Genomic DNA, 56,679 nt, shown 5'->3' with positions numbered 1-56,679 from the left:
GCGGAGGCGGGCGCAGACCCCGCGGACGGCGACGCGGTGGCAGCCGACGACACCACAGAGGGTGGCGAAACGGACGGCGACACCACAGCGGAAAACGGTGGGGCGAAGGCCGAGACGGTAGCCGAGGGATCGGCAGGCGAGGCGGCCGACGGGAAATCGGCAGCCGAGAATGCCGAGGCCGCCGGCGAGCCCGAGGACGAAGGCGTTTCCGACAGTGCGGGAACCTCCGACGGTGATCCGGCGCCGGCCTCCGGTGCGACGGACGGTGACGACCCGGCTGCCGACGAGAGCGCCGCCGAAGCGCAGGAACCGGCGGCGACCGGGACCGAGGCCGAAACGGTGGTGATTCCGCGGCAGCGGCCGGACGAGGCGCGGACCGTCGCCATGCCGGCGCAGCGACCCGACGCCGACGCCACCGAGCGCATCGATATGAATCAGGTGCGCAAAGCGGGTGGTCGTCCGGGAACGAAACCGTCGGGTGGCGCACCGGGGCCGGCCCGGACCGATCGCGTCGGGCCGGGAGCCCCCGGATTGTCCAAACCGCCGAGCACCCCGCGTCCGCAGTCGGGGCCGAAACGGCCGGGCCCGCAGACGCCGAACCGTCCCGACCAGCCCGCGCCGCAGCGACCCGGCGGTCCCCCGCCCGGACAACGGCCGGGCGCAGGATCCGGGCGGCCGCAATCGGGTCCGCAGCGTACCGGTGGCGCGCCGTCGCCGGCCGATATCAAACCGACCGTCGCCGAACAACGGATCGCGCAGCCGGCGCCGTTCGCCGCGCCTGCTCAGATCGCGCAGCCGCAACGGGTGGCGCCCGCTCCCGCGCCGCCGGGGTCCGGGGGAAACCGCAAATGGTTGCTCGCGGCGGGCGCCGCCGCCGTGGCCGTGATCGCGCTGATCGCGATCGTGGTGGGCTTCGGTTCGGGCGACAATTCCCCGCAGGCGCGGATCCGTACCGCGATCGGTGATTACACCGGCGCGCTGGAGAGCGGGGATCTGTCCGCGCTGCGCACCGCGACCTGCGGTGGCCTGCACGATTACTACCAGGGTCTGTCCGCGGAGCAGTTCGGCGCCGTGCACCAGCAGGCTGTTGCCGAGGGCAGTATTCCGGAGGTCACCAGCGTCGACGTGGTCCAGATCACCGACAAGACGGCTGTCGCGCAGGTCAGTGTGCAGTCCGACGCGGACCCGGAGCAGACCGCCCGAACCTTCGACCTGCGGGAAACCGATGACGGTTGGAAGGTGTGCGACCCGCCGTCGGGCACTCCGTAACCACCGCTGCGGCACAGGTTTCCAAGTCGGCGGCCGACCTTCGGGTCGGCCGCCGATTTCGTTCTGCTCCCGAAATCGTCGAATGCCGGTGTCATCTATCCGTTTCGGGTGGACGCGACCGATGTTCGACGCGGCGAAACAAGGGTCTTTCGCTTTCCCGAAGTCCGCGTGAGGATAGAGGAACCACTTCGCTCCTGGGACTTTCGATATGCGAACTCGAAGAACGCCGGTCCGACTCGTACTCGCCGGATGCGTGTTGACCCTGCTCGCCGCGGCCCCGGCGGCCGCCGATCCGCAGCGGTCACCCAACCGGGTCGACGATTCCCATCCGCTGCCGGCCGACCGCGCGGATTCCGTGCCCGAAGAAGACGACCAGCCCTACTACATCGATTGCAGCCATGTGCGCCGGGAGACCGATACCCCGCTGTTCGGCGGCCAACCGGGCTATTCGAGGCAGCTCGACGCGGATGGCGACGGTCTGGCCTGCGAGGTCGGCGAATTCTGATCCCGGGGAGCCGCCGCGGCGGTCGGTTCCGTTGCCGACGTGCGGAGTTCGCGGTTCCGCCGGGTGATGCGGGCTTACAGTAGACCCATGGCTCGGAACTGGCCGATGATCGAACGGGCGACCGAGTTCGAAGCGATTCGCGCGACACTCACCGGCCCCGAGCATGCGGGCGCGGTCCTGATCGGCGAGCCGGGGGTCGGGAAGACGACACTGGCCCGCCGGGTCGCGACGGCGGTCGGCGGGAACATCCGCTGGGTCGCGGGAACCGAATCGGCGCGCAGTATTCCGCTCGGGGTATTCGCGCACCTCGTGGGTGTGTACACCGCGCACGATCCGGTGACCTTCATGGCGGCGGCACGGGAGGCGCTGCTCGACGGTGGTCCGACGATCATCGGGGTGGACGACGCGCACCTGCTGGATCAGCTCTCGGCGACCCTGCTCTTGCAACTGGCCACCGACCGGGCCGCGCGGATCGTCGCGACCGTCCGGGACGGAGTGCCGGTTCCGGACGCGGTGACAACACTGTGGAAGGACGGTCATCTACTGCGAATCCACCTCGCGCCGTTCACCCAGCGGCAGAGTGTGGCGCTGGTGGAATCCATGCTGGGCGGGCAGCTGGAGGGATTCACCGCTGATCTCATGTGGGAATCCTCGGGTGGGAACGCGTTGTTCCTGCGACATCTGGTGGAGGGCGCGACCCAGGCCGGGTCGCTTCGGCAGGTGAACGGTGTGTGGCAGCTGCGCGGGCGGGCCGTGGTCACCTCGGAATTGGCGGCGCTGCTGGAGGACCGGGTCGAACAGCTGCCCGAATCAGTGCTGCGGGTGCTGGAGCTGCTCACCTTCTGTGAACCGGTCGACCTGGAGGTGATGGCCGAACTCGCCGGTGAAGAGGCGGTGGAGGCGGCGGAGAACGGGGGCATGATCCGGGTGGTGGAGGACGGCGCCCATCTGGTGGTCCGGTACAACCATCCGCTGTTCGGCGAGGTCATCCGGCGTCGTCTCGGGATCGCGACCTCACGCCGATTACGCGGCCGGCTGTACTCCGCGCTCGAACGGCGCCGCATCAATTCGGCGGCCGACCGGATCCGGCTCGCCGAACTCGCCCTGGACAGCGATAAATCCGCCGATCTGGAGCTCTTCGAATCGGCCGCCGAGGACGCGATCGGACTGGCCAATCTGCCGTTGGGGGAACGGTTCGCGCGGGCGGCGGTGGAACACCGGGGCGGTGTGGAGGCCGCCGATCTGCTGGCTCGCGCGCTGCTGTGGCAGGGGCATCGGATCGAAGCCGAACGGACACTGGCCAGTTTCGACCCGGCCGAACTCGACGCGGTTCAGCTGGCCCGCTGGGGCAGTACCCGGGTTTCGAATCTGCTGTGGGCGATGGGCGACGCCGACCGTGCCGATGAGGTGCTGGCACTGGTTCGCGCCCGGATCACCCAACCGAAGATAGCGCTCATCGGGACGGGCCTCGCCTCGGCGTGCGCGGTCAGCGAGAATCGCCTCGCCGACGCCCTCGCCGCGGCGGGGGAGGTGATGGCCGCGGCGGACGCGCCACCGTGGGCCGTGTGGTGGGCGTCGTTCGGCGGTGGGCTCGCGGCCGCGCTGATGGGCCGGGCGCGGGACGCGCGGGACTACGCGGAGCGGGGGCACCGGGTGGAACCACATATCGACGGCCTGAACCGGTTCATGTCGACCCACGCCGAGGTGTTGGCGCTGATCCTCACCGGAGAGCTGGCCGGTGCCGCCCGGTGCGCCACTGAGTACTTCGGTTATTCGGCCCCGGGACAGTACCTCGCGTGGGGGATGTCGAAGATCCTGCAGGGCACCGTCGAGGTGGCGCGCGGCCGGTTCGGCGCCGGTATCGACAACCTCGAACAGGCATTGGCCGCGCTCACCGCCGAGGGCGCCGCGGCCTGGATGTTTCCCGCCCGGATCCGGCTGGCCGAAGCCTATTCCGCGCTCGGTCGCACGGCCGCCGCCGCGGAGGTGATCGCCGACGCCGACGCGCGCGGCGGCCGGCACAGCGCGGTCTACGAACCCCAGCTCGAGATCGCCCGGGCCTGTCTGGCCGCGGCGGAGGGCACGGTCAGTACGGCCGTCGAGCTGTCCCTGCGGGCCGCGGATGCCGCCGCGCGCGCGGATCAGCACGCCATCGAGGCCCTGGCGCTGCACACCGCGACCCGGTTCGGTTCGGGCGCGGTGGCTCAGCGGCTGGTCGATCTGGCCGACCACGTCGACGGACCGCTGGTCCGGATCCAGGCGCGGCACGCGGTCGCGCTGGCGCAGCACGACGGTCCGGGTCTGGACGAAGCGGCCGCCGATTTCGAACACCTCGGCGCACTCCTGTCCGCCGCCGACGCCGCGGCCCAGGCGGCTACCGCGCACGACCGGGTGGGGCACCGGCGCCGCCTGCTGGAATCGGCCGCGCACGCCGATCGTCTGGCTGCCGCATGCGGGGGAGCGGCCACCCCTGCTCTGCGTTCGGCCGCCCAGCCGTTGCCGCTCACCGTCCGGGAGCGCGAGATCGCGAACCTGGTCGCCGCCGGCCTCACGAACCGGCAGATCGCCGACCGCCTGACCGTCTCGATCCGGACAGTGGAGGGCCACCTCTACCGGGCGTGTACGAAACTGGACGTGACCGATCGTGAATCTCTGGCGGCCCTGCTGCGCGGAGAATCGTCGAGCTGACGAACCGTCGGTATACCCGGCTGCCTGCGGCGATTCGCGTCGGCGCGGGCGCGGGCCGCGATCGGTGGAGAGCTGCCGCGAACCGTCCGGTACCCATCGGCGGCGGTATCGGTTAGGCTGGCCGCTCGTCGAACACCCCGGGGGACGTGGAGGTGCGCATGGTTACGAGGTCCGCTACTCGATTCGCCGCCCTGGTGGGCCTGTGCACCGGAACCCTGCTGCTCGGAGCCTGTTCGGACAACGAAGGCACCGCCGTGCCCGCCCCTGTCGCCCCGGTTGCCGTGTCGTCGCAGCCGGAGAGCCCTCAGCAACGCAACCTGCGGATCCGCGACCAACTCGATGAGCTGGGTTGCGATACAAATTCCTGTATCCAGACCTATTTCGCGTGCGAAGACGGACTGCTGTCCGGGGAGGCGTGCGACTACTACCGGGCCCACCCGCTGAAATGAGTACAGACCGGTCCAGTTGTTCAACTGGACCGGTCAGCGAGCGCGGTTCACGCTACCCGGTTCCGGTTCGTGCGGGATCACGCCGCGTCCCGCTCCCGGTACGACCGCACGGCGTCCAGATCGCGGTACCTACGTTCCATGTCGTACCGCGCGACGGAGTCCTCGGTCACCGAACCGAGGGGTCGGTACCGTTCCAATAGTTCGGGTATCCGCGTCTCGTGCACGGCGTATTCATAGGCGAAGAAGCTGAAGGTCCCCACTCCCACGAGTGCTGCAAAGAGTGTCATGTCTCAAGCATGCGATAACTGGACTTGCCGAGAAAGAGCCAATCCGCCGATACTGGACCTTATGGCAATACGAGTAATCGGTTCCACGGGCTTGGCTCGCGATCTGGGGCGCTGGCGTAACGCGGACGGTGCGGCCGAAGGCGCCGCCCGGAAGTCGGCCCGCCCCGCCTACCTCGCGCTGGCCGAGGGGATCCGGCTGCTGATCCACGACGGCCGCGCCCCGCTCGGGATCGCCCTGCCCAGCGAACGCGATCTGGCCGCCACCCTCGGTGTCAGCCGGACCACGGTGACCTCCACCTATGCGCTGCTGCGCGAGCACGGCTACCTGATCACCCGCCAGGGTTCGCGCAGTACCGTGGCCCTGCCGCCGGCCGTCGCGCACGACGGCAGCCGCGCGGCCCGCGGCATCCTGGCCACCATGTCCACCGGCGCCGCGCCGGCCGTGGACCTGACTTATGCGGCGATGACGGCTCCACCCGAGATGGAAGACGCCTATGCGATCGCCCTACAAGGCATTCCGTCGTATCTGAGCACCCACGGTATGGACCCTGTCGGCATCCAGCCGCTGCGCGAAGCGCTCGCCCGCCGCTACACCGAACGCGGGCTTGCGACCAGTGCCGACCAGATCCTGGTGACCCTCGGCGCCCAGCACGGGCTCCGGCTGCTGCTGAACGTGCTGGCCCCTGCGGCCGGCCGGGTTCTCATCGACCATCCCACCTATCCCAACGCGATCGAGGCGATCCGCGATGTGGGCGCGCGCCCGGTTCCGGTTCCGCTGCGCCTGGAGGACCCGGAGGCCGCCTGGGATCTCGACGGGCTGCGCAGTGCCGCCCGGCAGACCGCCGCCTCGCTGGCCTACCTGGTGCCCGACCACAACAATCCCACCGGGTTCCTCATGGACGACGCGGCTCGTGCCGAACTGGCCGCCATCGCCCGCGACACCCGGATGCTGCTGATCATCGACGAATCCATGGCGGACCTGTCCCTCGGCGAGGCGCCGCCGGTCGCGCCGGTCGCGGCATTCGCGAAGGGCGCCGAGGTGGTCACCATCGGGTCGGCGTCCAAATCCTTCTGGGGTGGTCTGCGTGTCGGCTGGATCCGGACCTCGGAATCATTGATCACCCGACTGCTCGGGATCCGCGCCACCGTGGACCTGGGCACGCCGGTGATGGACCAACTCGCGGCGGTCCACCTGCTCGAGCACGCCGGCCCCATCCTCGACCGCCGGCGCGCACAACTGCGCAGCCAGCGGGCGGCGCTGCTGGAGGCGATGGCCGACGAATTGCCCGGGTGGTACGCGCTTCCCGGTGTCGGCGGTATGTCGGTATGGGCCCAACTGCCCGCTCCCGTGTCCACCGCGCTGGCGGCCACGGCGCCCAATCACGGTGTGCTGTTGGCGGCGGGGCCGCGCTTCGGCGTCCAGGGCGCGTTCGAACGATTCCTGCGCCTGCCCTACACCAGCCCCGAACCCGATCTGCGGCGCGCGGTGACGGCGATAGCGACGGCCTACGCGACACTCGGGCCGCAGTCCGGCGAGCTGCTCCAGCCCCTCACTTGCTACTGAGCGAACCCGCGGATCAGACCGTCGCGGTGACGGCGGCCGCGGCGCGCGCGATGGCCAGCTCCTCGTTCGTCGGGACGACCAGAACCTCGACCTCGGCGTCCAGCGGAGAGATCCGGCGCGCGGAGCGGTCTTTCGCGGTATTGCGGTCCGGATCGACCGCGATCCCGAACCGGGACAGTCCGGCGAGGGCGTCGGCGCGGACATCGGGGTTGTTCTCGCCCACACCCGCCGTGAAGGTGATCGCGTCGACGCCGCCCAGTTCGATCAGATAGGCCCCGAGATAGCGCCGGAGGCGGTGCACATAGACGTCGTAGGCCAATCGGGCGTTGTCGTCGCCCTCACCGATGAGCCGCCGCAGTTCCCGGAAATCGTTCACCCCGGCCATCCCGCGCAGGCCGGAACCGCGATTGAGTAGACGATCGACACCGTTGACGTCCAAATGTGCGGTGCGCATGAGGTGAAGGATGATCCCGGGGTCCAGATCGCCGGAGCGGGTGCCCATGACCAGGCCCTCCAGCGGTGTCAGGCCCATACTCGTGTCCACCGGCCGCCCGCCGCGCAGCGCCGACACCGAAGCCCCGTTGCCCAGATGGAACACGATCTGATTCAACGATCCGGCCGGGCGGCCGAGGAATTCGGCGACACGGCCGGAGACGTACTCGTGCGAGGTGCCGTGGAATCCGTAACGGCGGATACCGTGCGTTTCGGCGACTTTGGCGTCGATCGCGTAGGTCTTCGCGGCATCCGGCAGACCATGGAAGAACGCGGTATCGAACACCGCGACCTGCGGGACATTCGGCAACAGAGTGCACACCGCCTCGATACCCCGGACGTTCGCCGGATTGTGCAGCGGCGCCAGCGCGGACAGATCCTCGATGGCGGCCAGCACTCCGGCGTCGACCAGGGTCGGCCGGTAGAACACCTCACCGCCGTGCACGACCCGATGCCCGACCGCGGTCACCCCCGCGGCGGTCAGATCGTGGCCGGTCTCCGCGAATTTCGCGAACGCCAGGCGCAGCCCCGCCGTGTGGTCGGGAATCGAGACCTGCTCGGAGACGGTCCGCCCATCGGTGCGGTGTTCGATCGCGCCGCCGGCCTCGCCGATCCGCTCCACCAGCCCGGCCGCCTCGACCGCGCCCGAAGCCGGATCCACCAGTTGATATTTGATCGAGGACGAGCCGGAATTGACCACCAGCACCAGGTTGCCGTCCATCGCCGTCTCCTCATCGCCGGACCGCGCCGCGGTCACTGCTCCTGTGCCTGAATCGCGGTGATGGCCACCGTATTCACGATATCGGTGACCAGCGCGCCGCGGGACAGGTCGTTGACCGGTTTGCGCAACCCCTGCAGGACCGGTCCGATCGCGACGGCGCCCGCGCTGCGCTGCACCGCCTTGTAGGTGTTGTTGCCGGTATTGAGGTCGGGGAAGATGAAAACCGTGGCTCGGCCCGCCACCGCGGAGCCGGGCAGTTTGGCGTCGGCGACGGTCGGTTCGATGGCCGCGTCGTATTGGATCGGGCCCTCGACCAGCAGCTCCGGAGCCCGCTCCCGGACCAAACCGGTCGCCACCCGCACCTTGTCCACATCCGCGCCGCTGCCGGATTCGCCGGTCGAATAGGAGAGCATGGCCACGCGCGCGTCGATCCCGAATCGCGTCGCGGTCGCCGCCGAGGAGACGGCGATATCGGCGAGCTGCTCGGAGCTCGGGTCCGGGACCACGGCACAGTCGCCGTAGGCCAGCACGCGGTCGGCCAGGCACATCAGGAACACACTCGACACCGTCGAGACCCCGTCCACCGTCTTGATGATCTCGAACGAGGGCCGGATGGTGTGCGCCGTGGTGTGCGCGGCACCGGACACCATGCCGTCGGCGATCCCGCGATGCACCATCATGGTGCCGAAATACGAGATATCGGTGACCGTTTCCCGCGCCCGCTCCACCGTCATCCCCTTGTGCGCCCGCAGTTCGGCGTATTCGCGGGCGAAATCGTCGAGATACTCGGAGGTCCGGGGGTCGAGCACCCGCGCTTCGGCGATATCCACTCCGAGTTCCGCGGCCCGGGCCCGGATCGCGGTCTCGTCACCGAGAATGATCAGGGCCGCTATCTTGCGCTGCAACACCCGGCCGGCAGCGCGCAGCACCCGATCGTCGTCGCCTTCGGGCAACACGATCGTCTTGGGGTCGGCCCGGGCGCGTTCGATGAGCTGATATTCGAACATCTGCGGGGTCACCACGCTGGTCATCGGCACCTCCAGCCGGCGCAGGAAATCCGCGGCATCCACATGGGTCTCCATCAGCGCCAACGCGGTATCCACCTTGCGCGGATTGTGCGCGGACAACCGGCCGCGGGTGCGGTGCGCGACCCCGGCGGTGTCGTAGGTGCCCAGACCGGTGGTCAGAATGGGTAATCGCGGTCGCAAGCCGGTGATGAGCCGGGCGACGGCGGGATGCGGGAGCAGTCCACCGTTCATGATGATCCCGGCCAGCGACGGAAAACTCTCCGCCTCATGGGCGTTGACGACACTCAGCAGCACATCGGAACGATCGCCCGGCGCGATCACCACGGCGCCGTCGTAGAGGCGCTCCAGAATGTGTTCGGCGGTCATCCCGCCGACCATCACGCCCAGCGCCTCCCGATCCAGCAGTTCGGGGTCGCCGCTGTATATCTCGCCGTCGAGCGCGTCACACAGCTCCGCCATCGTGGGCGCGATGAGCAGGGGAACCTCGGGCAGACTCCACGAGGGCACGCCGAAAGGAGCGAGACGTTCCCGGACCGACTCGAGTTCGCCGGGCGCGCAGCGGTTGGCGATGATCGCCGCGAGTTGCGCGTGCTCGGCAGCCAACTCGGCCGCGCACAATTCCACCAGCTGCTCGATCTCGCCCGGCGACCGCTGCGCCCCCCGCACCACCAGCAGCACCGGCGCCCCCAGATTCACCGCGATCCGCGCATTGAACCGCAGCTCGCTGGGACTGGCCACATCGGTGTAATCGCTGCCGACGACCACCACCGCGTCACACAGGGCAGCCACCTGGTGGTACCGCATGACGATCTCGGAGATCGCGGCATCCGGATCGGCGTGCACCTGCTCGTAGCCGACCCCTACAGCCTGCTGGTATTCGATATCGACGGTGCTGTGCTCGAGCAACAGTTCGAGAATGTAATCGGGTTCGGTCGCCGAACGAGTGATCGGCCGGAACACCCCCACCCGCGCGGTGGTCGCGCACAGCATCTGCAGAACGCCGAGCGCCACGGTCGACTTACCGGTATCGCCTTCGGGCGATGCGATGTACACACTGGACGCAGCAACCTCGGCCATGGGCAAAGCCTAGCCACCTTTACTGCGTAACACCGACGGCCCACCCGGTGTGCGCAACTGTCGATCGGACTGTGAACACGGTCCGGGGTGGGGTTGCTCGCGGAGCGTGGGGCTCACCCACAACGTTGGTCTGCCCGCGAAGGCCAGAGGTGGGGTTGCTCGTGAAGGTCTGTGTTTTTGGCGCCGCCTGCGGCGTCGCGGGTTGCGGCCCCAGAGGGCCCGCTGTTCAGCGCCCGAGACTCGCGCCTGCGGCGCATGCGCTTCGGGCACTGAACAGCGGGCGGGGCCGCAACCTTCGAGGGCCTCGCTGGACTCGGCGCAGGGTGGGTGCGGTGGTTCGCTGAGCAGACCGTGGGCTGCAGACCGTGGGCTGCAGACTGTGTGCTGCAGACCGTGCGCCGGTCCGACCGCCGACGACTTTTCCCGCACCCTCCGTCGCCTCGCCCTGTCCTACCCCAGTTTCCGCAGCCGCGGCGCGAGGTCGCGCTGGAACAGGTCCAGGAAGCGCTTCTGGTCGTGTCCGGGTGCGTGGAACACCAGGTGGTTCAGGCCCGCGTCGACGTAGGGCTGCACCAGTTCGACCGCCTGGTCCGGGTCGCTGGCCACGATCCAGCGTTTGGCGATCTGCTCGATCGGCAGGGCGTCGGCCGCCTCTTCCATTTCGATCGGGTCGGTGATGCTGTGCTTCTGCTCCGCGGTCAGCGACAGCGGTGCCCAGAAGCGGGTGTTCTCCAGGGCGAGGTCGGGATCGGTGTCGTAGGAGATCTTGATTTCGATCATCCGATCGATCGTGCTGATCTCGCGGTCCACCTTCGCCGCACCCTCGGCGACCGCCGGCATCAGTTTCTCGGTGTAGAGATCCATGCCCTTGCCGGAGGTGCAGATGAATCCGTCGCCCGCCCGGCCCGCGTACCGGGCTACGACCGGGCCGCCGGCCGCGACGTACACCGGGATTCCGCCTTCGGGAACGTCGTAGATCGAGGCGCCGACCGTTTTGTAGTAGGTGCCGTCGAAATCGGTCCGCGCGCCGGTCCACAGTGCCCGCATCAGATCCACCGATTCCCGCAGCCGCGCGAACCGCTCTTTGAACTCCGGCCATTCTCCGGAATAGCCGGTGGCGATCTCGTTCAACGCCTCGCCGGTGCCCACTCCCAGCATCACCCGGCCCGGGTAGAGGCAGCCCAGTGTCGCGAAGGCCTGCGCGATCACCGCGGGGTTGTACCGGAAGGTCGGGGTGAGTACCGAGGTGCCGAGCATGATCCGCTCGGTGCGCTCACCCGCGGCCGCCAGCCAGGCCAGTGAGAACGGCGCGTGGCCGCCTTTGTGCCGCCACGGCTGGAAATGGTCACTGACCGTAGCGCTGTCGAGGCCGTGTTCTTCGACCAGTACCGCCAGCTCAACCAGCTCACGGGGTCCGAATTGTTCCGCCGACGCCTTGTACCCGAGCTTCAGCTCACCCATTTTCGCCCACTCCTGTCGCGTTGTGGTCGGACCGTTTCCGGCCCGGATTCGACCCTAATAGGCGCAGTTGGGCGCGGCCCACCCGCGGCCGGAACGAGGGGGCGTGGACACGGCCGGCGCCCTGCGTGGCGGCTCCGGAATCGGCTCACGTTCCCGGCTCCGGGCGCGGCATACCCAACGCGCGGTCGCCGAAGCGCAGAATCGAGAGGGTGAGCACAGACGACCGGATTTTGTCCTACCTCACCGATATGGACGGGGTGCTGGTACACGAGGACCGTATGGTGCCCGGCGCCGACGAGTTCCTCGCCGAGTTGCGCGCCGAGCAGATCCCGTTCCTGGTACTGACGAACAACTCCATCCGCACACCGCGCGACCTGCAGGCGCGGTTGCGGCAGACCGGCCTGGAGATACCGGAGCATTCGATCTGGACCTCGGCCCTGGCCACGGCGAGTTTCCTCGACGAACAGCGGCCCGGCGGTACCGCGTACGTGGTGGGCGAGTCGGGATTGACGACGGCCCTGCACGAGATCGGCTACGTGCTCACCGAGGTCGACCCCGACTATGTGGTGCTCGGCGAGACCCGCACCTACTCGTTCGAGGCGATCACCACCGCGATCCGGCTGGTCGAGCGAGGCGCGCGTTTCATCGCGACCAACCCCGACCCGACCGGTCCGTCCCGTGACGGCGTACTGCCGGCGACCGGTTCGGTGGCCGCCCTGATCACCCGGGCCACCGGCCGCGACCCCTACTACATCGGCAAACCGAATCCGCTGATGATGCGTTCGGCACTGCGCCGGATCGACGCCCACTCGCAATCCAGCGTGATGATCGGCGACCGGATGGACACCGACGTCATCTCGGGGATGGAGGCCGGTATGCGCACCATCCTGGTCACCTCGGGGATCTCCACCCGGACCTCGATCGAACACTATCCCTACCGGCCGACCATGGTCCTGAACTCGGTAGCCGACCTGGTGGGCCGAGTCCGGACCCCCTTCCCCGAACCGGGCGACCGCCTCGGATGAACCGATCTGCGCGCCGAACGTGAGCAACCGCCTACTCGGCCGGACGAGCGCAATAAAAGAGCGGCCGCACCCTCCCTGCACCGAGTCCAGCGAGGTCCACAAAGGTTGCGGCCCGGCCCGCTGGTCAGCGCCCGAAGCGCATGCGCCGCAGGCGCGAGTCTCGGGCGTCGTCCTCAACCTCCACAAATCACTCACCCCACCTCACAAGGCCAGCATTCATGGTCGGGGCCCGCCCCGGTTCTGGAACGACAGACCGAAGGCGCGCAGCGACCGAGCGCGTGCGCACCGGCCGACCATAGATCGGCAACCATCGAGCACTGACAGGGTCGTGAACCAACCCACACCGACCAAGAAGTAGGTCCGCCCCCACCTCTCGCCTCGTCCGGATAGCCCACCTCCGAGGTCGGGGCCCGCCCCGGTTCTGGAGCGACGAAGCGAAGGAGCGCAGCAACCGAGCGCATGCGCACCGCCGACCATAGATCGGCGACCATCGAGCACTGGCAGGGTCGTGTACCTACCCACACCGACCAAGAAGTAGGTCCGCCCCCACCTCTCGCCCCGTCCGGATAGCCCACCTCCGAGGTCGGGGTTAACAAGGGCCCCGACCCGCCCCGCCGAAGGCGGGGCAGAAATTACAGAGCCTGGTCCAGGTCGCCCATCAGGTCTTCGATGTCCTCGAGGCCGACCGAGATTCGGACGACCCCGTCCGACAGTCCGATGCTGGCGCGTCCTTCCGGCCCCATGGCCCGGTGGGTGGTGGTCGCCGGGTGGGTGATGAGGCTTTTCGCGTCGCCCAGGTTGTTGGAGATGTCGATGATCCGCAGCCCGTTCAGCACTTCGAACGCTCGTTTCTTGGCTGCGTCGGCCGCGGCTTCGAGCTCGAAGGTCACTACGGTGCCGCCGCCGCTCATCTGCGCGTTCGCCAGGTCGTACTGCGGATGGGATTCCAGGAACGGGTACCGCACCCAGCTGACCGCCGGATGCTCGTCGAGGTAGCGTGCGATGCGCAGCGCCGATTCGGCGGACTGCCGGACCCGCAGCGGCATGGTTTCCAGCCCTTTGAGCAGCGTCCACGCGTTGAACGGGCTGAGCGCCGGTCCGGTGTGCCGCATCAGCGTCTTCACCGGACCTTCGATGTACTCCTCGGATCCGAGGATCGCGCCGCCCAGTACGCGGCCCTGGCCGTCGATGTGTTTGGTGCCCGAGTAGACCACCACGTCGGCGCCGAGTTCGAATCCGCGCTGTAGCAGCGGAGTGGCGAAGACATTGTCCAGCACCACCTTGGCGCCCGCGGCGTGCGCGAGTTCGCAGACCTTGCGCACGTCGACCAGGGTCTGCATCGGGTTGGCGGGGGTTTCGAAGAACACCGCGGCGGTGGGTTCGGACAGCGCCGCTTCCCATTGGTCGAGGTCTTCACCGTCGACGAACACCGTTTCCACGCCCCAGCGGGGCAGGATCTCGTTGCACACCACGAAACAGGATCCGAACAGGCTGCGTGCGGCCACCAGCCGGTCGCCTGCCTTCAGTAGCGCGCCGAGTGCGACGAATACCGCGGCCATACCGCTGGCGGTCGCGAAACAGGCTTCGGCGCCGTCGAGTAACCGCATCCGCTCCTGGAACGTGGTCACGGTCGGATTGCCGTAGCGGGAGTACACATAGTGCGGGTTCTCGCCGGTGAACGCGGCCTCGGCGGCTTCGGCGCTGGAGTAGACGAACCCGGAGTTCAGGTAGAGGGCCTCGGAGGTCTCGTCGAATCCCGACCTGCTCAGGCCGCCGCGGACGCCCAGCGTCGCGGGCCCGACGCCTTCGGGCAGCGGGCGTTCGAACGAGCCGCCGTTGATCATGACTGCCGCCACGGGAGCCCGTGGGCCCGCCAGCCGGCGATGCCGCGATGCCCGTGTTCGTCGAGCGGACCTTCGAACCCGTCGCTGATGTTGTAGGCGGGCGCGATACCCGCCGCGGTCGCGGCGTCGGCGGCATGTGCCGACCGCTGGCCGGACCGGCAGAGGAAGACCACGGGCGCGTCGGCGGGCCGGTCGGCCAGCGCGCTGCGCAGCTGGTTCAGGAACTCGGTGTTGCGGGCGCCGGTGGTGTCCACCCATTCCACCAGCAGCGTCGGCCTGGCGATCGCGCTGGTGTCGGGGACTCCGACGAATTTCCATTCGGCCTCGGTCCGCACATCCACCAGGATTGCGTCCGGATTACCGGTCAGCAGTTCCCATGCCTGCTGCGAGCCGATATCCCCTGCGTAACTCATACGTGGCACCTCCTGCGAATCCGCACTTGCCGCATCGGTTCGATGCGCGCCAGGTCGTCACCCGGAGCACCCCACCGCGGAGGAGGGTTGCCGACCAGCGAGCCGGGGCTTGGCGCTGGCACTCATGACCCAAACCAAAAGATTGCCCGGCGGGGTCGGGCCGTGTCAAACCTCGGTTGACGCCACTGATGACATCATTCGACCGGCTGGTTGCACACCTGCCAGTCGCCGTCGGAGAGGAACAGCCACCAGGCCGCGGTCTTCTCCTCGCCCTCGACTCGGCTGGTCACTTCGATGGTCGCCGTGTCGCCGTTGATGTCGACGGGCCCGAATTTCGTGATTTCGATGTCTTTCCCGGTTTCGCCGGGCTTCAGTTGCCCGGCCAGTGGTGAGCGGGCCGGTACGAAGCCTGGGCAGACCGCTTCGCGTGGGGGTTCCACCCCGTAGCGGTTGCTCACTTGGGCGAAATCACGGACCGCTCCGGCGATCCGATCGGAATCTGTGACATTTTTCTCAACGGGCGACACCAGTCCGGCGATGAGCACACCGCCGAGGATCAGCGCCACGATCACCGCGGCCACGATGAACGGCCAAATCGTGCGGGGGTCCTCGGGGCCGTCCGGTTCGGTGGCTGCCGGCTCGTCGGCGGGTCCGCCATTGCTCATGCCTACGATCATCCCTGGTCCCCGGATCGGCTGTGCGGCCCCACCCCGATAGAATCGGGGCAGACCGCGCATTGCCGCACGGCAGCAGCCGCGGCGACGTGGGAAGACGTACGGCGAGTAGCCGCCCGCGAACCGGCGCGACAACGGCGTATACGAGCCACGCGTCAACTTAGCCTAAGCTAACACCAACGCCAGTGATTCTTTCGACCGATAAGGGTGCGCGTAACTGATGACCGAGCAGAAGGAAGCGAACCGCCCGCTTCGGATCGCGATCGTGGGGGCTGGGCCCGCCGGGATCTACGCCGCCGATGCTCTGATGAAGTCGGATGCCGACGTCTCGATCGATTTGTTCGAGCGGATGCCCGCCCCGTTCGGGCTGATCCGGTACGGCGTGGCGCCGGACCATCCGCGGATCAAGGGCATCGTCACCGCCTTGCACAAGGTGCTGGACAAGGAGCAGGTGCGCCTGCTCGGCAATATCGACTACGGCACCGACATCACGCTGTCGGATCTGCGCCGTTTCTACGACGCGGTGATCTTCTCCACCGGAGCCAACGCCGACCGGGCGCTGCCGATCCAGGGTATCGACCTGGACGGTTCCTACGGTGCGGCCGACTTCGTGTCCTGGTACGACGGGCACCCGGATGTGCCGCGCACCTGGCCGTTGGACGCGGAGAAGGTCGCGGTGCTGGGCGTGGGCAATGTCGCCCTGGACGTCGCGCGGGTGCTGGCCAAGACCGGTGACGAACTGCTCCCGACCGAGATCCCCCCGAACGTCTATGAGGGCCTCAAGGGCAACAAGGCCGTCGAGGTGCACGTATTCGGTCGCCGTGGGCCGGCTCAGGCCAAGTTCACCCCGCTGGAGCTGCGCGAACTCGACCATTCGCCCACGATCGAGGTCATCGTCGACCCTGCGGACATCGACTACGACGAGGGTTCCGAAGCGGCCCGCCGCCATTCCAAGCAGGTCGATATGGTGGCCAACACCCTGGAGCAGTGGGCGATCCGGGACCAGGGCGACCGCCCGCACAAGCTGTTCCTGCACTTCTTCGAATCTCCCGCCGAGATCGTCGGCTCCGACGGCAAGGTCGTGGGCCTGCGTACCGAGCGCACCCAGCTCGACGGCACCGGCAATGTCAAGGGCACCGGGACGTTCAAGGACTGGGATGTGCAGGCGGTCTACCGGGCCGTCGGCTATCTGTCCCAGAACATCTCCGAGCTCCCGTTCGACGACCAGGCGGGTGTGATCCCGAACGAGGCCGGTCGCGTACTGGTCGACGAGAACGCCGACGGCGCCGCCCGCTACCTGCCCGGCACCTATGTGACCGGCTGGATCAAACGCGGGCCGGTGGGGCTCATCGGTCACACCAAGGGCGATGCGAACGAAACGGTCGCCTGCCTCCTCGACGACAGCGGCGCCCTCGCCGCGGCCGAGAGCCCGGAACCCGAGGCCGTGCTGGAGTTCCTGGAGGGCCGGGGTATCCCGTTCACCACCTGGGCCGGCTGGTACCGCCTCGACGCGCACGAACGCTCCTTGGGCGAACCCGAAGGCCGGGAGCGGGTCAAGGTCGTCGAGCGTGAGGACATGCTGCGCGCCAGCGAACCGCACAAGGTCTAATCCGCGGCCCGCTCCTCTCGGTCCAGGGCTGGGAGGAGCGGGCGCCCCGACATTTCAGGCATGCTGTATCCGTGTTCGACGCCCATCTGCACATCATCGATCCGCGTTTTCCGCTGATCGAGAACGAGGGCTACCTGCCGGAGCCCTACACCGTCGCCGACTATCGGCGGCGGATGGCTCGGTTCCGGCCGTCCGGTGGTGCGGTGGTCAGCGCGTCGTTCCAGGCCAATGATCAGAGCTATCTGCGTACCGCGCTGGCCGAGCTGGGCCCGGGCTGGGTCGGTGTGACCCGGCTGGATCTGGACGCCAGTGATTCCGAGATCCTCGACCTGCACGCGGCCGGGGTGCGGGCGGTGCGTTTCAACCTCAAACGGGCCGCCGCCGATATCGCGAGTATGACCCGTCAGGCACTGCGCGCCTACGAGCTGGCCGGTTGGCATGTGGAGATCTATGTGGACGGCCAGATGCTGGCCTCGCTGCAACCGGTGATCCTGAAACTGCCGAAGGTGTCGGTCGACCATCTCGGTATGTCCGAGGAGGGGCTGTCGTATCTGCTGAACCTGGTCGATCGCGGGGCGCGGGTGAAGGCGACCGGTTTCGGCCGGGTCGATATGGATGTCGCCACGGCGCTGCGCCGCATCCACGCGGTCAATCCGGAGGCACTCATGTTCGGCAGCGATCTGCCCGGTACGCGCGCCGGCCGCCCGTTCCGGGAATCGGATGTGGAACTGATCTGCGATGTGGTCGGCACCGATATGAACGCGGTCCTGGAGGACAATGCCCGGGCGTTCTACGGATTGCCCGCGATAGATCGCACCATCGAGGATCCGACGCCGACGCTGCCGTTGTTCGTGCCGCCGCGTAAGGATCGAAGCCCGGCCCACGACGGAACGACCCGGCCCCTGCCGATCGTCCAGAAGCGCACCGGCCCTAGGTAATCGGTTCGGCGGTCCGAACGGCGCGCGGATCCCGATATGCCGGGCGTCAGGCGGCGATCGCGCCGATCACCCATACCCCGCTCGCCAGCAGTGCGCCCAGCAGTTCCACGAGCATCGAGAGCCCGACGCCTTTTATCGCGTGTTTGCTCGATACCCACGCCTGCCGGTTGTCGGGGAGGCGCTGCAGTTCCGAAAGATATACGCCTACAACGAAGCCCACGAACAGGCCGACCACCGGGATCACGAAGAACCCGGCGATGCCGACGACGGTGCCCAGCAGCAGCGTCCGGTTCGGTACGCCCGCTTCTTTCAACTTCTGGCCCGGCCACGTGTATTTCACGATGCCCGAAACGATCAGCAGTACCGTGCTGATCGCCAGCACCGCCCACGCGGTGGTTCCGCCGGTGAGAAACGCCCACACCGCGATCGCTGCGAAGATCAGGATCACCCCGGGCAGGATCGGCACCACGATGCCGATCAGGCCGACCAGGATCACCAGGCCGACAACGATTTCTCCCCATACGCTCACCGGTCCAACGTAGCCCGGATCGGGCGCTGCCGCCGGATCGTGTGGACGCGCACCCGGACGCGGCCGCGGTGCGTTCCCGATCCGGTGAACTTCCGTGGTTCGGATGGGTGGGCAAGCGGGTGGCCGGCCGGATCTGCGTCAGGAATCGCCCAGTCCCAGAATGCGTGCGGTCAGGTCCAGTACCCCGGCGCGGTGGCGCGGGGCGGCGACCATATCGGTGATCTCCGGGCGCATGCTCGCGAAGATCGCCATGGCCAGGAATTCGGTGTCGGCGTCGGGGGCGACCTGGGCGATCAGGTCGGCCAGTAGCGCGCGCCAGGGCGCCCAGCTGTCGGACTGGCAACCGTCGGGCAGGGCGCGCATCAACGGGGCCAATTCGATCGCGGTGAGGTCGAAGACCACCGCGACGAAAGCCAGGATCCGATCGTTCACGGGCACGGTCGTATTCGCCGCGAGTTCGCGCGCGGTCTGCCAGCCCCGTTCGGTCCGGTCCTCGACCAGTGCGCGGACGAGTCCCTCGCGGTCGGCGAATCTGCGGAACAGGGTGCCCTTGCCGACTCCGGTGGCCGCTGCGATCTCGTCCATGGAGACGTTGTCGCGTTTCTCGTCGCAGATCAGCCGACCGGCTACGGCCAGGATCGCGGCGCGATTGCGTTCGGCGTCGGCACGCACTTGCGCTCCTCCTGTTGACAGAAACGGACTAGTGGTCCGTATGATACCGGAAGGTAAACGGACCATCAGTCCGTATCGAGAGGTGGAGTTCTTATGCGTGCAGTCCGATATCACGAGTACGGAGCGCCGGATGTCCTGCGCATCGAGGAAGTCGAGGATCCGGTTCCGGGGGAGGGTGAGCTGCTCGTCCAGGCTTCGGCCACCGGCGTCAACTACTTCGAGGTGCAGGTGCGGGCCGGGGTGACCCCGGACCCGCTCGATCAGCCGCTGCCGCGCATTCCGGGCATCGAAGTGGCCGGAACGGTGATCGCGGTCGGTCCCGGCGTCGACGAGCGCCGAATCGGTGAGCGGGTGGTCGGCACCGTCGCCGCCGGTGGTTACGCCGAACTGGTGGTCGTGCCCGCCGCGGCGGCGGTCCCGCTGGACGAACGTCTCGGCGAGCATCGGGCGCTGGCACTGCTCGGCCAAGGGGCGACAGCCGTGGGCGTGATCGAGACTGCCGAAATCGGGCCCGGGGATACCGTTCTGGTGGAAGCGGCGGGCGGCGGTATCGGAACACTGCTGGTCCAGCTGGCCAAACGTGCCGGGGCCCGAGTCGTGGCGGGTGCGAGCGGGGAGGCCAAGCGGCGAGTGGCCGCCGACCTGGGCGCCGACACAACTGTGGACTACTCGCGATCGGGCTGGACCGAGGAGGCCGGACCGGTTTCGGTCGTCCTCGAGACCGTCGGCGGGCAGACCGCTCGTGAGGCCTACAGCCTGCTCACCGCACCGAATGCCCGGATGGTCGTCTTCGGTTCCGCCAGCGGTGATCCGGTGGAGATCAGTTCGCAGCAGCTGCTACCGGTGGGCGCCACGCTCATACCCTTCAGCCTCGGCTACCGCCCGCAACGCTGGCCCGAACTGATACGTCGTGCCGAAGAGCTCACTGTACGAGGCGAACTCGACCCGGTGATCGGTGCGATCCTGCCGTTGTCCGAGGCTGCGGCGGCGCACCGTGCCTTCGAGGCCCGCACCGCGATCGGCAAGACCATCCTCACCCTCTGAACCTGCCGAGTTCGGCACGGGTGACTCCGCTGGGGCGCGTTGTCCGCCCCGGTGGCGGTCGGCGGAGGTGGCGGAAACGCCGGAGTCGGGCTAGGAATGCTGTCATGGCTTTATCTGTTGCGGACCAACTGGAGATCCAGCAGGTGATCGCGCTGCACGGGCATCTCAGCGATACCGGCGCGTTCGATCGGTTCGATGAGGTGTTCACCGAGGACGTGGGCTACGACCTCAGTGCATTCGGCTCCGGCGTGGTGCACGGTATCGGCACCCTGCGGGATATGGCCGTGGCGCTGGGCGATCGGAATCCGCTGGGGCACCACGTCACCAACACGATCATCACCGACGGCGCGGACGTGGAAGCGAAGGCGCTCTCGAAGGGGCTGGCCGTGAATACCGACGGGACCACGGCCAGTGTGACCTACCAGGATGTTCTGCGGCGCACACCGGCCGGCTGGCGGATCGTGCACCGGCGGATAACGCCCCGGCGCACACCGCTTTCCCCCTGATCGCGAGGTCGCCGAAGCTCTCCGCGCGAGGTAAGGGCAGCGCGGTGACGAACGGAGTCGCTCACCGGCCCGATTCTCCGGTGCGCAGCAACGGAAGGGGTTGCTGCGCACCGGATGCGGCTCCGGTGGCGATCAGGTCGGCGAGCAGACGCAGGGCGGAATCGGACGGGGAGCCGGGCTCGGCGTTGAAGATCGCCACTCGCTGACCCTCGTCGGGCAGCGTCAGCAATTCACCCATCAACGTCAATTCGCCTACCACCGGATGGTGGTAGGCGCGAGTGGCCGTTCCGCAATCGCCCACGCTGTGCGCGGTCCACAGCTTCGCGAACTCCGAGCTGCCGACGGTGAGTTCACCGATCAGTTCCATCAGGCCCGGTGCGTCGGGGTAGCGGCCGGCGATCAGCCGCAGATCGGCCACGGTGGATCGGGCCTTGCGGGTCCAGTCGCCGTAGAGCTCGCGGCTGTGCGGGTCGAGGAACAGCATGCGGGCGATATTCGGGCGGTCCGCGAGCCGGTCCGGCGCGGTGCGGTCGAGGTGGCCGGCGAGCAGTGCGTGCGCCATCGGATTCCAGGCGAGGACATCCAGGAAGCGGCCCATGACCAGCGCCGGGACACTGCCGAACGATTCGACCATGATCCGCACCCCGGGCCGCGCGCGTTCCGGTTTCGCCGCCGGACGACGGGCTCGCGGCATCGGCCGGGCCAGGGTGTACAGGTGCGCGCGCTCGGTATCGTCCAGGCGCAGGACACGGGCGACGGCATCCAGTACCGCGTCCGAGGCATTGGGGCTCAGCCCCTGTTCGAGGCGCGTGTAATAGCCGGCGCTGACTCCGGCGAGCTGGGCGAGTTCCTCGCGCCGCAAGCCCGGTACGCGGCGGCGGCCGCCGAACGTCGGCAGACCGGCGTCTTCGGGCCGCAGCCGTGCCCGCCGCGCGCGCAGGAATTCACCGAGTTCGGTCCGTGTCCGCATGACGGCCATTCTTCCCGGTCCGCGGCCGCGCATCCTGTACCTGCCGGATGTACCCACCGCAGAGGTCTGGGTGGGCCGGACAGATCGGCGCAAGCTTGCTCGGGCAAACGGATTCGCGGCAAGGGAGTGACACGGTGAAGATCATCGTCATCGGTGCGACAGGAACGATCGGTACGGCGGTGCACGAGACGTTGGCCCGCCGCCACGAAGTGATCGCGGCCGCGCGCCGCGGACCGCTGCGGGTGGATATGAGTGATATCGCGTCGATCGACGCCTTGTTCGCCCAGGTGGGACAGGTCGACGCGGTGGTGTGCTGCGCGGCGAGCGGGCAGCTGACGCCACTGGACACCCCGTCGGAGACCGAGTTCTGGCACGGGCTGGAGCCGAAACTGCTCGGGCAGGTGAACCTGGTACGCCGGGCGCTCGGGTACGTATCGGACGGTGGGTCCATCACGCTCACCAGCGGCCGGTTCGCCGCACCCGTGCCGGGCAGTTCCCTCGGATACCTGGTCAACGCGGGATTGGAGGCGTTCGTGCACGCGGCCGCCGTCGAGATGCCGCGCGGTATCAGGCTGAACGCGGTCAGTCCGGGCTGGGTGCGGGAGACGCTGGTATCGCTGGGTATGGACGCGGGAGCCGGAACGCCGGTGTCCGAGGTCGCGGGCGCCTATGCGGACGCGGTGGAAGGGGCCGCCCACGGTCGCACCCTCACGGTCGGCGATCGCGATCCCGGCCGGGTGCACTCGCGTGGTCGGGCCGACGGCGCGGGAGGGGCTGTCGGGTCGAGATGAGCGCCGTCCGATCGTCATTTGCTCGGCTACCCGTGGACCATCCGCTCGCGCCGAACGTATTCCAGGCGGTCCAGGGCGCCGTCGATGGCGCTGTCGCTCAGTCGCAGATCCTGCAGCGCGCTGCCCATCCGGCCGGGGGTGAGGGTGTCGACGGAATCGAGTACCGATTGCGGGAGCTTCTCGCCGTCCCACGCACGGATGAACGGTGATACGAAGGCGAAATCCTCACCCATCCCGTCCCCGCCGCGCAGTGGGTCCGCCGACTCCGGGAAGCTGTAGCCGAGGTCGTAGACGATCAGATCGTCGTCGGGGTGATGGGCGGGATCGCCGTCGTGTGCCGGTCGATGGTTGCCCTCGCGGCCGTCGGCGTTGCCGATCAGGAAATGGCCGAGCGCGGTGTGTGCCCGCTGGATCTCGGGAAAACGGTCCGCGCGCTTGCCGCGCTTGAGCGGGATGTAGAGCTGCGCCATCCCGGGGCCGTGGGGGCCGTCGACCAGCGCGGTCGGCGGTACCCGTGGTGCGTCGATGAGTTCGAAGACCCGGTAGCCGGCCACTTCTCTGATCGCCAGTTGACCGTCCTCGTGCGGGAGCCAGTTGTAGTCGCCGTAGATCTCGTCGCGGAACGGTTTGTAGATATAGAGGAAACCGTCGGTATCGCGGGTGACGTATACGCCGTTGGCGCTGGAAGGCAACGCGCGGGTCAGTCGGTCGTCGATGCTCAGCCGTCGGGTGCGTACGTGCAGTTCGAGTGGGCTCGGTTCGTAGCGGCCGAACCGGCCGCTGGGAGGTATCGCACCCCGCGCCCCGGGGAACGCGAAGGAGCGCGTGTCGAACTGTGCGGTGTCGCTGTCCCGCAAAGTATGCGCGGCCGAACGCAGGCTGTGGCTGAACTCGTGTTGTCGGCCGAGATGGTGACGAGCCGCTGCTCCGGTCACGCGGGTCAGCCGGAGGGCGATATCGTCGACGGCCTGGGTCCACGGGCCGAGCGTGCTCATCGGGACGCCGCCGAACGAGGCTCAGCGCCTGCGCCCACCGCCGCTCGATTGCCGGGCGGAAGTGCCGGGTCCGGGCCCTTCGGCGCCCTTCGCGCTCTCGTCGACCACGCGGCAGTAGCTCATCCGTCGCGGACGCAGGACCGCTTCCAGGAACGCGGGGCCGTCGGCCGGAATGACCGGATCCGGCCGGCCGGGTAGGCGTAACCCCCTGTCGAACCACTCCTGGGCGAGCGGGCATCCGTCCGGTTCGTCCAGGATCAGTTCCACTGTGCCCGCCGCGGTCAGCCGGAATTCGGCTACCCGCTCGAATTCGGTGGCGACGAACTCGTACACGGCGACCACGGACGGCTGACCATCGTGCACGACTTCCACCACTTTCTTCCGGACCACCGCGGGCGCGGTCACCTTGGAGCTAATTCAACTTAGCCTAACCTAACTCTCGAATCTCCGGCGTCGGTCGCCGGGTGGGCGCCGCGCCGCGTGGGTGGACGGGGATGTGCGCCACGGAGCACGTTTCCGGAGTCCGGGCCGGTGCCTGTGCGCGATGATGGGCCCACCAACAGCTGGCGACGGAGGTGGGCATGCGTCCGGTGGTTCTGATCGTGGCGGGAATGCTTTTCGCGGGCATGGGTTTGTTCGCCCTCGTGGCGCCGGCGCGGCTGACCGAACCTTTCGCCATCCCCGTCACCACCGCGGCGGGGCGTTCCGAGGTTCGCGCCGTTTACGGTGGATTCGGACTGGCTCTGGCTGCCGCACTGTGCTGGTCGGCAATGGGATCCGATGAGCTGCGGCGCGGTGTCGTCCTGGCGGTCGCCGTCGCATTGGCCGGGATGGCTGTCGGCCGGGTGTTGTCGCGACTGCTGGACGGCCCGGTCCCGTTCTATCCGGTCTGGTTCTACTTCTGGGTGGAGACCGTCGCGGCCGCCGCACTGCTCGCGGTCGACTGAACACCGCGCGGGCCCGTCTCTTTCGCGAGTCGGGCAGTGTGTGATGTTCGAAACCTGCGAAATGGAGCGGATTTTCGATCGGACGTCGGCGCGGTTCGGTCGGGCGGATCGAACGCCGACCCGGCCGCAGTCTCCTGGCGCGCGCCTCCTGGTCCATGTGGGCGGCGAATCAGACCTGTGCGCAGCCGATTCGGAGCGCACCTCACTTCGCGGCGAGATGGGCCCATCCATTTGTCGATCGGCGCCGAATATGCAGTGGTATGCGTAATAGCTGAATGAAATAACAGCTGATCCGGTCGGGTGGTCGTCTTTAGGTCGACGGACGGGCTCGGGTGGGAGCGCAACCGAACAAGGGTCCGGACGATAGCCCGGACGACAACGAAACCAGAGAAGTGAGGGTAGGAAATGGGTCTGCTCGGAGGTCTGCTGGAACTCGTCGGAACCGTCGTCACGAACCTCGCCGGTGTGGTCGGCGGTCTCGGGGGCGTGCTGTTCTGAATCGGTCGTCCGCCGGTGGAAGTGCTCGTGAACACTGCACCTGACGAGCCTCTCCGCTCGGGCGCATCCGAACCCGGAGTGCCCGCCCGAACCGATCGCCGCGCGTCGGCGACCCGGGCGGGCACTCCGATATCGCATTCGTTTCCGTGAACGATGCGCCGGCCGCTGCCGGCGCATCCGCCGTTTCGGGGTTGGGAGATCAATTGCTTCTGAGTGTGGTCGGTCAGCTGGTCGGTACGGTGCTGGACCTCGTCATCGCCCTGGTGGTGCCCTAGCGAATTTCCGTGAGGTCCACTGGCGCGGCCCCGTTCGGGTCCGCGCCGTCCTGATGATTTCGGAGGTCTGGATGAGGTGCGCCCGCGGCGTGGTCAGGCGCGCGGCCTGTGCGTTCGTCGGTGCGGTGACGGCGTGGACCGCCGTCCTCGCGGTCGGTCCGGCCGGTATCGCGACCGGCCAGGACGGCGTCGAGGCGGCATTGGCCGAGACCGGGGGCTGCCCCGGCCTGTTCGTGCTCGGTGTGCAGGGGACCGGGCAGTCCTCACCGAACTCTCCGATCGCGGCGGACGCCGGACTGCTGTCGATGGTGCTGGGACCTTTGACGGAGACTTTCGGCGGACTCTCCGTCGGGCGCGCCTATGTGCCCTATCTGGCCGGTTTCGGTGGTGCGGCGGCCGGGGCGGCCGCCGCACCGTACTCGGCGTCGGCGAGCGAGGGCCTGGATCGGCTGCGCGATATGGCCGTCACGGTGACCGATCGTTGCCCGCGAACCCAACTCGGGTTGATCGGCTACTCGCAGGGCGCGCATATCGTTTCGATGTTCGCCCGTGAGGTCGGTCTGGGTGCCGGTGCGGTCCCCGCCGACCGTGTCGCGGCGGTCGCGTTGCTGGCCGATCCCACCCGGGCGCCCGGAGCCGGGATATTCCCCGGGCTGCCGGGGCAGGCCCGCCCGGATCCGGCCCCGGATACGACCGGCGCGGAACTCGCCGCGGTGCCGGAGTTCCCGCGGATTCCCGTGCCGGGCGGCGGCGGCATAGGTCCCCTCCGCGATATCGCCCCGGACTTCGGCGCACTCACCGGACGAGTCGCCTCGCTCTGTCTCCCCGGCGACCTCGCCTGCGACGCCCCGACCGATGCTCCGCTGCTGCACATGGCGGTCAATATCCTGGGCCAGGCCGAGCTGATCCCGACGGATCCGGTGGCGGCGCTGTCCTCGATCGTCGATGGATTCTCGGCCACCCTCGCGCGCACCGCGACCGCGGTGGTAACCCATGATCTGCGCGGATACTCACTCGGCACGCTGAGGCTGACCCCGGAGAAGCCGCTCGGGGTCCGGCTGGCCGAGGCCGCCGATCCGCGCTCGGGCAGTGAACCGCAGGCACGCGAGGCGTTGCTCAAACTCGGTACCAGCGCGCTCAATACACTGCTGGCGATCATCGGCATCGCGCTGGAACCCCGGGAGGTCGCCGCGATCGCGACCGCTCCCGATCCGCTGACCGGGCTGGAACGAACGGTCGACGCGATCATCGACGGGTCGCGGCGACCGCTGCCGCGCCGCACAGTATTCAACCTGGTCACAAAGACTTTCAACGCTCTCGGCCAGTTGAGCGCCGAGAACTCCGAACTGCTCGATCCCGTGGTGTGGTTGCGTTACGCCGATACCGTGCGCAAACACGGCGATTACTTCTACGCCGGCTACACCCCGGACGGACAACCGGCGGCCGGACTCGTCTTGAAATGGTTCACCGCCGTCGCCACGGACCTCGTCTCCAATCGGCGGCCCGCGCCGGCCCCGCAGCAGTCTGTCCCCGCCGACCCCGCCGACCCGGGGCCCGCAGTTCCTGTTCCGCTTCCTGAGCCGTCCCCGCCGTGGCGATCCGGCACACCCGATATTCGCAATGTCGCGGCCGAGTCCGGGGCACCGGGGCAGGCCGCCGCGGCCGCGCCGCGGGCGCTGCACGGTTTCGGTCCCTATCTGCTGGGTCTGGTGATCCTGACGGTTGTCTCGGCCTGCGCGTGCGGTGCGATCCGGATCGCCCGCCGGGTGCGCGGCACCGGGTTGCCCCCGTACCTCCGGAAGCTGATCGCACCAGCGCGTGTCCGGCCGAGGCACGCGGCGCGGGTTACCCGAGACGGCTCGGGTCGCGTCGTGTCCGGTCGGCACGGCGTACCGGCCGCCCGGGTCGCCGAGGGCGTGGCGACCGGGTCGCGGGCGGCTCCCTGGCCGGGTTCGCTCCCGGTCACCCGGCGTCCGACCGTGGATCGGGCCAGCGCCCGTCGGCCACAGCGGCGGCGATCGCCGCACGGCCCGGTGCCCGCATCCGGCCGGCGTGTTCCAGCGCCTCCGCTTTCGCGCGATTGATCAGCGACCACGGGCTCCTGCGGCGGCGCGGGGAGTAACGCTGGAGGTAGTGGTCGGCGTCGAGGCCGCGGCGGTGGCTGTCGATCCAACCGAAGCACAGGGCGATGTCCAGGGCCTCGTCGATCGTGACCGTCGGGGTGGGCGAGTTCTTCTTGGCGATCTTCAACCAGACCTCGGTCGAGGTGTCGTGATGCCCGGAGAGCCAGGTCTCCCAGTCGTCGGTCGAGCCGAAAGTGAGTGCGGGGGTTTCGTCGAGTGCCGTCATGTCCGGATGCCTCCTGGATTCCGCGGTGGTCTATCTCGATCCTCCGGGTATAAGTGCTCACTATCCGAGTACTTTTACAGCGTCGTCGAAATATCCTCGCCGTACAGCTCGACCAGGTCCGCGCCCAAGGCGGCCAGCTCGCCGCGCACCGACGTCGGTTCGACGACCTCGAGATCGGTACCCCAGCCCGCCAGCTGCTGGGCGAGGGCCCGCGGGGTGTGCGCGGTGACCCGGACCCGGACCCGGCCCTCGGTCGCGGGGCCGTCTACTTCGCAGTGCCTGCCCAGCCGATCGCGCAGAATCGGCAGCAGTCGTGCGGCGATCAGGACGGTGGCGGAAGTGGTCGAACGACGCTGTTCCATCTCTTCGACGACCTCGGCCCACAGCGCGGGTAGATCGAGATCGGCGGGATGCTCGGCAACCTGATCGGTGAGGTCGGCCTGCACGATGCGGTCGACGCGGAAGGTGCGCCGGCCGCGTTCGGTGCCGGCGACGAGGTACCAGATGGCGTCCTTGTCGACCAGACCCCAGGGATCGACCGCTCGCTCGTCCGTCGTGCCGTCGCGCCCCTGGTAGCGCATGGTGACTTTCCGCCGTCCCACCACCGCCTGCTGCAACAACCGCACCATCTCGGGCAGTTCGCGTTCGGTGTGGCCCCAGCCCGCCGGGTCGATCACCACCGCGTCGGCGGCGGCCTCGGCGTCGCCGCGGAAGGTCGCCGGCAGCGCGCGCAGCAGTTTGCGCAATGCCGACCGGGCTTCGGGAACCGCGCCCGCGGACGGGCCGGTGAGCAGGAACAGTGCCCGCGCCTCGCCTGCCGTGAGCCCGCTCAGATCGGTGCGCGCGCCGCCGATCAACTGCCATCCGCCGCCGCGGCCGGGCTGCGGATACACCGGGACGCCCGCGGTGGACAGTGCCTCCAGGTCGCGGCGGGCCGTCGCCACCGACACTTCCAACTCGGCCGCGATCTCGGCGGCGGTGACCCGGCCGCGGGTCTGCATCAGCAGCAGGGTGGCCACCAATCGGTCTGCTCGCATAGTTTCATTCTTCCCGGAAAAGTGATCATTGGTTGAGCGCTTTTGCCGCGAAACTGGTTCTCACAGCTCGAAACCATCGACCGAGGAGAACCTGATGTTGCGCGGAATGACGACCGTGACGTTCTATGCCGACGATCTGGCGGCCGCCAAAGATTGGTACACCGAATTCCTCGGGGCGCCGCCGTACTTCGCCGTGCCCGGCTACTACGAGTTCCGCGTCGGCGACTACCAGCACGAATTCGGTCTCGTCGACCGGGCGTATCAGCCCGAGCGCGCCCAACCCGGGCCCGGTGGCGCGATTCTGTACTGGCACGTCGACGACCTGCGGGCGACCCTCGATCGGCTGCTCGAACTCGGCGCGACCGAATACGATCCGATCACCACGCGCGGCGAAGGCTTCGTCACCGCCGCGGTGGTGGATCCCTTCGGAAATGTCCTCGGCATCATGAGCAATATCCACTACCTGGAGGTTCTCGCCGGGCGCTGAGCACCCGGCGGAGCGAGCGCGGGCCGGGACGTTTCGAGCGGAGTCGGCCGACCCGCCCCGGCGAGGCCCGCCGCACCGCCTCCTCGACCCGGCGGATCAGAACAATGTCGGTTCGCCGAATCCCGGCGTCCGTTCGATCGCGAGGAGCCGACGTTTGGTCTCGATTCCGCCCGGCGCCGAGAAACCGTGCAGGGCATGATCGGCGGCCAGCACCCGGTGACAGGGGACGATCAGCGGGATCGGGTTGCGGCCCAGGGCCTGCCCCACCGCCTGGGCCGCACCCACCGCGCCGGACCGTTCGGCGACCTCGCCGTAGGTGAGGGTGCGGCCGGGGTCGATCGCGCGGGTGACGGCGTAGACGGCGCGGTGGAATTCGGGGATCCCCGAAAGGTCCAGCGCGATCGCGCGGAGATCGTCGGTCTCGCCGTCGAGGTGGGCGCGGATCCGGGCGATCGCCGCCGCGCGCGGGCCGTCGGCCGGAGCGGGCAGCCAGCGGGCGTCCGCACCGATGAGCCGGGCCGGGGTGGTGTCCGGGTCGTGGCCGGGCAGGTAGAACTGCGCCACGGCGTCCGCGCGCCAGGCGATGGCGCACCGCCCGAGGGCAGTGTCGAACTCTGTCGCGTCGAGGGCGGCGACCGCACTGTCCGGCATACCGACAGTGTGCGCGTACCCACCGACAAGGCAGGCGAGGGGATCGGCGCGCACCGAGTCCGTGACGCGAGGCCGCCTGTTGTCATACTGTCAATATGTCCCGGCGGGCGGCCGCGCGGGCAGACACTGGATCGACGACGAACCGAGGTAGGGCGTGAGCACACCATCCACCGCCAGCAAGCAGGGCCCGCTCGCGGGCATTCGCGTGATCGAACTGGCCGGGATCGGGCCCGGGCCGCATGCGGCGTTGCTGCTGGCCGACCTCGGCGCCGATGTGGTGCGGGTCCAGCGGGCCGGTCAGCTGCCCGGCGGGGCCGACCGGCCGCAGCTGCGCGGCCGGACGGTCGTGGAGGCGAACCTGAAAGACCCGGCGGATATCGAGAAGGTGCTCGGCCTGGTCGACAAGGCCGACGTCTTCATCGAAGGGTTCCGTCCCGGCGTCACCGAACGGATGGGACTCGGGCCCGACGTTCTGCTCGAACGCAACCCGCGAGTGGTCTACGGCCGGATGACCGGCTGGGGTCAGGAGGGGCCGCTCGCCGACCGGGCCGGGCACGACATCAACTACATCAGCCTCACCGGCGTCCTGCACGCCATCGGGCGCAAGGGCGAACGGCCGGTGCCGCCACTGAACATGGTCGGCGATTTCGGCGGCGGCTCGATGTTCCTGGTGTTCGGCCTCCTGGCTGCCCTGGTGGAACGCCAGAGCTCCGGTAAGGGGCAGGTCATCGATGCCGCGATGGTCGACGGCACCCTCGCGCTCTCGAATATGATCTGGGCCTTCCGCGGTACGGGCGCCTGGTCCTCGGAACGCGGCACCAACCTGCTCGATACCGGGATGTCGTTCTACGACACCTACGAGACCTCCGACGGCAAGTACATGGCGGTCGGCGCCATCGAACCCCAGTTCTACGCCCAGCTGCTGGCCGGCCTGGAAATCGACCCCGACGGCCTGCCCTTCCAGATGGACCCGGCCGGCCAGGACACGCTGAAGAAGCTCTTCACGGAGAAGTTCCGCAGCAAGACCAGGGACGAGTGGGCGGCGATCTTCACCGGCACCGACGCCTGTGTGAGCCCGGTGCTCACCTTGGACGAGGCGGGCGAGAACGAACACATCGCCTCCCGCGGTTCGCTCATCGAACTGGACGGCGTCACCCAGCACGCCCCGGCGCCCCGCTTCTCCCGGACCCCCAGCGGAGTTCCCACCCCGCCGCCGAGCGAGGCCACGCCGATCGACGCGGTCTGGAAGGACTGACGGCCAGAGGCCGGCCGGGTCGCCCGGTCCGGCCTCTCTCGTCGGGCGGTCAGCGGGACGCGGTGGTCGGCCCGCCGTTTCACGGTTGCGGTGGCAGCGACAGCGCGTCGAAGCGCCGACCCGTCATCCGGCTGGTGGACGGACCGCCGCGCGGCGCGCCGGACAGGTCGTAGAAGGTCGCGCTCGCGGATCCGGCGAACGTATCGCCGTCGACATCGAGGGCGAATCGCACGATTCCCTTGCCGATCGACTCCCGGAACCGGCGGTCCACGGTGAACTCCACGAAGGCGCCGGACACGTGCGTGCCGTCGGCACGCCAGGTGCCCATCCCGTTGCTGTCACTGGTGGTCCGGTTGCCGAGATCCGGATTCGACTGCAGCATGGTGCCGTCGGCGTGGAAGGTCATGACGTGGTATCGGAACGGCGCGTCCTCGATGATCACCTCCCACACCCCGGTGATATCCGGCTCGTTCATGCCGCGCACACCCGGGCCAGCAGTTCGATACCGCGATCGATGCGGTCGGTCGGCACTCCCGCGAAACTGAGCCGCAGCGCCGAACTGGGCGCCTCGTCGGCGAAGAACGCGGACCCGGGCAGGAAGGCCACTCCGGAATCCAGTGCCGGCCCCAGGAGAGCATCGGTGTCCAGGCCGGGAGGGCCTTCGACCCACAGGAACATGCCGCCCTCCGGTTCGGTCCAGCGGTATTCCTGCGGAAAATGCCGGGTCAGCGCGGCGGTCATCGAATCCAATTTCTCCGCATAGGTTTTCGTCAGCAACTCGAGATGATTCCGGGCCGCGGAACCGGCCAGGAATCGGGCCGCGATGGCCTGCGCGAACGCCGACGTCTGCATATCGATCCCCTGTTTCAGGGCCAGTACGGGCTCGACGAGTTCGCCGGGCAGCACCTCGATGCCGATGCGCAGGGCCGGGGCCAGTGTTTTCGACAACGAACTGATGTAGACGGTGTTGTCCGGTGCGAACGACCAGAACGCGGGCACCGGTTCGCCGCGATAGCGCAGATCGGTGTACACATCGTCCTCGACGACGAGCGCGCCGTGCCCGATGACGACGTCGGCGATGTGTGCGCGCCGGGCCGCCGACATCGTCCGCCCGGTCGGGTTCTGGAAGGTCGGCAGCAGGTACACCAAGGCGATATCGGGCTGCTGCGCCAGCGCCGCGTCCAGCGCCTCCGGGATCATGCCCTCGGCATCGGATTCGACCTCGGCCACCGCCGCGCCGTGGCTGCGGAACACCTTGACCGCCGGACCGTAGGTCGGCGATTCCACCAATACCACCGCACCCGGTTCCAGCAACGCCATCCCGAGGTTGTGCAGCGCGCCGGAGCCGCCGGTGGCGATGTGCAGCCGCTCCGGCGGACATTCGATACCGCGGCCGGACAACAGGACGCGCGCCTGTTCGAGCAGCGGCGGAAAGCCCCGGGTGACACCGTATTGCAGGGCGGTGCTGCCGTATTCGGCCAATGCGTCGGCGGCGAGTGACGCGACGGTGTCGACCGGCAGCAGGGCGGGGTCCGGGGCGCCGACCGCGAACGAGATCACGTCGGGACGCCCGGCCAGTGTCGCGAAGGCCTCGTCTATCGGACCGCTGCGCACGACAGGCCGGCGCCGAGGGCGCAGGATCGTGGTCATGCCGAGTCCTTTCCGGCCCCGCGTGGAATCCGGCCGCTCACGCCGCCGCGCGCTCCCGCTGTAACCGGGCCGCGATCTCCGCCGCGGCCGCGTCGAATTCCGGTGTCAGGACCATGTCCTCGCTGAACTTCGGATCGGTGCGGATATCGAGGGCCACCAGATCAGCGGTATCGCTGAGATTGACGGCGACGTGCACCACACCCGGCGGGATGTACAGGAACTCACCGGGTCCGTGCGGATGCGGTACCAGGTCCGGGCCGATCAGAGTCGCCGCATGCCCGCGGGTGCACACCACGATCGTCTCGGAGTGGGCGTGATAGTGCGCCCGTGCCACCTTGCCGGGTGGCATGTTCACCAAACCGGCGGAGATCGCTTCGGCTCCACAGGTATCGCTGGTGACGCAGGGAACCAGAAACTGATTGTGCGGAGCCACGATCTCCTCGATATCGGAGGAGGAGACGACTCGGGCGGACTTGACCAGGTCCTTCATTCGAACTGCTTTCGTTGTGCTCGGGGGTCGCCCGGTGAGGCTACCGTCGCGACCGGCCGACGATCGGACCGAAGTCGCCAGGGGTGGTGAGGAAGTCGACGACCGGTGGTCGGCGGCGCCGGCGCCGTGCTCCGCTGCGCGGACTACCGGTTTCGCGGGAAGGCTACGACGAGTGCCCGATCCGAGACATCCGCCTGTCGTCGGGTAAATATGGGTATCGCGGGGCCGGACCCGCCGCGGCCTGCGCAAGCCCGGAAATCGGAGCCGTCCATTACCCACACCTCGGCCGGCGGAGAACGGGGTGATCCGCGCGAAAACCCGCTGCCGGGAGCGGTTCAGAACCAGGTGGTGGGGCGGATGTAATTGGCCAGGTCGACCAGGGCGTAGCGATGGCGGCGGCCGGGGGCCAGCCGGGCCAGGGTGCGCAGCCCGGCTTCGGTGCGGTCGCGCAGGGCGTGCTCGGTGAACGCGACACCCATCAGCGGGGGCCGGGGATCGGCCGGGGTGTTACCGGCCTGCAGCCAGGCCAGGGCGCTGCCCAGAACCATGACCCGCAGTTGGACGGACCGGCGTTCGTCCGACGGCAGGGCCGCCACCCGGGTGCCCGCCTCCCGCAGGGTGTTCTCCCGCAGTTCGGCGACCGATGCGCTGGTGAGCAGCAGCAGCACCGCGGTCATTCGGGCGGTGGTGAAATACCGGGACGATCCGGGCACTTCGTCGAGGGCGGCGACGGCCTCCCGGTGGCGGCCGGTGGCGGTGAGCAGCCGGGCCGAACCGAACGCCGCGCTCACCAGTCCGTGGTCGGTGCGCCACACGGTGGCGTAGAAGTTCTCGGCGTAATCGCGCCAGGCCCTGGTCTCATCGGGCTCCCAGTGCTGGAGCACGAGTTCGGCGGTGGCGGCCAGGGCCAGCTTCGGCGCGAGCTCGCCCGGCAGTACCCGCAGCACCGCATCGAATGCGGAATAGGCTTTTTCGTAGTCGTTTTCACGCAGCCCGGCCATCCCGGTGTACCAGTCGATCCGCCAGTCCCGGCGACCCGGCCGCGGGATGGCGTCGAGCAGGTCGGTGGCGGCGTCGACCCGATCCAGGTCCAACAGGATGCGTGCCTCGGCCAGCCGTAGTTCGCGTTCCAGATTCTCCGGCGCCGCGACGGGATCGCTCACGAGCTGCTCGCGCGCCTCGTGCAGTGCGGCCAGCGCCTGCTCCGGATCGGATTGCAGGGTATCGGTCAGCCGGGCGGCGGCCGGATCGGTCCGGGGCAGCAGCGGGATCGGCAGCGCGGCCGCGATATCGGCGGCCGACAGCTTGGTGCCGCGGGCGATCCCGTCGGCGTAGGCATCGGTCTGGCCGATCAGCTCCACGGCGCCGAACGCACTGCGCTGCTTGCCGAACACGGTGGATCGATGCGGCCGCTCCAACCCGGTATCCAGGGCCAGGATCTCGCGGAGCACCCCGGCGAGCTGGCCGGCCATGACCCCGGCGGTCGGGAACCGGCGATCCGGGTCGGGATCGGTGGCGCACAACAGCAGCCGGTGGAAGGACTCGTAGCGGGCCAGGACCGGGTCGTCGTCCGGTGTGGGCAGCCCGTCCCGGTAGGCGCCGTGCTCGGTGGGCATATTCGAGGTGAGCACCGCCAGCGTGCGACCGACGGTGTAGATGTCGGATGCGACGGTGGGTCCGGTCCGGGCTATCTCGGGGGCTTGGAACCCGCGGGTGCCGTACAGGTTTCCGTAGGCCTCGATCGGCGCGACCGCCCCGAGGTCGAGCAACTTCACCTGGTCCTCGGTCACCATGATGTTGTCGGGTTTGAGGTCGTTGTAGGTGAGCCCCGTGGCGTGCAGATAGTCCAGCGCGGGCAGGACCTCCAGGATGTAGGCGATGGCCTGCGCCACCGGGATACGCTCCGGGCGCTTGTGGTCGTCGAGCATGCTCCGCAGGGACCGGCCGCCCACGTACTCCATCACGATGAACCCGATCGGTTCATCCCCGGGTGGTTCGTGCTCGACGAAATTGTGGATCTTCACGATGCCGGGATGGGCGACCTCGGCCAGGAACTCCCGCTCCGCCACGGCCACCGCCTGCGCCTCGATATCGTCGGCGTGCAGCAGTCCCTTGAGCACGACCCAGCGGTCGCTGACATTGCGGTCGACGGCCAGGTAGATCCAGCCCAGCCCGCCGTGCGCGAGGCAACCCTGGATCTCGTACTGTCCCGCCACCATGTCGCCGCGGCTCAGTGTCGGACGGAAATCGTAGGCGGCATCGCAATTCGGGCAGACCCCGCGCGTGGTGGCCGGGCCGCTCGCGTCCGCCCGCCCGACCGGTTTGCCGCACCGCCAGCAGAACCGTTTCCCTTCCGACACCATCGGGTCCACCAGCACCGCGGCCACCGGGTCGGCGGGTTCGACGGGCGGTATCTCGATCAGCCCCGCGACGAGGGTGCGCACGGTGGGCCGGGAACGGACGGTGCGGGTACTTCGCCCGGTGCGCGACTGGGATCCGCTGCCGCGCCCCGACCCGCCGACCGAGCCGGGACCGGTTTCCGCGGTTCCGGCCGCTGTCGCGGTGCCCTGATACGCGGCGGTTCCGGCGACGGCGGCGGTCGCCGTGTTCTCCGCGTCGGCGGATGTCTCCGGGACCGCGGTGGTACCGGATGTGTCCGGTTCGCTGTCTCGCTCGCGACCGGCGCCGAGCTGGGTAGCCGCACTGAGGGTCTCGGGCGGGTTCCCCTTCCGTATCCGGGCGGCGTCGACGGCACGGGTCTGCGGCGACTCCGCGATGTCACCGGAGCCGGATCGGTTACCGGACTCGTCCGTCGCCACGGCGATCAGTCCCGATAGGTCGGCGGCGGTGGTCCTGGGGAGGGGCCGAGGGCCGCCAGCCATTGGTTGTAGAGACGATTCCAGGTGCCGTCCGCACGGATGCGGTCGAGCGTGCCGTTGACGAACCGCACCAGATCCTCGTCACCTTTGGGGATGCCGATGCCGTACGGTTCTTCGCTGATACTCGGACCCACCAGTGCGGTGTAGGGGTCCTGTTCGGCCAGCCCGGCCAGGATCGCGTCGTCGGTGCTCACCGCGTCCACCTGCCGCTGCTGCAGAACCACCAGACAGTCGGCCCAGGTCGGGACCGTGAGAATGGACGCGTCCGGCTGGATCTGGCTGATGTGTTCGAGCGAAGTGGTCCCGCGGATCGTGCACACCCGTTTGTTCGCGAGGTCTTTCAGACTCTGGATCCCGGAGTTCTGCATCGCCAGCACCCGCTGATGCGCCTTCAGATACACCGTGGAGAACGCGACTCGCTCGAGGCGGGCGCAGGTGATGGTCATGGTCTTGACCACCATGTCGACCCGGTGCTCGACCAGCGCCACCTCCCGCTCCTCCGAACCGAGGCTGCGGTATTCGATCCGGTCGGGGTCGCCGAAGAGATCCCGGGCGACCTCGCGAGCGATATCGGCGTCGAAACCGACGATCACCCCGCTCTCCGGGTCCCGGAAGCTGAACAGGTTGCTGCCGGTGTCCAGCCCGACGACCAGCCGCCCGCGCGCGCGGATCTTGTCCAGGACCGGGCCGGTCGCTCCCGGGCCCAGCGGTCGCAGGCCGGCGGTGGGGTCGGCGCAGTTCGGGTCGGCCGCGGGCAGCGGCAGCGGGCCGTCGGCCTCCATGGCGGTCGCCTGTGCGGGCAGCGGCGGCTGGGAGTAATCGCCGTGCGGGGTCTCGCTGTGCGGGCCGGGACCGGCGGCGCATCCGGCGAGCAGCAGTGTGGCGCAGCCCACCGCGACCCGCAGCGGCCACGATCGCCGGGGGTCCGCCGATCGGACCGGGTGTCGCGCAAACCTCATCGATACTCCCGCAGTCTGGGCCAGATGCCGAACGCGATGTACGCCGCGGCGGCGATACCGAGTATCAACGCCCCGGGCGCCAGATAGTCGAGTACCCGGGCGCTGTGGAAAATATTGCTCCGCAGAGTGTCCCGGGTCTCGGTGATCCCCGCGCCCAGCGCCTTGTCCAGGGCTTCGACATGGACGGTGGCGTTCTCCGCGCCCGGTGCGGTGGCGATATTGGCCGCCCGGACGAACTCGCCGCGATCGAGCGCCTCGTTCATCCGCTGGTGGGCGGCCAGCCAGTGCAGCAGCGCGCCGCGCGCGTCCGTGGTCGCCCGGTCGGTATGCCCGCCGAGCAACTCGTTGAGCCGGGTGATGTTGGCGTCGAAGGCATGGTCGTAGTCACCGGTGGTGTCGCGGCGGACGAGTTTCAGTGTCTCCGCGGATCGCGCCTGCTGCGCCAGGATACGGCTCTCGGTGAGCCGGGCGGCCGGTACCGTCCCGTCGGCGCGGCCGCTGGACATGGCGAACGCGGAGACCGATCCGGCGATCACGGTCCACAACAGCAGGGTCAATATCGCGGACGAGGCGAGCAGCAGCCCCGGGCTGAACGTCCGGTGCCAGTGCCGGGCCAGCATTCGTTGCCCCCACACGAGCGTGGCCACCGCCACCAGCAGTAGCGCGATCGCCAGCCAGGGCGGCCGGACGTGACGGTCCTGCGCGGTGTCGACCGCCGCCGCGCGTCGCACGTACAGCTGATCGGCGCTGGGCAGCAACACCGTCTGCATCTGGGACGACGCCTCGCTCAGATATGCCGCGCCGACCGGGTGCCCCTCGCGATTGTTCGCTCGCGCGGTCTCCACCAGCCCCGAATACACCGGCAGCCCGGAGCCGATACCCATGCGCTGCCGGATATCGTCGGCGTCGTCGCCGGACAGCCGCACCAGGTCGGCGCCCGCTTCTCCCAGCGCTTGGCTGTACCGGTCGCGGACCTGCTCGGGTTCCAGACCGCCGGAGATGAACGCGGTCGCCGCGGCCGCGTCGGCGACCGAGAGCGAGGTGTAGAGCCGGTGCGCCGCATCGGCGTCGGGTTCGGTATCGGCGAGCAGGATGTCCAGGTCGCGTTGCCGGTCGTGCACCGTCGCCGCCGTGATCCCGCCCGATCCGAGGGCGAGCACGATCATCAGCAGTCCGATTCCGATCAGTCGCCCCGGGGAGGATTGGGCGAACATTCGTAACCGTGCCGGATTCAACCACTTCCAGGCCTGCGCGATCCGGGGACGCACTATCGGTGCCCGCGCGGTGGCGGGCGCAGGTTCCGGGTGGGCCGGGTCGGGTTCGGAAACCACCCGATCCTCCGCCAACCGCGTCATGTCCACCCCTCCAACTCTGGGCGCCTGTGCGCTGCATCGCTCCGCCGGTGTGGGCGCGATATCGCTCACACCGCTGCCATGAGCGTATTCGGTATTGCCCGGGCGCGCGCCCTGGACCTCCACAACGAGCAACCGCAGACCCGTGCGGCAGGATGGAGAGGGACGGTCGACGAGGACGGTGCGAGATGCGCGGTGATGGTGACGGGTGGTCCTTCAGCCCGGGTGGTGTGCGGCACTGGGGCAGATTCGGTGCGGCGGGATTGCTGCTGCGCGCTCCCCTCGGCACCGGCGGCGCCGCTGTTCTCCTGCAGCATCGGGCCTTGTGGAGCCACGAGGGCGGTACGTGGGCGCTGCCCGGCGGCGCGCGCGACAGCGACGAGACGGCGGTGCACGCGGCGGTCCGGGAAGCGGACGAAGAGGCCGGGATCAAGGCTGCTGATATCCGGGTGCGCGCCGAACGGGTCACCGCGACCGCGCCGAGCGGCTGGACCTACACCACCGTGATCGCCGACGCCGGCAAACCGTTGCCGGTCCGCCCGAATATGGAGAGTGTGGAGTTGGCCTGGGTTCCGGAGGAGGAGGTGGACCGGCGCCCGCTGCACGCCGGATTCGCCGACGCCTGGCCCGCGTTGCGGGCCACTTTCGCCCGGGTGGATCCGGACGATTGCGCGGCGGCCGACGCGGTGGAGTTGGCCGCGACCCTGCCGCGCACGATCGATCTGGGTGCGGAGTTCGTCTGGTTGCACGCCGAACCAGGCGGGCCCGGTGAGCGCGCGGTGCTGCTGAACCCGCCGTACCCGCCGGAGGATCCGGACCCCGCGGGATCCGTCGCGGCCGCCGAGGCTGTGCGCGCGGCGGGCGATCCGGGCGCCGGACTCGGTGCGCCGGCTGCCGCGGCAGCGCGGGTGGTGGGGATTCCGCGCAGCCGAGTGCTGGGACCCGAGGCCTGAATGGACACCGTTGCGGAACAACCGCCCGTTGCGCGCCCATATGTGCTGCTGTCCGTCGCGGTGAGTGTCGACGGCTATATCGACGACACCGCTCCGGAGCGACTGCTGCTGTCCAACGACGCCGACTTCGACCGGGTGGACGGAGTCCGCGCGTGGGCCGACGCGATCCTGGTCGGCGCCGAGACGGTGCGCCGGGACAACCCGCGGCTGATCGTGCGCGACGAGGGGCGCCGGGAAGAACGACTCGCCGCCGGCCGGCCGGAATATCCCCGGAAGGTCACGGTGACCGCGCGCGGCGAGCTGGATCCGGACGCCCGATTCTGGCGGTACGGAACTGCGGAGCATCCGCCGCTCGTCTACACCACCGACGCGGGTGCGCGGCGGCTGCGCGATCGGCCGCCCGCGCCGGCCGAAATCGTCGCACTCGGTCCGGAACTCGAATTCGGGCGGCTGCTGGACGATCTGGGTGCGCGCGGAATCGGGCGGTTGATGGTCGAGGGCGGCGGCCGGATCCACACCGCGTTCCTGGCCGCCGGATTGGCCGACGAACTCCAGCTCGCGATCGGACCCACGCTCGTCGGCGACCCCGCCGCACCGCGTTTCCTGCATCCCGCGCGGTTTCCGGGCGGCTCCACCCACCGGATGCGTCTCGTCGAGGTCGATCGGGTGGGGGATGTGGCAGTGTTGAGATATCGACCCTAGGAGGCCAGGTGCCCGAACCGGACCACCACCGCTGGATGAACCGGGCGATCGATCTCGCGCGGCAGAGCCCGCCGGTCGCGGGGGCTTTCTCGGTGGGCGCGGTGTTGGTCGCCGACGGTGTCGAGATCGCCACGGGCTACTCCCGGGAGTCCGATCCGAAGAATCATGCCGAGGAAGCCGCGCTCGGCAAGCTGGACCCGCGGGACCCGCGGCTGCGGCACGCCACCCTCTACAGCACGCTGGAGCCGTGTTCGGAGCGGGCCACCAAGAGCCGGCGGCCGTGCACCGACCGTGTTCTCGCCGCGGGTATCCCGCGCGTGGTGATCGCCTGGCGTGAACCCACCACCTTCGTCACGAACTGCGTGGGTGTGGAGAAACTGCGGGCGGACGGGGTGAGCGTGCTCGAACTTCCGGAGTTGGCCGAAGCGGCGATGGCGATGAACCGGCATCTCGATCTGTCCTGATCGTCACCTCACCGCAGGCAGCCGGGCCCGAACAGCGCTTTCAGCTCGCCCATCAGCGCCGGAGAGGTGGCGACCCGGAACCGGGGGTCGAGGGCGAGCAGCCGGGGACCGCGCGCGCCGATCAGATTGATCCGGATCTCGGTGGCGCCGGGGTGACGCTGCAGGATTTCGCGTAGGGCGCGCACACTGTGCGGCGTGCAGATCGCCGTGCCGAGGGTCAGGGTGACGGGCCGGCCGGACGCCGCGGCGGTGAGGTCCGGTGTCGTCACGTGATCGCCCAGCACGGACCGGCGGCCGTCGCGGACGCTGACCGTCGCGCCGATCAGCACTACGGCGTCCTCGACGAGGTGGCCGGCGACCATCGCGTAGGAGCCGGGGAAGAAGAGGATCTCGACGCCCGCTTCCAGATCTTCGAGGCGCACGACCGCCCAGGGCTCGCCCTTCTTGGTGACCCGGCGGTCGACCGCCGCGATGATCCCGGCCGCCGCCACCCGGCGGCCGTGCGGAATCTGCCCGTCGCGCAGTGCCGCTATCGGGGTGTCACCGGCGGCGGCGAGTGCGGTCGCGATACCGTCGAGCGGATGCCCGGAGACGTAGAGCCCGAGCATTTCCCGTTCGTAGCTCAACCGTTCGTGGGTATCCCATTCCTGCTCGGGAACCGGCAGGTCGAACACCGAAGCGGTCGCCTCGGGGTCGGTATCGCCGGAGAACAGATCGAATTGCCCACGCGCCGCGGCCTTCTTGGTAACCGCCACCGCGTCGATGGCTTCGCCGTGGATGGTGTGCAGGCCTTTGCGGGGATGGCCCAGTGAATCGAACGCGCCTGCTTTGACCAGTGATTCGACAACCTTCTTGCCGCAGGCGGCGCTATCGGCCTTGGCCAGATAGTCGGAGAAGCTGGTGAACTCTCCGGCGGATTCCCGCGCCCGGACCACCGCGTCCACCACCGGTTCGCCGACATTGCGGACGGCGCCCAGTCCGAAGCGGATATCGGGTCCGACGCTGGTGAATGTGGCCGCCGACTGATTGACATCCGGCGGGAGCACCCGGATACCGCGTTTGCGGCAGTCGGCGAGGTAGGTCGCCGATTTATCTTTGTCGTCACCGACGGAGGTCAACAGGGCGGCCATGAATTCGGCGGGGTGGTTCGCCTTGAGATAGGCGGTCCAGTACATCACCAGGCTGTAGCCGGCGGCATGGGATTTGTTGTAGGCGTATCCGGCGAACGGGAGCACGGCCTCCCATAGTGCGGTCACCGCCTCGTCGCTGTACCCGTTGCCGCGCATACCTTCGCGGAAGTTCTCGAATTCCATGGCCAGTACTTCCGGTTTCTTCTTGCCCATCGCGCGGCGCAGCAGATCGGCCTGGCCCAGGGAGTATCCGGCGACCTGCTGTGCGATCTGCATGATCTGTTCCTGGTAGACGATCAGCGCGTAGGTTTCGGCGAGGATCTCGTGCAGCGGTTCGTCGAGTTCGGGGTGGATCGGCGTCACCGCCTCGCGGCCGTTCTTGCGATCGGCGTAGGCCCAGTGCGCCCCGACTCCCATCGGCCCCGGCCGATACAGGGCGTTGGAGGCGACCAGGTCGTTGAACTCGGTGGGCGCCATGCGCAGCAGCAGTTCCCGCATCCCCGCCGAATCCATTTGGAACACACCGAGGTTGTCACCGCGCGTCAGCATGGCGTAGGTGGCTTCGTCGCCGAGAGCCAAGGTGTCCAGGTCGATGTCCATGTCGCGGTTGCCGCGGATATTGTCGAGGCAGTCGCCGATCACGGTAAGCGTGCGCAGCCCCAGGAAATCCATTTTGAGCAGGCCGATGGCCTCACACGACGGGTAGTCCCAGCCGGTGATGACAGCCCCGTCCTGCGGGCGTTTCCACAGTGGGACGATATCGAGCAGTGGTTCGCTGGACAGGATCACCGCGCAGGCGTGGACTCCCGCGCCGCGCACCATTCCCTCCAGGCCTACGGCGGTGTCGTAGATCCGGCGCATATCCGGGTCCGCGTCGATGAGCGCCCGGACCTCGGCGGCTTCGCCGTAGCGAACGTGTCCGGGATCGGTGATCCCGGACACCGGAATGTCTTTGGCGGCGACCGCGGGCGGCAGGGCTTTGGTGATCCGGTCGGCGAGAGCGAAACCGGGCTGTCCGAACTGTACGCGGGCCGCGTCCTTGATCGCGGCCTTGGTCTTGATGGTGCCGAAGGTGATGACCTGGGCGACCTTGTCCGCGCCCCAGCGTTCGGTGGCGTAGCGGATCATCTCGCCGCGCCGGCGATCGTCGAAATCGATATCGATATCGGGCGCGGACGGTCGTTCCGGGTTGAGGAAGCGTTCGAAGAGCAGTCCGTGTTCGATGGGGTCGATATTGGTGATCGCCAGGGCGTAGGCGACCAGCGATCCGGCCGCCGAACCGCGCCCGGGCCCGACCCGGATGCCGACTCGGCGCGCGTAGGAGATCAGGTCGCCGACCACCAGGAAATAGGCGGGAAATCCCTTGTCGCGAATGATGTCCAGCTCGAACCCCGCGCGCTGGTGGTAACTGTCGGGGACGCCGTCCGGGAAACGCCAGCGCAGGCCCGCCGTCACTTCGCGCCGCAGCCAGCTGTCCTCGGTATGGCCCGCGGGGACCGGGAACACCGGCATCCGGTCGCGGAAGTCCCAGACCTCGTCGTACGGTTCGATGCTTTCGGCGACCGCGAGCGTGGCATCGCAGGCTCCCGGCACCTCGTCGTCCCACAGCGCGCGCATCTCCGCCGGGGACCGGAGGTAGAAACTGTCGCCGTCGAACCGGAACCGGGTGGGATCGGACAACGTCTTGCCGGTCTGCACGCACAGCATCGCTTCGTGCGCCGCGGCCTGCTGCTGCCGGACATAGTGGCAGTCGTTGGTGGCCAACGGGGTCAGCCCGACCCTCTCGCCCACCGCCAGCAGATCGTCGCGAACCCGGCGTTCGATCGCCAGCCCGTGGTCCATCACCTCGAGGAAGAAGTTGTCCGGGCCGAAGATATCGCGCCAGCGGCCCGCCGCCTCGTAGGCCGCGTCGAATTGCCCCAGGCGCAGGCGGGTCTGGACCTCGCCGGACGGGCAACCCGTGGTAGCCATGACGCCCTCGGCGTGTTCGGCGATCAGCTCCGCGTCCATCCGCGGCCACTTTCCCAACTGCCCTTCGAACGACGCCCGCGACGACAGCCGGAACAGGTTCCGCAGTCCCACGGCGTTTCTGGCGAACATCGTCATGTGCAGGTAGGCCCCGGAACCCGAGATATCGTCGGATTTCTGACCGGGCTCGCCCCAGCGCACCCGCGTAGCGGAGAACCGGGACTCCGGTGCGATGTAGGCCTCGATGCCGATGATCGGCCGCACCGGGGATTGCTGGGACTGCCGGAAGAACTCCGCCGCCCCGTACATGTTGCCGTGATCGGTCATCCCGACCGCCGGCATGCCCAGGCGCTCGGCTTCCGCGAACAACGGAGCCACCTTGGCCAGCCCGTCGAGCATCGAGTACTCGGTGTGGTTGTGCAGATGCACGAAAGACGCGTTCGTCATCGATCACCCCGTGCCGTGGAACCGGCCCCGCACCGTTTCGGTTGTCGAACCGGCGGGCCGGTATGGTCATTTCGGCTACATATGACCAGTTCGTGAGGGCTGAGTCGAACAATCGACATGAGGGTTGCGACAACCGATGGATGTATCAGTAGGTGGAGTGGGGGAGCTCGATCTGGCCACCGTGCGCGCTTTCGTCGCCGTCGCCGACGAAGGTCAGTTCAGCACCGCCGCGGCGGCACTGGGCATCAGCCAGCAAGGGGTCTCCAAACGCATAGCGCGGCTGGAGAACCAGCTCGGCGTCGCCCTGTTCGAGCGGATCCGCACCGGCGCCGTGCCCACGGCCGCGGCCGCCCGGTTCCTGCCGCACGCGCGCTCGCTGCTGGCCGTCGCCGACGAGGCCGTGGCCACGCTTGTGCGGCAGCCGCGACCGCTGCGGGTGGCGGTGCTGGGCGAGCGGCATATCGAAATGCGCGCGATGCGGTACTACCTCGGCCGTCACCCCGAACGCGATATCGAGATCGTGTTGTCCAACGCGTTCGTCACGTCCCGGGACGCCCTGCTGGCCGGCCGGGTCGACGCCGCCTTCGCCCGCGCCCATGGCGGCCCTCGCGCGCTACCGGCGCATATCGCGGCGATCCCGGTCCGCTTGGATCCCCTGCACCTGCTGGTCGGCAAGGACAATCCGCTGGCGGGCCGGGCCGCGGTGCCGCTCGCCGAACTCGCCGGTTCCAGGGTCTGGGTTCCCGGTACGTCCGTGGAGTCGGAATGGACCGACTACTACCGTGAGCTGAGCCGGTACAGCGGAATCGTCATCGACAGCACCCGCCGCGCCGAGATGTTCCCGGGTGTGGACCCCGGTCGAGGGCCTTCGCCGATGGATATGATCCTCGAGCACATCGCCGAGTCGGACACGCTGGCCACGTTCAACGCCGAGGGCTTCGAATTGCCCTGGCACCCGCATATCCGCCGAGTGCACGTCGTCGACCCGACCCCGGCGTATCCGCATGCGCTGGTGTGGGACGACACCGACCCGCATCCCGGTCTCGCGGAACTGGTCGGTTACTTCCGGGAGAACTACGACCGTGCCACCGCGCCCGGCTGCTGGATCCCCGACAGCGACCGCGCGTTGTTCATGTCGGAGCCTGGTTGACCGGGCCCGCCCGAAGCGGTGTCAGGCCGACGAGCTGATCCGGAAGATCCGCAGATCCTCCGGGACGCCGTTGAGCGGCGCGGCGAAGAAACTGCGGCGGTAGGGGCGGGCGGTGTACCCGAGTTCCGCGAGAGTCTCGGGGTCCAGGGCGTCCAGGGTGGTCTCGGAGATCATCATCCTGCCGTTTCCGGCGGCCTCCATCACCCGCGCGGCGATCGTGACGTCCACACCCAGCCAGTCGCCGCCGATCTCCCGCGGTGAACCGGTGTGCAGCCCGATCCGCATCCGGGGCTGGTAGTCGTCCACGGCGATCTGGGCGAGATTGCGTCTCGCGGCGATCGCGGCCGCGACGGCGCGGTCGGCGGAAGGGAAGACCGCCATCACGCCGTCGCCCATCCGCTTCACCACCTGGCCGCCGCGGTCGGCGATGGGGGGTTCGATGGCCTTGGCGACCTTGCGCAGCAGGTCCAGGGTGGCTTCGTCGCCGGCGGTGAGCGACCAGGACGAGAACGAGACCAGATCGGTGAACATCACCGTCATCTCCTCGGTGCCCTTGCCGCGGCCGAGCCGTTCGAGCATCGCCTGCCAGACCTGCAGGGCCCCGAAACCTATCTCCCGGGCGGCGCTGGGGTTGTCGCCGACCAGCCGGTCGGCGGCGCGGGCGACCGCGCGGGCGCCGCCGGGGCCGCTGACCGAGAGCGGATCGCCGAACGCGGGGTCGCCGGGGAGCTGGTGGCGGGCCCGGCGCAGGACCTCGATGACGTCCGGACGCTGATTGGCCGCGTTCATCAGCGCGGAGAGCGGATGCACCCGCGGGCGGGCGGCACCGTCGGAGTCGGCGGCGTTGTTCTCGTGGACGGGGGTCAGTCCTATCGTGATCGCGTCGGCGGCGGCGCGGGCGGCGCCCGGCGCGGCGGCGCTGTCGACCTCCGGCTCCGGTACGGCACGGCCGGAGGGGTTTTCGTTCACGCCCTGAGGGTATCTCAGGGGATCGGACGTGGGAGGAACGCTGAGAATCGTCACCTGTCACCTCTCTATCGGAGGAGTGCGGCACGCCGTTGGGTCCGCCGATGGAAAACGTGTGGTGCCTTGCCCCGATGGTAGCGGCGACCGCAGGTCCGAAGGTGAACGCATGGTTACAGACACTTCGCGGTTCCGACCGGCGCGCTGCTGATCAGGACAAATGTCCAACTGTGTGATCACGACCACCGGCCCGGCGCGGGGTGCGCCGGGCCGGTGGTAAGTGCACCCCGGCCGCCGGGCAGTGGCTGCCGAAGTGCGGGGTTGCGCGATCCTCCCGACAAGGTCGCGCTACCCGCTACCCGAGCGGCGAGGGAAGCAGCTCGGGTGGTTCGAGGTCAGGCGTCGCGCTGGTTCACGACCAGCAGCGCCGCGCCGGTGACGAGTGCAACGAAAGCGATGAAGTAGATGAGGCTGCCCCACACGCCCCAATGCCAGTTCCCGGCCGCCATCGACTCGTCCATCAGCGCGAAGCGGCTCGCATTCTGGAACGGCAGGAACGCGCTGATCTCACGACCCACCTTACCGAGTGCGCCGACCAGCGGTTCGATGATCAGCTGCCATAGCACGATCAACGAGATCGCCGCCGCCGATTGCCGGACCAGCACCCCGATGCCGATGGCCAGGACCACGTTGAGGAAAGCCAGGATCGGGACCGCGTACAGGGCCCGCCAATTGCCCTCGAGCATCAAGGTGGATCCCGCGTCCCCGGCCACCGCCTTGGCCATCGCGTACGCGGCGAAGGCCAAGATCGTGGTCAGCACGGCCGCGTAGACCCCGACCAGACCCGCTTTCGTACCGATCACGAGCAGCCGGTTGGGTACGGCCTGGAAGGTCGTGCGGATGATGCCGAATCGGTATTCGCTGGTCACGGTCAGGGTAGCCATGATGGCCAGCACCATGACCCCGAACCCGCTGATCCCGAGGAAGGCCGTGTCGACGGTCAGCGCGGGAGCCCCGGAGGCCTGCGGGTCGTCGGCGGCGATCCGGCCGATGAACCCGAACAGGGCGGCGAATCCCAGCGCGAGGGCCACCACGATCGCCGAGCACCACCACGGCGAGCGGGTCGAGGTCAGTTTGATCCGTTCCGCGGCGATCACACCCATTACTTCGCACCTCCGAGAACCTTCGCCGCGACCGGCTGCGGGGGCGCGGCCTGCGGTGTGACGGCCGCGACATCGCCCGGCGCGCCGACCTCGCCGTGATATTGGACATCCCCACCGGTCATCCGCATGAAGGCCTCCTCGAGGGAGCCGCGTTGCGGGGCCAGCTCGTAGAGGGTGATGTTGTGCTCACCGGCCAGGGCGCCGACCGCGTCACTGGTCACCCCGTTGACCACCAGGGCGGCGCCGTCGGCACTGCCCTCATTCTGTTTCACGGTCATATTGTGCGAGGTGAGCAGGCTGCGCAGCTCGTCGAGCTGCGGACTGCGCACCCGCACCGACGACTCCGACGCCCGTTCGATGAATTCCGAGGTCGTGGAATCGGAGATGAGCCGGCCGCGGCCGATCACCACGAGGTGGTCGGCGGTCTGCGACATCTCCGAGAGCAGATGGCTCGACACCAGCACGGTGCGGCCCTCGGCCGCCAGCCGCTGCATGAACCGGCGGATCCAGAGAATGCCCTCCGGGTCGAGGCCGTTGACCGGTTCGTCGAACAGCAGGACCTTGGGGTCGCCCAGCAGCGCGCCCGCCAGGCCCAGCCGCTGGGACATGCCGAGCGAGAAGCCGCCGGCCGATTTACCGGCCACCTCCGAGAGGCCCACCAGCCGCAGCACCTCTTCGACCCGGGACTTGGGCAGCGCGTTGGACGCGGCCATCCACTCCAGATGGGCCCGCGCCGAGCGGTTGGGATGCACCCATTTCGCGTCGAGCAGGGCGCCGACCTCGCGCAACGGGTGGCGTAACTGCCGGTACGGTCTGCCGTTGATCAGCGCGGTGCCCGCGGTGGGCCGATCCAGGCCGAGGATCATGCGCATAGTGGTGGACTTACCGGCGCCGTTGGGTCCGAGAAATCCGGTGACCTGACCGGGTTGCACAGTGAAGGTCAGGTCCTGGACCGCGACGGTCTGCCCGTAATGCTTGGTCAAGCCCCGGACTTCGATCATGCAGACCAGCATGCCCTATCCACGGCGTACTCGCGTCGCCCGATAGTCGCGATCCGTACTCATCCTGGAGGATGACACGACCCGGACGACCCACCCGCTCGCGGACCCCGCGGGTTCAGGGATCTACCGCTCGGGGGACGACGCCTGCGCCCAGAACCGCTTCGGGATCCGCCCCGCCGCCCGGGCCCGGTGACCGGCCCGCACCGCGTCGGCCATAGCGGCCGCCATCAGGGCCGGATGCCGGGCCCGGGTGACCGCGGTGGCGAGCAACACCGCCGAGCAGCCCAGCTCCATCGCGAGCGCGGCGTCGCTGGCGGTGCCGATCCCGGCGTCGAGGATCACCGGCACCCCGGCGCGGCCCACGATCATCTCGATATTGTGCGGGTTGCCGATGCCCAGCCCGGTGCCGATCGGGGCGCCCAGCGGCATCACCGCCGCGCAACCCGCGTCCTCGAGCCGCCGCGCGAGGGCGGGATCGTCGTTCGTATAGGGCAGGACCGTGAATCCCGCGTCGACCAGCTGTTCGGCCGCGTCGAGGAGTTCGATGGGGTCCGGCAACAGGGTGCGCTCGTCGGCGATCACCTCGAGTTTCACCCAGGTGGTGTCCAGCGCCTCGGCGGCCAACTGGGCGGTGAGAACGGCCTCGGCGGCGGTGCGGCAGCCCGCGGTATTGGGCAGCGGCGCGATATCGAGTCGTTTCAGCAGGTCGAGGACACCGGTCCCGCCGGCCGCGTCGACCCGGCGCATGGCGACCGTGGTCAGTTCCGTGCCGGAGGCGAGCAGGGCTTCCTCGAGGACGGTCAGATTCTCCGCCCCGCCGGTACCCATGATCAGCCGGGAGCCGAATGTGCGGTCGGCGATCCGCAGCGCGTCGTCAGCCACCCTGGACCGCCGTCAGCACATCGATCTCCCAGCCGCGTCCCACCGGCTCGTCCCAGCGCGATCGCGGGAAGACCGCGCCGTCGACCGCCAGCGCCACACCTTTGCACGGCAGTTCCAGCCGTTCCAGCAGTTCGCGCACGGTGAGCGGAGCGGCGAACTCGTGCTCGGCGCCGTTCACGGTTACCCCGATCGGCACCGCCGAGCCGGGTGCTGATGACCCTTCTGCTGATGACACTGTCATCGACTTCCTCCTGAGGGTGTGGACGCCGCGAACCGCAGCGGATCGGCCGCCGCGGCCTCGGCCAGCGGTTTCCCGCGGAGTTCGGCGAGCACCGCGTCGGCGGTGAGCGCACTGGTCAGCATGCCATTGCGGCCGTGTCCGGTGGCCGCGATCACGCGGTCGGACAGCCGGCCGATGAGCGGCAGATTGTCCGGAGTCCCGGGCCGCGAGCCGGCGCCGGCCTCGGACAGTTCGTATTCGCCGATCCCGGGCAGCACGGATTCGGCGTCGGCGATGAGGTCGCGGACTCCGGCGACGGTCACGGCGGTATCGAATCCCGCCTCGTACTGGGTCGCGCCGACCACCACACCGTCGGCGCGGGGCACGAAGTACACCGGCCTGCCGTGGACTCGGGCGCGGACGACTCGGGAGGGCGGGGGTTGGGTCCCCGGCCGCCGGCGCAGTCGCAGGATCTCGCCCTTCACCGGCCGGACCGCCAGGCCCGGCCACAGCTCGGCCGAGGCGGCTCCCGCGGCCAGCACGACCTGCCGCTGGTCCAGATCGGCGAGTTCCCGGACCCGCGCCGGACGTGTGGTCACCCCGGCCTCGGCGGCGGCCTTGCGCAGCGCGGTCACCAACCGGCGGTTATCGACGGCCGGCTCGGTGGGGGCGAGCAGCCCGGCCCGGACCGTTCGGGCCAGCGCGGGTTCCAGCTCCCGGACACCGGCGCGGTCCAGGACCCGCAATTCGTGACCGCGCCCACCGACCCAGTCGGCGACCGTCCGCAGATCGGCGGCGTCGGCGGTGTCCAGGGCGACGGTCAGCGTTTCGGCGGCGACGAAGACATCCACTCCGGTGACGGTTTCGAGGCGGGCGGCGAACTCGCGCCAGCGCGCCAGCGCGGCGGCGCCGAACGCGAGCACCTCGTCCTCACCCGGCCAGCCCTCCGAGAGCGGCGCCAGCATTCCACCCGCTACCCAGGAGGCGCCCGACCCCACGGCCGGATCGAACAGTGTCACCGTCCAACCCGCGGCGGCGGCCCGCCAGGCCACCGAGAGACCGATCACGCCGCCGCCGACGACGGCGAGTGTCGAACCGGCGGCGGGTTCCCGTGTCGTCACCTACGCCACCTCCTCGGAACTCTGCCGTCGCGTCGGATCGCGCGGATCCGGGCCGGACGACCCTGCGCGGCAACGCCTCGACGGTGGTGCGGCCGCGCCACGGTGATACGGCGTCCGGGCGGCCGGCCGCGCCGTGCGCGCGGATGTTCGCACTACGTTCTACCTCCTGCAACGCCTCCACGTTAGCGCGGTTACCGTGGCAGTTGTGCAACCGTCCTCCGCTCGCCGGCCCCTGCCGCCACGTGACCGTCTCACGACCGCCCGGCTGTATCTGTGCACCGACGCCCGCCGTGAGAAGGGGGATCTGGCCGCGTTCGCGGACGCGGCGCTGGCCGGCGGTGTCGATATCGTCCAGCTCCGCGACAAAGGGTCGCCCGGCGAGCAGCAGTACGGCGCGCTCGAGGCAAAGGACGAACTCGCGGCGCTCGCCGAGCTCAAGGCGGCCGCCCGCCGACACGGGGCGCTGCTGGCGGTGAACGATCGCGCGGATATCGCCCTCGCGGCCGGCGCCGATGTGCTGCACCTGGGCCAGCGGGATCTGCCGCCCTGGTACGCCCGCCGGATTCTCGGACCGGATGTGGTGATCGGACGGTCCACGCACGACCTCGACCAGGTCCGGCTGGCGGCGGCCGACGAGAATCTCGACTACTTCTGCACCGGCCCGGTGTGGGCGACCCCCACCAAGCCGGGGCGTACACCCGCCGGGCTGGAGTTGGTGCGGGAGACCGCGGCCGCGGCGCCGGCCCGGCCGTGGTTCGCGATCGGCGGTATCGACGGCGCGACGCTGCCCGAGGTGCTGGCCGCGGGCGCGAGCCGGGTGGTCGTGGTGCGCGCGATCACCGCGGCCGGTGACCCGGAGACCGCCGCGCGGAACCTGAAAGCCGCGCTGCTCGAGGCCGACTGATCGCTGTCGTTCCGCGGCAGCCGTGGCCCTCGGGCTCCGCGACGTTCGGCCCTCGGGTTCCGCTGGTCCCCACCACGGGAGTGCCCATGACAAGTGTCATGGGCGGTTGATGACACTCGTGCGAGGTATCCGCGTCGCCCGCGGGCGAGTGTGGAGTCATGACATCGACAGTGACAAACGGGGCCGCGCCACCCGCGGCGGGAGGGTCCGGCGGGGGTGGCCCGGCCGCGATCGAATTGCGTGGTCTGCACAAGAGTTTCCGCGTTCCGGGCGCCGGTGAAGTCCGGGCCGTCGACGGACTGGACCTGGTGATCCGGCCGGGGGAGATCGTGGCCTTCCTCGGCCCGAACGGCGCGGGGAAGACAACGAGCATCGATATGCTGCTCGGACTCGCGACACCGGATTCCGGCACCGTCCGGATATTCGGCGACGAGCCGGCCCGGGCGGTGGCCGCGGGCCGTATCTCGGCGGTACTGCAGTCGGGCGGTCTGCTGCCCGATCTGACCGTGACCGAGACAGTGCAGCTGGTCTCGTCGCTGCACGCGCGGCCGCGCCCGGTCGACGAAGTGCTCACCCGTGCCGGGCTCCTCGACATCGGCGCGCGCCGGGTGGGCAAATGCTCCGGTGGGCAGCAGCAACGGCTGCGGTTCGCACTGGCGTTGCTGCCGGACCCCGATCTGATCGTGCTGGACGAGCCGACCACCGGGATGGACGTCGAAGGACGCCGGGAGTTCTGGAACGCGATGCGCGAGGATTCCCGGCGCGGGCGCACGGTTGTCTTCGCCACCCATTACCTGGACGAGGCCGACGCCTATGCCGATCGCATCGTGCTGGTGCGCGCGGGGCGGGTGGTCGCCGACGGCACCGCCGCCGAGATCAAGAACCTGGCCGCCGGTCGCAGCGTCAGCGCGCGACTGCCCGGCGCCGAGCCCGCGCGGTTGCTGGACCTTCCGGGTGTCGACGATGTCGAGTTGTCCGGGGATCGAGTCGTCGTGCACACCACCGATTCCGATGCCCTCGCCCGCTATCTGCTCACCGAGACCGCTGCGGCGGAGCTGGAGATCACCTCGCGCAACCTCGAATCCGCGTTCCTGACCCTCACCACCGGAGAGCAGAAATGACCACGACAACTCTGCGCTCATCGTCGGCCGATCGACGTCTGCCCGGCGGGTTCAGCGTCGGATTCCTGCGCATGGAATTGCGCCGGCTGCTGCGCAATCGGCGCACCCTGCTGGTCACGCTGATCATGCCGCCGGTGTTCTTCGCCATCTTCGGCCTGCAATCGGATTTCCGGGAGAAGTCCTTCGGGTCGGGCAATATGACCGGTTACGTGATGGTGTCGCTGGCCGTCTACGGCGCGATGGTGGCCACCACCAGCGGCGGCGCGATGGTGGCGATCGAACGCGCGCAGGGCTGGAGTCGTCAATTGCGACTGACTCCGTTGCGGCCGATCGCCTATGTCGCCACGAAAGTCGCGGTCGCGATGGTGCTGGGACTGGTGTCGGTGTCGGTGGTCTTCGCCGTCGGCGCGGTGGTCGGCGCGCGGCTCACTCTCACTGCCTGGGTGTTCTGCTTCCTGCTGGCCGGGGTCTGCTCGCTGGTCTTCGCGGCCTTCGGTCTGTTCCTCGGCTATCTGTTCCCGTCGGAGAACGTCATGCAGTTGCTCGGCCCCGCGCTGGCGGCTCTGTCGTTCGGCGGTGGGCTGTTCATCCCGTTGCACGGCTGGTTCGGGACCGTCTCGGGGGTGCTGCCCACCCACGGCGTGGCGACCCTGGTTCGGATGCCGTTCGGCGATACGAGCAGCTCCTCGATCGCGCTCGCCATGTTGAACATTGTGGTCTGGACTGCCTTCTTCGCGGGCGGTGCGACCATGATGTTCCGGCGCGACACCGCGCGCTGAGCAGGCCGTGCCGATGCCGGGCGTACCGCGTCCTTCGGTACCGTCGGTCCTCGTGATCGACCACCGCGCCCGCCCCCACAAGAGTGGGGCGGGCGCGCATCGTGCTCGCCGGGATCCCGCATGAGCGCGCCCCTCGGCCCGCCGCCGGCCGGTCGTGTCTCCGATTTCCTGGACCGGCTGGCCCAGAACGGCGTTTTCGCGCTGGACGGCAAGCGTCGCGGTTGGCTCGGTGCGCTGCTGGCGGTGGTCTGGCTCGTCTATCTGATCCCGCCGGTCGTGCAGAGCTGGCGGCAACAGCAGCAGCCGGCCGCGGCGCTGGCGACGGTGGCTCTGCTGGGGTACACGGTCCTGATCGTCACGGCGTTGATCGGCCGCCGCGGGCCCGGTCGCGATCTCCCGTCGGCGCCCTCTTCCGTGGACCACGGGGTGCGGCCGATCCTCGCGGCAATGGTGCTGTGCGCCGTCGCGCTGGTGGTACTGCTCGGAGCCGCGGCGCTGCCCAGCGCGCTCTATATCGCCGTCGTCGCGGTTTTTCGCCTGTCCGCCCGCTCGTCGGGCTGGGTCTGCGCGGTGGTCGCGCTGGTGCTGTTGCTGCTTCCGCTGGTCACGCCCCGGTTGTCCGAGGTGCCGTTGTATGTGGCGTTCGTGCCCGTTGTGGTCTGGACGCTGCGGCAGCTCGGGCTGCGCGGCGCGATGCTGACCGAACTGGCTCGCCGTCAGCAATCCGAACTCGCCGTAGCCGCGGAACGCAACCGGGTGGCCCGCGACGTGCACGACATCCTCGGCCACTCGCTCACGGTCATCACCGTGAAAACCGAACTCGCGCAGCGACTGCTCGATATCGATATCGAGCGCGCGAGGTCCGAGCTCGCCGATATCGAACACCTCGCCAGAGACGCGCTGACCGGGGTTCGCGATACGGTCGGCGGTCTGCGCGAGGTCACGTTGCGCGGGGAGCTCGCCAACGCGCGCAGTGCCCTGGCCGCCGCCGATATCGTGGCCGACCTGCCCGATCCGGCCCGGCTCCCGGCGGGCGACCACGAGCTGTTCGGCTGGGTGCTGCGTGAGGCGGTGACGAATGTGGTGCGCCACAGCGCCGCTCGGCACTGCGCGGTCACGGTGACGCCGACGAGCATCGAGGTGGTCGACGACGGTCGTGGGCTGGGCGCCGCCGCGTCCGGGTCCGGGCTGACGGGGCTGCGGGAGCGGGTCAGGGCCGCCGACGGGATATTGACGCTGTCGGAAACGGCAGGAGGAGGAGTACGAGTTGTCGTCACCGTTTCCGGATGAGCCGTGGCGTGCCGCGTGCCCGTATCACCGGGCCAGCAGTACTGCCACGCGAAGGGACCCGGCATGATCCGCCTGCTGCTCGCCGATGATCAGGCCCTGGTGCGCGGTGCGCTCGCCGCCCTGCTCGGACTGGAATCCGATCTCGAGGTCGTCGCCGAGGTGGGCCGGGGTGACGAGGTCCTCGACGCGGTCGCGCGGTCGAAGCCGGATGTGGTGCTGCTCGACGTCGAAATGCCCGGGCTGGACGGTGTCCAGGTCGCGAGTGCGCTGCGCACCGCGTATCCCGAGGTGCGGGTGCTGATGGTGACGACCTTCGGCCGGCCCGGCTATCTGCGCCGCGCGATCGACGCGGGCGCCGGTGGGTTCGTGGTCAAGGACACTCCCGCCCGCGAACTGGCCGATGCCGTTCGCCGGGTCCATATGGGCTTGCGGGTCGTGGATCCGGCGCTGGCCACCGAGACCCTGACGGCGGGTACGTCACCGTTGACCGCACGGGAACGCGAAGTGCTCGCCGCGGCCGCGGGCGGGGCGACGGCGGCCGTGATCGCCCAGCGCCTGCACCTTTCCGAAGGCACGGTGCGCAACCATCTTTCCGCGGCGATCGGCAAGACTTCGACCACGACGCGCGCCGAGGCGGTCCGGGCCGCGGAACAACTGGGCTGGCTGTAGCGGGGTGCACCGGCCCTGCCCGGCGCAGATGGGCAGGGCCGGTGCTGTGCAATCAGGTCCAGGGGAGGCAGCCGGCCACCTTCAGGCGGGTGGCCAGGCTCTGGTTCACCGCTACGCCGGAACCGCTGCTGCTGCCGCTGCCGAGCGAGAGCAGCAGATCCAGGCCGAGGCCTGCGCCGATGGAGCAGCCCAACAGGTTGATATCGATCGACAGGATCTCCGGCGGGCCCTCGGGCGCCGGTGTTGCCTGGGCCGGTGCGGCGCCCGCTACGGCGGCGGCCGCCAGGGCCACGGCGACGAAACCCGCCTTGATGGATCGCACTGCTCGTTCTCCTCCTACGCGCCCGCGGGCGCCGTTCGCACCGGGTTCGAGCTCATCGGTGGCGGCCGGCCCGGTCCGGAGGCGCCGCCGCTCGAGGATTGCCCAGTGGAGGGGCGGCGGAAACCACCGATCTACAGCAGCCAGAGCACCGCACCCGTGGCCGCCAGTAGCGCGCAGACGCCCAGGCTGATCGCCACCGGCCGGGAGTTCTTCCAGGTCGTGTAGGCGCCGCCGATCAGGAATCCGGCGAGGGTGAACAACAGGACAGCAGCGACATCGGGGGACACGGCATGTCATTTTGCCTGGTCGTCTCGGGTGCGGGCGGCCGGGTGCGGGGTGGCCCGCCCGGCCTGGTCGCCGCGGCTCCCGCGCCACGTGCAGCGGCCTCCCGGATTTACAAGCACGCGTGCTTGCTTTTTTCTGGGGAGGCTGTGATGCTGGAGCCGTACGTGGACAGCCACGGGCGATCCCCCCTGCCCGGTGCCGCAGTAGGAGGCGTAACCGCTGATGAGTGGTCTGGCTGCCGATCCGGACGTGATCCGGATCGGTAATTGTTCCGGGTTCTACGGCGATCGGTTCAGCGCAATGCGCGAGATGCTCGAGGACGGGCAGCTCGACGTGCTCACCGGCGACTACCTCGCCGAATTGACCATGCTGATCCTGGGTCGCGACCGGATGAAGGACGCCGGTCTCGGCTATGCGAAGACCTTCCTGCGGCAGCTCGAGGAATGTCTCGGACTCGCGCTGGAACGCAATGTCCAGATCGTCACCAATGCCGGTGGCGTGAACCCGGCCGCGCTCGCGCAGCGGGTCCGGGAACTGGCCGAGCGGCTGGGGCTCCAGGTGCAGGTAGGGCACGTCGAGGGCGATGACCTCACCGGCCGGGCCGCCGAACTCGGGCTCGGCTCGCCGCTGACCGCCAACGCCTACCTGGGCGCGTGGGGCATCGTCGAATGTCTGGACGCGGGCGCCGACGTGGTGGTCACCGGCCGGGTCACCGACGCCTCGGTGGTGGTCGGCCCGGCGGCCGCTCATTTCGGTTGGAGCCGT

Annotated in this window: 55 protein-coding genes, 1 pseudogene and 1 riboswitch (2 of these 57 running past the window's edge); of the genes and pseudogenes, 26 read left to right on the top strand and 30 right to left on the bottom strand. The window is 69.2% G+C overall.

Features of this window, described 5'->3' with window-relative positions; all coding sequences use genetic code 11:
- The 4 genes from OG804_RS21275 to OG804_RS21260 all read left to right on the top strand — a co-directional run.
- Positions 1-1,269 carry the 3' portion of an Rv0361 family membrane protein gene (locus OG804_RS21275; protein ID WP_328389164.1) on the top strand. It extends 954 nt beyond the left edge of the window, so the window shows 1,269 of its 2,223 coding nt (coding positions 955-2,223); its start codon lies beyond the left edge, outside the window; its stop codon occupies positions 1,267-1,269.
- 208 nt (positions 1,270-1,477) lie between these two features.
- Positions 1,478-1,774 (top strand): excalibur calcium-binding domain-containing protein, encoded by a 297-nt coding sequence (locus OG804_RS21270; protein ID WP_328389162.1) that lies wholly within the window; start codon positions 1,478-1,480, stop codon positions 1,772-1,774.
- Between the two features lie 87 nt (positions 1,775-1,861).
- Entirely contained in the window at positions 1,862-4,462 is a 2,601-nt protein-coding gene (locus tag OG804_RS21265) for a LuxR C-terminal-related transcriptional regulator (RefSeq protein WP_328389160.1), read from the top strand.
- A gap of 158 nt (positions 4,463-4,620) precedes the next feature.
- Positions 4,621-4,911 (top strand): hypothetical protein, encoded by a 291-nt coding sequence (locus tag OG804_RS21260; RefSeq protein ID WP_328389159.1) that lies wholly within the window; start codon positions 4,621-4,623, stop codon positions 4,909-4,911.
- A 77-nt stretch (positions 4,912-4,988) separates the two neighbouring features.
- Here OG804_RS21260 and OG804_RS21255 read toward each other — a convergent pair whose 3' ends face one another.
- Entirely contained in the window at positions 4,989-5,198 is a 210-nt protein-coding gene (locus tag OG804_RS21255) for a hypothetical protein (RefSeq protein ID WP_328389157.1), read from the bottom strand.
- Between the two features lie 61 nt (positions 5,199-5,259).
- Here OG804_RS21255 and yczR point away from each other — a divergent pair, with 61 nt between their 5' ends.
- Complete coding sequence (yczR, locus tag OG804_RS21250; RefSeq protein ID WP_328389155.1) at positions 5,260-6,762, top strand: MocR-like transcription factor YczR; 1,503 nt, start codon at positions 5,260-5,262, stop codon at positions 6,760-6,762.
- Between the two features lie 13 nt (positions 6,763-6,775).
- Here yczR and OG804_RS21245 read toward each other — a convergent pair whose 3' ends face one another.
- From OG804_RS21245 to fgd, 3 genes are all read right to left on the bottom strand, one after another.
- Positions 6,776-7,975: an acetate kinase gene (locus tag OG804_RS21245; protein WP_328389153.1), complete on the bottom strand. Its 1,200-nt coding sequence runs from the start codon at positions 7,973-7,975 to the stop codon at positions 6,776-6,778.
- A 32-nt stretch (positions 7,976-8,007) separates the two neighbouring features.
- The gene (gene pta, locus OG804_RS21240; RefSeq protein ID WP_328389151.1) at positions 8,008-10,080 is read right to left on the bottom strand and encodes a phosphate acetyltransferase; all 2,073 of its coding nucleotides are present in this window, start codon (positions 10,078-10,080) and stop codon (positions 8,008-8,010) included.
- A gap of 450 nt (positions 10,081-10,530) precedes the next feature.
- On the bottom strand, positions 10,531-11,541 hold the full coding sequence (fgd, locus tag OG804_RS21235; protein ID WP_328389149.1) for a glucose-6-phosphate dehydrogenase (coenzyme-F420): 1,011 nt from the start codon (positions 11,539-11,541) through the stop codon (positions 10,531-10,533).
- 248 nt (positions 11,542-11,789) lie between these two features.
- Here fgd and OG804_RS21230 point away from each other — a divergent pair, with 248 nt between their 5' ends.
- A complete protein-coding gene (locus OG804_RS21230; protein ID WP_328398579.1) occupies positions 11,790-12,566 on the top strand; it encodes an HAD-IIA family hydrolase in 777 nt (258 codons plus the stop codon).
- Positions 12,567-13,198: 632 nt separating this feature from the next.
- Here the strand turns inward: OG804_RS21230 and OG804_RS21225 are convergent.
- The 3 genes from OG804_RS21225 to OG804_RS21215 all read right to left on the bottom strand — a co-directional run bounded on the left by OG804_RS21225 (position 13,199) and on the right by OG804_RS21215 (position 15,488).
- Positions 13,199-14,410, bottom strand: coding sequence for an O-succinylhomoserine sulfhydrylase (locus OG804_RS21225; protein ID WP_328389147.1), 1,212 nt, complete (start codon positions 14,408-14,410; stop codon positions 13,199-13,201).
- On the bottom strand, positions 14,407-14,823 hold the full coding sequence (locus OG804_RS21220) for a rhodanese-like domain-containing protein (protein ID WP_328389145.1): 417 nt from the start codon (positions 14,821-14,823) through the stop codon (positions 14,407-14,409). The genes OG804_RS21225 and OG804_RS21220 overlap by 4 nt, the downstream gene beginning before the upstream one ends.
- Positions 14,824-14,840: 17 nt before the next feature.
- Positions 14,841-14,953, bottom strand: a riboswitch (SAM riboswitch).
- 64 nt (positions 14,954-15,017) lie between these two features.
- Complete coding sequence (locus tag OG804_RS21215; RefSeq protein WP_328389143.1) at positions 15,018-15,488, bottom strand: Rv0361 family membrane protein; 471 nt, start codon at positions 15,486-15,488, stop codon at positions 15,018-15,020.
- Positions 15,489-15,717: 229 nt separating this feature from the next.
- Between OG804_RS21215 and OG804_RS21210 the strand changes: the two genes are divergently transcribed.
- Together OG804_RS21210 and OG804_RS21205 are read left to right on the top strand one after the other, a co-directional pair.
- A complete protein-coding gene (locus OG804_RS21210) occupies positions 15,718-17,106 on the top strand; it encodes an FAD-dependent oxidoreductase (protein ID WP_328389141.1) in 1,389 nt (462 codons plus the stop codon).
- Between the two features lie 71 nt (positions 17,107-17,177).
- A complete protein-coding gene (locus OG804_RS21205; RefSeq protein ID WP_328389140.1) occupies positions 17,178-18,044 on the top strand; it encodes an amidohydrolase family protein in 867 nt (288 codons plus the stop codon).
- A 46-nt stretch (positions 18,045-18,090) separates the two neighbouring features.
- On the opposite strand, the gene OG804_RS21200 is transcribed toward OG804_RS21205, so the two are convergent.
- Together OG804_RS21200 and OG804_RS21195 are read right to left on the bottom strand one after the other, a co-directional pair.
- A complete protein-coding gene (locus OG804_RS21200; protein WP_328389138.1) occupies positions 18,091-18,573 on the bottom strand; it encodes a DUF456 domain-containing protein in 483 nt (160 codons plus the stop codon).
- Positions 18,574-18,711: 138 nt separating this feature from the next.
- Entirely contained in the window at positions 18,712-19,245 is a 534-nt protein-coding gene (locus OG804_RS21195) for a TetR/AcrR family transcriptional regulator (RefSeq protein ID WP_328389137.1), read from the bottom strand.
- Positions 19,246-19,338: 93 nt separating this feature from the next.
- Here OG804_RS21195 and OG804_RS21190 point away from each other — a divergent pair, with 93 nt between their 5' ends.
- Positions 19,339-20,289: a quinone oxidoreductase family protein gene (locus OG804_RS21190; RefSeq protein ID WP_328389135.1), complete on the top strand. Its 951-nt coding sequence runs from the start codon at positions 19,339-19,341 to the stop codon at positions 20,287-20,289.
- 104 nt (positions 20,290-20,393) lie between these two features.
- Positions 20,394-20,795, top strand: a complete 402-nt coding sequence (locus OG804_RS21185) for a nuclear transport factor 2 family protein (RefSeq protein WP_328389133.1) — start codon at positions 20,394-20,396, stop codon at positions 20,793-20,795.
- A 61-nt stretch (positions 20,796-20,856) separates the two neighbouring features.
- Here the strand turns inward: OG804_RS21185 and OG804_RS21180 are convergent, their stop codons facing one another.
- Positions 20,857-21,765 carry a helix-turn-helix transcriptional regulator gene (locus OG804_RS21180; RefSeq protein ID WP_328389131.1) on the bottom strand — a complete coding sequence of 303 codons (909 nt, stop codon included), beginning with the start codon at positions 21,763-21,765 and terminating at the stop codon, positions 20,857-20,859.
- 134 nt (positions 21,766-21,899) lie between these two features.
- On the opposite strand from OG804_RS21180, the gene OG804_RS21175 reads away from it, so the two are divergent.
- The gene (locus OG804_RS21175; RefSeq protein WP_328389129.1) at positions 21,900-22,556 is read left to right on the top strand and encodes a short chain dehydrogenase; all 657 of its coding nucleotides are present in this window, start codon (positions 21,900-21,902) and stop codon (positions 22,554-22,556) included.
- A gap of 26 nt (positions 22,557-22,582) precedes the next feature.
- On the opposite strand, the gene OG804_RS21170 is transcribed toward OG804_RS21175, so the two are convergent.
- Positions 22,583-23,551, bottom strand: a complete 969-nt coding sequence (locus OG804_RS21170) for a hypothetical protein (RefSeq protein WP_328389127.1) — start codon at positions 23,549-23,551, stop codon at positions 22,583-22,585.
- 21 nt (positions 23,552-23,572) lie between these two features.
- A complete protein-coding gene (locus OG804_RS21165; protein ID WP_328389125.1) occupies positions 23,573-23,956 on the bottom strand; it encodes a hypothetical protein in 384 nt (127 codons plus the stop codon).
- Between the two features lie 176 nt (positions 23,957-24,132).
- Between OG804_RS21165 and OG804_RS21160 the strand changes: the two genes are divergently transcribed.
- From OG804_RS21160 to OG804_RS21150, 3 genes and pseudogenes are all read left to right on the top strand, one after another.
- Positions 24,133-24,498, top strand: a complete 366-nt coding sequence (locus OG804_RS21160) for a DUF4345 domain-containing protein (RefSeq protein ID WP_328389123.1) — start codon at positions 24,133-24,135, stop codon at positions 24,496-24,498.
- Positions 24,499-25,142: 644 nt separating this feature from the next.
- Entirely contained in the window at positions 25,143-25,271 is a 129-nt protein-coding gene (locus OG804_RS21155) for a hypothetical protein (RefSeq protein ID WP_328389121.1), read from the top strand.
- Between the two features lie 53 nt (positions 25,272-25,324).
- Positions 25,325-26,122: pseudogene (locus tag OG804_RS21150) on the top strand (cutinase family protein); the annotation flags it as partial.
- Positions 26,123-27,233: 1,111 nt separating this feature from the next.
- Here OG804_RS21150 and OG804_RS21145 read toward each other — a convergent pair.
- Both OG804_RS21145 and OG804_RS21140 read right to left on the bottom strand, forming a co-directional pair.
- A complete protein-coding gene (locus OG804_RS21145; RefSeq protein WP_328389119.1) occupies positions 27,234-27,620 on the bottom strand; it encodes a YdeI/OmpD-associated family protein in 387 nt (128 codons plus the stop codon).
- Between the two features lie 74 nt (positions 27,621-27,694).
- Positions 27,695-28,657, bottom strand: coding sequence for a helix-turn-helix transcriptional regulator (locus OG804_RS21140; protein ID WP_328389117.1), 963 nt, complete (start codon positions 28,655-28,657; stop codon positions 27,695-27,697).
- A gap of 94 nt (positions 28,658-28,751) precedes the next feature.
- Here OG804_RS21140 and OG804_RS21135 point away from each other — a divergent pair, with 94 nt between their 5' ends.
- Positions 28,752-29,144, top strand: coding sequence for a VOC family protein (locus OG804_RS21135; RefSeq protein ID WP_328389115.1), 393 nt, complete (start codon positions 28,752-28,754; stop codon positions 29,142-29,144).
- Positions 29,145-29,240: 96 nt separating this feature from the next.
- Here the strand turns inward: OG804_RS21135 and OG804_RS21130 are convergent, their stop codons facing one another.
- Positions 29,241-29,795, bottom strand: coding sequence for a methylated-DNA--[protein]-cysteine S-methyltransferase (locus tag OG804_RS21130; protein ID WP_328389113.1), 555 nt, complete (start codon positions 29,793-29,795; stop codon positions 29,241-29,243).
- A gap of 154 nt (positions 29,796-29,949) precedes the next feature.
- Between OG804_RS21130 and OG804_RS21125 the strand changes: the two genes are divergently transcribed.
- Positions 29,950-31,050, top strand: coding sequence for a CaiB/BaiF CoA transferase family protein (locus OG804_RS21125; protein WP_328389111.1), 1,101 nt, complete (start codon positions 29,950-29,952; stop codon positions 31,048-31,050).
- A gap of 79 nt (positions 31,051-31,129) precedes the next feature.
- Here the strand turns inward: OG804_RS21125 and OG804_RS21120 are convergent, their stop codons facing one another.
- The 6 genes from OG804_RS21120 to OG804_RS21095 form a co-directional block, all read right to left on the bottom strand.
- On the bottom strand, positions 31,130-31,525 hold the full coding sequence (locus OG804_RS21120) for a hypothetical protein (protein ID WP_328389109.1): 396 nt from the start codon (positions 31,523-31,525) through the stop codon (positions 31,130-31,132).
- Entirely contained in the window at positions 31,522-32,700 is a 1,179-nt protein-coding gene (locus OG804_RS21115) for an aminotransferase-like domain-containing protein (protein WP_328389107.1), read from the bottom strand. The genes OG804_RS21120 and OG804_RS21115 overlap by 4 nt, the downstream gene beginning before the upstream one ends.
- A 37-nt stretch (positions 32,701-32,737) precedes the next feature.
- Positions 32,738-33,190: a cupin domain-containing protein gene (locus OG804_RS21110; RefSeq protein WP_328389105.1), complete on the bottom strand. Its 453-nt coding sequence runs from the start codon at positions 33,188-33,190 to the stop codon at positions 32,738-32,740.
- Between the two features lie 335 nt (positions 33,191-33,525).
- Positions 33,526-36,072 carry a tetratricopeptide repeat protein gene (locus tag OG804_RS21105; protein ID WP_442941590.1) on the bottom strand — a complete coding sequence of 849 codons (2,547 nt, stop codon included), beginning with the start codon at positions 36,070-36,072 and terminating at the stop codon, positions 33,526-33,528.
- Positions 36,015-37,028, bottom strand: a complete 1,014-nt coding sequence (locus OG804_RS21100) for a transporter substrate-binding domain-containing protein (RefSeq protein WP_328389102.1) — start codon at positions 37,026-37,028, stop codon at positions 36,015-36,017. The genes OG804_RS21105 and OG804_RS21100 overlap by 58 nt, the downstream gene beginning before the upstream one ends.
- Positions 37,025-38,383: a hypothetical protein gene (locus tag OG804_RS21095; protein ID WP_328389100.1), complete on the bottom strand. Its 1,359-nt coding sequence runs from the start codon at positions 38,381-38,383 to the stop codon at positions 37,025-37,027. The genes OG804_RS21100 and OG804_RS21095 overlap by 4 nt, the downstream gene beginning before the upstream one ends.
- A 185-nt stretch (positions 38,384-38,568) precedes the next feature.
- Between OG804_RS21095 and OG804_RS21090 the strand changes: the two genes are divergently transcribed.
- From OG804_RS21090 to OG804_RS21080, 3 genes are read left to right on the top strand one after another with little or no spacing between them, the layout of a single operon-like run.
- Complete coding sequence (locus OG804_RS21090; RefSeq protein ID WP_328389098.1) at positions 38,569-39,333, top strand: NUDIX hydrolase; 765 nt, start codon at positions 38,569-38,571, stop codon at positions 39,331-39,333.
- Positions 39,334-40,035 carry a RibD family protein gene (locus tag OG804_RS21085; protein WP_328389096.1) on the top strand — a complete coding sequence of 234 codons (702 nt, stop codon included), beginning with the start codon at positions 39,334-39,336 and terminating at the stop codon, positions 40,033-40,035.
- Between the two features lie 8 nt (positions 40,036-40,043).
- Positions 40,044-40,499 carry a deaminase gene (locus OG804_RS21080; RefSeq protein ID WP_328389094.1) on the top strand — a complete coding sequence of 152 codons (456 nt, stop codon included), beginning with the start codon at positions 40,044-40,046 and terminating at the stop codon, positions 40,497-40,499.
- A gap of 8 nt (positions 40,500-40,507) precedes the next feature.
- On the opposite strand, the gene dnaE is transcribed toward OG804_RS21080, so the two are convergent.
- Entirely contained in the window at positions 40,508-44,044 is a 3,537-nt protein-coding gene (gene dnaE / locus OG804_RS21075) for a DNA polymerase III subunit alpha (RefSeq protein ID WP_328389092.1), read from the bottom strand.
- Between the two features lie 136 nt (positions 44,045-44,180).
- Here dnaE and OG804_RS21070 point away from each other — a divergent pair, with 136 nt between their 5' ends.
- The gene (locus OG804_RS21070; protein ID WP_328389090.1) at positions 44,181-45,194 is read left to right on the top strand and encodes a LysR family transcriptional regulator; all 1,014 of its coding nucleotides are present in this window, start codon (positions 44,181-44,183) and stop codon (positions 45,192-45,194) included.
- A 21-nt stretch (positions 45,195-45,215) separates the two neighbouring features.
- Here the strand turns inward: OG804_RS21070 and OG804_RS21065 are convergent, their stop codons facing one another.
- The 6 genes from OG804_RS21065 to thiO all read right to left on the bottom strand — a co-directional run bounded on the left by OG804_RS21065 (position 45,216) and on the right by thiO (position 50,544).
- A complete protein-coding gene (locus OG804_RS21065; RefSeq protein ID WP_442941589.1) occupies positions 45,216-46,163 on the bottom strand; it encodes an adenylate/guanylate cyclase domain-containing protein in 948 nt (315 codons plus the stop codon).
- A 389-nt stretch (positions 46,164-46,552) separates the two neighbouring features.
- The gene (locus OG804_RS21060) at positions 46,553-47,320 is read right to left on the bottom strand and encodes an ABC transporter permease (protein WP_328389088.1); all 768 of its coding nucleotides are present in this window, start codon (positions 47,318-47,320) and stop codon (positions 46,553-46,555) included.
- Positions 47,320-48,321 (bottom strand): ABC transporter ATP-binding protein, encoded by a 1,002-nt coding sequence (locus OG804_RS21055; protein ID WP_328389086.1) that lies wholly within the window; start codon positions 48,319-48,321, stop codon positions 47,320-47,322. The genes OG804_RS21060 and OG804_RS21055 overlap by 1 nt, the downstream gene beginning before the upstream one ends.
- 123 nt (positions 48,322-48,444) lie before the next feature.
- Positions 48,445-49,203 carry a thiazole synthase gene (locus OG804_RS21050; protein ID WP_328389084.1) on the bottom strand — a complete coding sequence of 253 codons (759 nt, stop codon included), beginning with the start codon at positions 49,201-49,203 and terminating at the stop codon, positions 48,445-48,447.
- Complete coding sequence (gene thiS, locus OG804_RS21045; RefSeq protein ID WP_328389082.1) at positions 49,196-49,444, bottom strand: sulfur carrier protein ThiS; 249 nt, start codon at positions 49,442-49,444, stop codon at positions 49,196-49,198. Before thiS ends, OG804_RS21050 begins: the two co-directional genes overlap by 8 nt.
- The gene (thiO, locus tag OG804_RS21040) at positions 49,441-50,544 is read right to left on the bottom strand and encodes a glycine oxidase ThiO (RefSeq protein WP_328389080.1); all 1,104 of its coding nucleotides are present in this window, start codon (positions 50,542-50,544) and stop codon (positions 49,441-49,443) included. The genes thiS and thiO overlap by 4 nt, the downstream gene beginning before the upstream one ends.
- Positions 50,545-50,749: 205 nt before the next feature.
- Here thiO and thiE point away from each other — a divergent pair, with 205 nt between their 5' ends.
- The 5 genes from thiE to OG804_RS21015 all read left to right on the top strand — a co-directional run bounded on the left by thiE (position 50,750) and on the right by OG804_RS21015 (position 55,307).
- Complete coding sequence (gene thiE, locus OG804_RS21035; protein ID WP_328389078.1) at positions 50,750-51,448, top strand: thiamine phosphate synthase; 699 nt, start codon at positions 50,750-50,752, stop codon at positions 51,446-51,448.
- 158 nt (positions 51,449-51,606) lie between these two features.
- The gene (locus OG804_RS21030; RefSeq protein WP_328389076.1) at positions 51,607-52,569 is read left to right on the top strand and encodes an ABC transporter ATP-binding protein; all 963 of its coding nucleotides are present in this window, start codon (positions 51,607-51,609) and stop codon (positions 52,567-52,569) included.
- Positions 52,566-53,348, top strand: a complete 783-nt coding sequence (locus OG804_RS21025; protein WP_328389074.1) for an ABC transporter permease — start codon at positions 52,566-52,568, stop codon at positions 53,346-53,348. The genes OG804_RS21030 and OG804_RS21025 overlap by 4 nt, the downstream gene beginning before the upstream one ends.
- Positions 53,349-53,468: 120 nt before the next feature.
- Entirely contained in the window at positions 53,469-54,638 is a 1,170-nt protein-coding gene (locus OG804_RS21020; RefSeq protein ID WP_328389072.1) for a sensor histidine kinase, read from the top strand.
- 63 nt (positions 54,639-54,701) lie between these two features.
- Positions 54,702-55,307, top strand: coding sequence for a response regulator transcription factor (locus OG804_RS21015; protein WP_328398575.1), 606 nt, complete (start codon positions 54,702-54,704; stop codon positions 55,305-55,307).
- Positions 55,308-55,359: 52 nt separating this feature from the next.
- Here OG804_RS21015 and OG804_RS21010 read toward each other — a convergent pair whose 3' ends face one another.
- Positions 55,360-55,629 carry a hypothetical protein gene (locus OG804_RS21010; protein WP_328389070.1) on the bottom strand — a complete coding sequence of 90 codons (270 nt, stop codon included), beginning with the start codon at positions 55,627-55,629 and terminating at the stop codon, positions 55,360-55,362.
- A gap of 131 nt (positions 55,630-55,760) precedes the next feature.
- Entirely contained in the window at positions 55,761-55,916 is a 156-nt protein-coding gene (locus OG804_RS21005; RefSeq protein ID WP_328389068.1) for a hypothetical protein, read from the bottom strand.
- A gap of 220 nt (positions 55,917-56,136) precedes the next feature.
- Here OG804_RS21005 and OG804_RS21000 point away from each other — a divergent pair, with 220 nt between their 5' ends.
- Positions 56,137-56,679, top strand: the 5' end (the start) of a protein-coding gene (locus tag OG804_RS21000; protein ID WP_328389067.1) for an acyclic terpene utilization AtuA family protein. 1,173 nt of this gene lie beyond the right edge of the window; only the first 543 of its 1,716 coding nucleotides appear in the window; its start codon is at positions 56,137-56,139; its stop codon lies beyond the right edge, outside the window.

This window comes from Nocardia sp. NBC_00416, assembly GCF_036032445.1.
Lineage (GTDB): Bacteria > Actinomycetota > Actinomycetes > Mycobacteriales > Mycobacteriaceae > Nocardia.
This window is presented reverse-complemented; position numbering and strand designations above follow the sequence as displayed.

Coding starts and splice junctions, on each gene's coding strand:
- OG804_RS21085 (WP_328389096.1), top strand. CDS start 39,334: ATGGACACCGTTGCGGAACAACCGCCCGTTGCGCGCCCATATGTGCTG.
- pta (WP_328389151.1), bottom strand. CDS start 10,080: ATGGCCGAGGTTGCTGCGTCCAGTGTGTACATCGCATCGCCCGAAGGC.
- OG804_RS21265 (WP_328389160.1), top strand. CDS start 1,862: ATGGCTCGGAACTGGCCGATGATCGAACGGGCGACCGAGTTCGAAGCG.
- fgd (WP_328389149.1), bottom strand. CDS start 11,541: ATGGGTGAGCTGAAGCTCGGGTACAAGGCGTCGGCGGAACAATTCGGA.
- OG804_RS21180 (WP_328389131.1), bottom strand. CDS start 21,765: ATGCGGACACGGACCGAACTCGGTGAATTCCTGCGCGCGCGGCGGGCA.
- OG804_RS21210 (WP_328389141.1), top strand. CDS start 15,718: ATGACCGAGCAGAAGGAAGCGAACCGCCCGCTTCGGATCGCGATCGTG.
- OG804_RS21255 (WP_328389157.1), bottom strand. CDS start 5,198: ATGACACTCTTTGCAGCACTCGTGGGAGTGGGGACCTTCAGCTTCTTC.
- yczR (WP_328389155.1), top strand. CDS start 5,260: ATGGCAATACGAGTAATCGGTTCCACGGGCTTGGCTCGCGATCTGGGG.
- OG804_RS21170 (WP_328389127.1), bottom strand. CDS start 23,551: ATGAGCACGCTCGGCCCGTGGACCCAGGCCGTCGACGATATCGCCCTC.
- OG804_RS21015 (WP_328398575.1), top strand. CDS start 54,702: ATGATCCGCCTGCTGCTCGCCGATGATCAGGCCCTGGTGCGCGGTGCG.
- OG804_RS21055 (WP_328389086.1), bottom strand. CDS start 48,321: ATGATCGAAGTCCGGGGCTTGACCAAGCATTACGGGCAGACCGTCGCG.
- OG804_RS21130 (WP_328389113.1), bottom strand. CDS start 29,795: ATGCCGGACAGTGCGGTCGCCGCCCTCGACGCGACAGAGTTCGACACT.
- OG804_RS21270 (WP_328389162.1), top strand. CDS start 1,478: ATGCGAACTCGAAGAACGCCGGTCCGACTCGTACTCGCCGGATGCGTG.
- OG804_RS21260 (WP_328389159.1), top strand. CDS start 4,621: ATGGTTACGAGGTCCGCTACTCGATTCGCCGCCCTGGTGGGCCTGTGC.
- OG804_RS21160 (WP_328389123.1), top strand. CDS start 24,133: ATGCGTCCGGTGGTTCTGATCGTGGCGGGAATGCTTTTCGCGGGCATG.
- OG804_RS21110 (WP_328389105.1), bottom strand. CDS start 33,190: ATGAAGGACCTGGTCAAGTCCGCCCGAGTCGTCTCCTCCTCCGATATC.
- OG804_RS21115 (WP_328389107.1), bottom strand. CDS start 32,700: ATGACCACGATCCTGCGCCCTCGGCGCCGGCCTGTCGTGCGCAGCGGT.
- OG804_RS21105 (WP_442941590.1), bottom strand. CDS start 36,072: ATGGCTGGCGGCCCTCGGCCCCTCCCCAGGACCACCGCCGCCGACCTA.
- dnaE (WP_328389092.1), bottom strand. CDS start 44,044: ATGACGAACGCGTCTTTCGTGCATCTGCACAACCACACCGAGTACTCG.
- OG804_RS21070 (WP_328389090.1), top strand. CDS start 44,181: ATGGATGTATCAGTAGGTGGAGTGGGGGAGCTCGATCTGGCCACCGTG.
- OG804_RS21100 (WP_328389102.1), bottom strand. CDS start 37,028: ATGAGGTTTGCGCGACACCCGGTCCGATCGGCGGACCCCCGGCGATCG.
- OG804_RS21135 (WP_328389115.1), top strand. CDS start 28,752: ATGTTGCGCGGAATGACGACCGTGACGTTCTATGCCGACGATCTGGCG.
- OG804_RS21060 (WP_328389088.1), bottom strand. CDS start 47,320: ATGGGTGTGATCGCCGCGGAACGGATCAAACTGACCTCGACCCGCTCG.
- OG804_RS21145 (WP_328389119.1), bottom strand. CDS start 27,620: ATGACGGCACTCGACGAAACCCCCGCACTCACTTTCGGCTCGACCGAC.
- OG804_RS21220 (WP_328389145.1), bottom strand. CDS start 14,823: ATGAGTTACGCAGGGGATATCGGCTCGCAGCAGGCATGGGAACTGCTG.
- OG804_RS21190 (WP_328389135.1), top strand. CDS start 19,339: ATGCGTGCAGTCCGATATCACGAGTACGGAGCGCCGGATGTCCTGCGC.
- OG804_RS21230 (WP_328398579.1), top strand. CDS start 11,790: ATGGACGGGGTGCTGGTACACGAGGACCGTATGGTGCCCGGCGCCGAC.
- OG804_RS21245 (WP_328389153.1), bottom strand. CDS start 7,975: ATGGACGGCAACCTGGTGCTGGTGGTCAATTCCGGCTCGTCCTCGATC.
- OG804_RS21185 (WP_328389133.1), top strand. CDS start 20,394: ATGGCTTTATCTGTTGCGGACCAACTGGAGATCCAGCAGGTGATCGCG.
- OG804_RS21215 (WP_328389143.1), bottom strand. CDS start 15,488: ATGAGCAATGGCGGACCCGCCGACGAGCCGGCAGCCACCGAACCGGAC.
- thiS (WP_328389082.1), bottom strand. CDS start 49,444: ATGACAGTGTCATCAGCAGAAGGGTCATCAGCACCCGGCTCGGCGGTG.
- OG804_RS21225 (WP_328389147.1), bottom strand. CDS start 14,410: ATGATCAACGGCGGCTCGTTCGAACGCCCGCTGCCCGAAGGCGTCGGG.
- OG804_RS21025 (WP_328389074.1), top strand. CDS start 52,566: ATGACCACGACAACTCTGCGCTCATCGTCGGCCGATCGACGTCTGCCC.
- OG804_RS21140 (WP_328389117.1), bottom strand. CDS start 28,657: ATGCGAGCAGACCGATTGGTGGCCACCCTGCTGCTGATGCAGACCCGC.
- OG804_RS21030 (WP_328389076.1), top strand. CDS start 51,607: ATGACATCGACAGTGACAAACGGGGCCGCGCCACCCGCGGCGGGAGGG.
- OG804_RS21120 (WP_328389109.1), bottom strand. CDS start 31,525: ATGAACGAGCCGGATATCACCGGGGTGTGGGAGGTGATCATCGAGGAC.
- OG804_RS21020 (WP_328389072.1), top strand. CDS start 53,469: ATGAGCGCGCCCCTCGGCCCGCCGCCGGCCGGTCGTGTCTCCGATTTC.
- OG804_RS21090 (WP_328389098.1), top strand. CDS start 38,569: ATGCGCGGTGATGGTGACGGGTGGTCCTTCAGCCCGGGTGGTGTGCGG.
- OG804_RS21095 (WP_328389100.1), bottom strand. CDS start 38,383: ATGACGCGGTTGGCGGAGGATCGGGTGGTTTCCGAACCCGACCCGGCC.